General features: G+C 73.7%; 49 protein-coding genes and 4 pseudogenes. 29 read left to right on the top strand and 24 right to left on the bottom strand.

Translation table 11 applies throughout. The features are described 5' to 3' along the window. Positions 1-160 precede the first annotated feature (160 nt). From ACWEO5_RS06450 to ACWEO5_RS06425, 6 genes and pseudogenes are all read right to left on the bottom strand, one after another. Positions 161-439 (bottom strand): annotated as a pseudogene (locus tag ACWEO5_RS06450) (transposase); the annotation flags it as partial. After that, a pseudogene (locus tag ACWEO5_RS06445) lies at positions 436-1,185 on the bottom strand (transposase family protein). The pseudogenes ACWEO5_RS06450 and ACWEO5_RS06445, both read right to left, overlap by 4 nt. Positions 1,186-1,318: 133 nt before the next feature. Beyond that, positions 1,319-1,800 (bottom strand): annotated as a pseudogene (locus ACWEO5_RS06440) (IS5 family transposase); the annotation flags it as partial. 587 nt (positions 1,801-2,387) lie between these two features. After that, positions 2,388-4,085: a phospho-sugar mutase gene (locus tag ACWEO5_RS06435; RefSeq protein ID WP_452160692.1), complete on the bottom strand. Its 1,698-nt coding sequence runs from the start codon at positions 4,083-4,085 to the stop codon at positions 2,388-2,390. A 568-nt stretch (positions 4,086-4,653) separates the two neighbouring features. Beyond that, the gene (locus tag ACWEO5_RS06430; protein ID WP_344553155.1) at positions 4,654-5,481 is read right to left on the bottom strand and encodes a purine-nucleoside phosphorylase; all 828 of its coding nucleotides are present in this window, start codon (positions 5,479-5,481) and stop codon (positions 4,654-4,656) included. Between the two features lie 231 nt (positions 5,482-5,712). Further along, the gene (locus ACWEO5_RS06425; RefSeq protein WP_344553156.1) at positions 5,713-6,150 is read right to left on the bottom strand and encodes a gamma-glutamylcyclotransferase; all 438 of its coding nucleotides are present in this window, start codon (positions 6,148-6,150) and stop codon (positions 5,713-5,715) included. A 134-nt stretch (positions 6,151-6,284) separates the two neighbouring features. Here ACWEO5_RS06425 and ACWEO5_RS06420 point away from each other — a divergent pair, with 134 nt between their 5' ends. The 4 genes from ACWEO5_RS06420 to ACWEO5_RS06405 all read left to right on the top strand — a co-directional run bounded on the left by ACWEO5_RS06420 (position 6,285) and on the right by ACWEO5_RS06405 (position 10,902). After that, complete coding sequence (locus ACWEO5_RS06420) at positions 6,285-6,845, top strand: hypothetical protein (protein ID WP_452160690.1); 561 nt, start codon at positions 6,285-6,287, stop codon at positions 6,843-6,845. 55 nt (positions 6,846-6,900) lie between these two features. Beyond that, positions 6,901-8,355: an NAD(P)H-quinone dehydrogenase gene (locus tag ACWEO5_RS06415; RefSeq protein ID WP_452160688.1), complete on the top strand. Its 1,455-nt coding sequence runs from the start codon at positions 6,901-6,903 to the stop codon at positions 8,353-8,355. Positions 8,356-8,552: 197 nt separating this feature from the next. Beyond that, on the top strand, positions 8,553-9,455 hold the full coding sequence (locus ACWEO5_RS06410; protein ID WP_452160737.1) for a DeoR/GlpR family DNA-binding transcription regulator: 903 nt from the start codon (positions 8,553-8,555) through the stop codon (positions 9,453-9,455). 94 nt (positions 9,456-9,549) lie between these two features. Then, the gene (locus ACWEO5_RS06405; RefSeq protein WP_452160686.1) at positions 9,550-10,902 is read left to right on the top strand and encodes a condensation domain-containing protein; all 1,353 of its coding nucleotides are present in this window, start codon (positions 9,550-9,552) and stop codon (positions 10,900-10,902) included. Between the two features lie 57 nt (positions 10,903-10,959). Here ACWEO5_RS06405 and ACWEO5_RS06400 read toward each other — a convergent pair whose 3' ends face one another. Both ACWEO5_RS06400 and ACWEO5_RS06395 read right to left on the bottom strand, forming a co-directional pair. Continuing rightward, a complete protein-coding gene (locus ACWEO5_RS06400) occupies positions 10,960-12,735 on the bottom strand; it encodes an acetyl/propionyl/methylcrotonyl-CoA carboxylase subunit alpha (protein WP_452160684.1) in 1,776 nt (591 codons plus the stop codon). Positions 12,736-12,952: 217 nt separating this feature from the next. Next, positions 12,953-13,705 carry a hypothetical protein gene (locus ACWEO5_RS06395; protein ID WP_452160682.1) on the bottom strand — a complete coding sequence of 251 codons (753 nt, stop codon included), beginning with the start codon at positions 13,703-13,705 and terminating at the stop codon, positions 12,953-12,955. A 266-nt stretch (positions 13,706-13,971) separates the two neighbouring features. Here ACWEO5_RS06395 and ACWEO5_RS06390 point away from each other — a divergent pair, with 266 nt between their 5' ends. Next, a complete protein-coding gene (locus tag ACWEO5_RS06390; protein WP_452160680.1) occupies positions 13,972-14,724 on the top strand; it encodes a hypothetical protein in 753 nt (250 codons plus the stop codon). A gap of 7 nt (positions 14,725-14,731) precedes the next feature. On the opposite strand, the gene ACWEO5_RS06385 is transcribed toward ACWEO5_RS06390, so the two are convergent. Beyond that, a complete protein-coding gene (locus ACWEO5_RS06385) occupies positions 14,732-15,343 on the bottom strand; it encodes a Maf family protein (protein ID WP_452160678.1) in 612 nt (203 codons plus the stop codon). An 18-nt stretch (positions 15,344-15,361) separates the two neighbouring features. Continuing rightward, positions 15,362-15,487, bottom strand: a complete 126-nt coding sequence (gene mmpB / locus ACWEO5_RS06380) for a morphogenic membrane protein MmpB (protein WP_344553169.1) — start codon at positions 15,485-15,487, stop codon at positions 15,362-15,364. Between the two features lie 254 nt (positions 15,488-15,741). On the opposite strand from mmpB, the gene ACWEO5_RS06375 reads away from it, so the two are divergent. After that, the gene (locus tag ACWEO5_RS06375) at positions 15,742-16,161 is read left to right on the top strand and encodes a DoxX family protein (protein WP_344553171.1); all 420 of its coding nucleotides are present in this window, start codon (positions 15,742-15,744) and stop codon (positions 16,159-16,161) included. Between the two features lie 281 nt (positions 16,162-16,442). Here the strand turns inward: ACWEO5_RS06375 and ACWEO5_RS06370 are convergent, their stop codons facing one another. Together ACWEO5_RS06370 and ACWEO5_RS06365 are read right to left on the bottom strand one after the other, a co-directional pair. Then, positions 16,443-16,643 carry an acyl-CoA carboxylase subunit epsilon gene (locus ACWEO5_RS06370; protein WP_452160676.1) on the bottom strand — a complete coding sequence of 67 codons (201 nt, stop codon included), beginning with the start codon at positions 16,641-16,643 and terminating at the stop codon, positions 16,443-16,445. 22 nt (positions 16,644-16,665) lie between these two features. After that, complete coding sequence (locus ACWEO5_RS06365) at positions 16,666-18,255, bottom strand: acyl-CoA carboxylase subunit beta (RefSeq protein WP_452160674.1); 1,590 nt, start codon at positions 18,253-18,255, stop codon at positions 16,666-16,668. A 201-nt stretch (positions 18,256-18,456) separates the two neighbouring features. On the opposite strand from ACWEO5_RS06365, the gene ACWEO5_RS06360 reads away from it, so the two are divergent. The 5 genes and pseudogenes from ACWEO5_RS06360 to ACWEO5_RS06340 all read left to right on the top strand — a co-directional run. Then, entirely contained in the window at positions 18,457-19,353 is an 897-nt protein-coding gene (locus ACWEO5_RS06360; RefSeq protein WP_452160672.1) for a biotin--[acetyl-CoA-carboxylase] ligase, read from the top strand. Between the two features lie 202 nt (positions 19,354-19,555). Further along, on the top strand, positions 19,556-20,629 hold the full coding sequence (locus ACWEO5_RS06355) for an adenylate/guanylate cyclase domain-containing protein (RefSeq protein ID WP_452160670.1): 1,074 nt from the start codon (positions 19,556-19,558) through the stop codon (positions 20,627-20,629). A 90-nt stretch (positions 20,630-20,719) separates the two neighbouring features. Continuing rightward, positions 20,720-21,292, top strand: coding sequence for an endonuclease/exonuclease/phosphatase family protein (locus ACWEO5_RS06350; protein ID WP_452160668.1), 573 nt, complete (start codon positions 20,720-20,722; stop codon positions 21,290-21,292). Between the two features lie 31 nt (positions 21,293-21,323). Beyond that, a complete protein-coding gene (locus tag ACWEO5_RS06345; protein WP_452160666.1) occupies positions 21,324-22,028 on the top strand; it encodes a hypothetical protein in 705 nt (234 codons plus the stop codon). A gap of 181 nt (positions 22,029-22,209) precedes the next feature. After that, positions 22,210-23,349: pseudogene (locus ACWEO5_RS06340) on the top strand (diguanylate cyclase domain-containing protein); the annotation flags it as partial. A gap of 591 nt (positions 23,350-23,940) precedes the next feature. Here ACWEO5_RS06340 and ACWEO5_RS06335 read toward each other — a convergent pair. From ACWEO5_RS06335 to ACWEO5_RS06315, 5 genes are all read right to left on the bottom strand, one after another. Continuing rightward, the gene (locus ACWEO5_RS06335) at positions 23,941-24,489 is read right to left on the bottom strand and encodes a hypothetical protein (RefSeq protein ID WP_452160664.1); all 549 of its coding nucleotides are present in this window, start codon (positions 24,487-24,489) and stop codon (positions 23,941-23,943) included. A 122-nt stretch (positions 24,490-24,611) separates the two neighbouring features. Further along, positions 24,612-24,803, bottom strand: coding sequence for a hypothetical protein (locus tag ACWEO5_RS06330; protein ID WP_452160662.1), 192 nt, complete (start codon positions 24,801-24,803; stop codon positions 24,612-24,614). A gap of 342 nt (positions 24,804-25,145) precedes the next feature. Further along, positions 25,146-25,931: a Crp/Fnr family transcriptional regulator gene (locus ACWEO5_RS06325; RefSeq protein WP_452160658.1), complete on the bottom strand. Its 786-nt coding sequence runs from the start codon at positions 25,929-25,931 to the stop codon at positions 25,146-25,148. Positions 25,932-26,018: 87 nt separating this feature from the next. After that, positions 26,019-26,834: a formate dehydrogenase accessory sulfurtransferase FdhD gene (fdhD, locus tag ACWEO5_RS06320; protein ID WP_452160656.1), complete on the bottom strand. Its 816-nt coding sequence runs from the start codon at positions 26,832-26,834 to the stop codon at positions 26,019-26,021. 35 nt (positions 26,835-26,869) lie between these two features. Then, a complete protein-coding gene (locus ACWEO5_RS06315; protein ID WP_452160654.1) occupies positions 26,870-27,265 on the bottom strand; it encodes a hypothetical protein in 396 nt (131 codons plus the stop codon). 100 nt (positions 27,266-27,365) lie between these two features. Between ACWEO5_RS06315 and hutH the strand changes: the two genes are divergently transcribed. The 9 genes from hutH (at position 27,366) to ACWEO5_RS06270 (ending at position 38,269) form a co-directional block, all read left to right on the top strand. Beyond that, positions 27,366-28,928 carry a histidine ammonia-lyase gene (gene hutH, locus ACWEO5_RS06310; protein ID WP_452160735.1) on the top strand — a complete coding sequence of 521 codons (1,563 nt, stop codon included), beginning with the start codon at positions 27,366-27,368 and terminating at the stop codon, positions 28,926-28,928. A 159-nt stretch (positions 28,929-29,087) separates the two neighbouring features. Further along, complete coding sequence (locus tag ACWEO5_RS06305; protein ID WP_452160652.1) at positions 29,088-29,960, top strand: MurR/RpiR family transcriptional regulator; 873 nt, start codon at positions 29,088-29,090, stop codon at positions 29,958-29,960. Between the two features lie 104 nt (positions 29,961-30,064). Then, a complete protein-coding gene (locus ACWEO5_RS06300; RefSeq protein WP_452160650.1) occupies positions 30,065-30,415 on the top strand; it encodes a hypothetical protein in 351 nt (116 codons plus the stop codon). A 159-nt stretch (positions 30,416-30,574) separates the two neighbouring features. Continuing rightward, complete coding sequence (gene hutU / locus ACWEO5_RS06295; protein WP_452160648.1) at positions 30,575-32,278, top strand: urocanate hydratase; 1,704 nt, start codon at positions 30,575-30,577, stop codon at positions 32,276-32,278. A gap of 11 nt (positions 32,279-32,289) precedes the next feature. Continuing rightward, positions 32,290-33,477 (top strand): allantoate amidohydrolase, encoded by a 1,188-nt coding sequence (locus ACWEO5_RS06290; protein ID WP_452160733.1) that lies wholly within the window; start codon positions 32,290-32,292, stop codon positions 33,475-33,477. Further along, positions 33,462-34,814, top strand: coding sequence for a formimidoylglutamate deiminase (locus ACWEO5_RS06285; RefSeq protein ID WP_452160646.1), 1,353 nt, complete (start codon positions 33,462-33,464; stop codon positions 34,812-34,814). The genes ACWEO5_RS06290 and ACWEO5_RS06285 overlap by 16 nt, the downstream gene beginning before the upstream one ends. Positions 34,815-34,901: 87 nt before the next feature. Further along, on the top strand, positions 34,902-36,068 hold the full coding sequence (gene hutI / locus ACWEO5_RS06280) for an imidazolonepropionase (RefSeq protein WP_452160644.1): 1,167 nt from the start codon (positions 34,902-34,904) through the stop codon (positions 36,066-36,068). 231 nt (positions 36,069-36,299) lie between these two features. Continuing rightward, entirely contained in the window at positions 36,300-36,974 is a 675-nt protein-coding gene (locus ACWEO5_RS06275) for a response regulator transcription factor (RefSeq protein ID WP_285740005.1), read from the top strand. A gap of 53 nt (positions 36,975-37,027) precedes the next feature. After that, positions 37,028-38,269 (top strand): ATP-binding protein, encoded by a 1,242-nt coding sequence (locus ACWEO5_RS06270; protein ID WP_452160642.1) that lies wholly within the window; start codon positions 37,028-37,030, stop codon positions 38,267-38,269. Between the two features lie 28 nt (positions 38,270-38,297). Here the strand turns inward: ACWEO5_RS06270 and ACWEO5_RS06265 are convergent, their stop codons facing one another. Further along, a complete protein-coding gene (locus ACWEO5_RS06265) occupies positions 38,298-38,819 on the bottom strand; it encodes a GtrA family protein (protein WP_452160640.1) in 522 nt (173 codons plus the stop codon). 171 nt (positions 38,820-38,990) lie between these two features. Here ACWEO5_RS06265 and ACWEO5_RS06260 point away from each other — a divergent pair, with 171 nt between their 5' ends. Genes ACWEO5_RS06260 through ACWEO5_RS06245 form a run of 4 tightly spaced genes read left to right on the top strand, consistent with a single transcriptional unit; the run spans position 38,991 to position 42,750 of the window. Beyond that, positions 38,991-40,148: a 5-(carboxyamino)imidazole ribonucleotide synthase gene (locus tag ACWEO5_RS06260; protein ID WP_452160638.1), complete on the top strand. Its 1,158-nt coding sequence runs from the start codon at positions 38,991-38,993 to the stop codon at positions 40,146-40,148. Beyond that, entirely contained in the window at positions 40,145-40,669 is a 525-nt protein-coding gene (purE, locus tag ACWEO5_RS06255) for a 5-(carboxyamino)imidazole ribonucleotide mutase (protein WP_344553193.1), read from the top strand. The genes ACWEO5_RS06260 and purE overlap by 4 nt, the downstream gene beginning before the upstream one ends. A gap of 12 nt (positions 40,670-40,681) precedes the next feature. Next, complete coding sequence (locus ACWEO5_RS06250) at positions 40,682-41,875, top strand: dipeptidase (RefSeq protein ID WP_452160636.1); 1,194 nt, start codon at positions 40,682-40,684, stop codon at positions 41,873-41,875. Next, positions 41,872-42,750: a MerR family transcriptional regulator gene (locus tag ACWEO5_RS06245; protein WP_452160634.1), complete on the top strand. Its 879-nt coding sequence runs from the start codon at positions 41,872-41,874 to the stop codon at positions 42,748-42,750. The genes ACWEO5_RS06250 and ACWEO5_RS06245 overlap by 4 nt, the downstream gene beginning before the upstream one ends. Before the next feature lie 7 nt (positions 42,751-42,757). Here the strand turns inward: ACWEO5_RS06245 and ACWEO5_RS06240 are convergent, their stop codons facing one another. Both ACWEO5_RS06240 and ACWEO5_RS06235 read right to left on the bottom strand, forming a co-directional pair. Next, positions 42,758-43,165, bottom strand: a complete 408-nt coding sequence (locus tag ACWEO5_RS06240) for a CoA-binding protein (RefSeq protein WP_344553197.1) — start codon at positions 43,163-43,165, stop codon at positions 42,758-42,760. A gap of 51 nt (positions 43,166-43,216) precedes the next feature. Beyond that, a complete protein-coding gene (locus ACWEO5_RS06235; protein ID WP_452160631.1) occupies positions 43,217-44,560 on the bottom strand; it encodes a UDP-glucose dehydrogenase family protein in 1,344 nt (447 codons plus the stop codon). Positions 44,561-44,697: 137 nt separating this feature from the next. Between ACWEO5_RS06235 and ACWEO5_RS06230 the strand changes: the two genes are divergently transcribed. Further along, the gene (locus ACWEO5_RS06230; RefSeq protein WP_452160629.1) at positions 44,698-45,864 is read left to right on the top strand and encodes an LCP family protein; all 1,167 of its coding nucleotides are present in this window, start codon (positions 44,698-44,700) and stop codon (positions 45,862-45,864) included. Between the two features lie 21 nt (positions 45,865-45,885). On the opposite strand, the gene ACWEO5_RS06225 is transcribed toward ACWEO5_RS06230, so the two are convergent. Together ACWEO5_RS06225 and ACWEO5_RS06220 are read right to left on the bottom strand one after the other, a co-directional pair. After that, complete coding sequence (locus ACWEO5_RS06225; RefSeq protein ID WP_344553201.1) at positions 45,886-46,356, bottom strand: serine O-acetyltransferase; 471 nt, start codon at positions 46,354-46,356, stop codon at positions 45,886-45,888. A gap of 109 nt (positions 46,357-46,465) precedes the next feature. Further along, entirely contained in the window at positions 46,466-47,779 is a 1,314-nt protein-coding gene (locus ACWEO5_RS06220) for an LCP family protein (protein WP_452160627.1), read from the bottom strand. A 343-nt stretch (positions 47,780-48,122) separates the two neighbouring features. Here ACWEO5_RS06220 and ssuE point away from each other — a divergent pair, with 343 nt between their 5' ends. The 3 genes from ssuE to ACWEO5_RS06205 all read left to right on the top strand — a co-directional run bounded on the left by ssuE (position 48,123) and on the right by ACWEO5_RS06205 (position 52,328). Further along, positions 48,123-48,677 carry an NADPH-dependent FMN reductase gene (gene ssuE / locus ACWEO5_RS06215; RefSeq protein ID WP_452160625.1) on the top strand — a complete coding sequence of 185 codons (555 nt, stop codon included), beginning with the start codon at positions 48,123-48,125 and terminating at the stop codon, positions 48,675-48,677. Positions 48,678-48,966: 289 nt separating this feature from the next. After that, positions 48,967-49,752, top strand: coding sequence for an ABC transporter ATP-binding protein (locus ACWEO5_RS06210; RefSeq protein ID WP_452160623.1), 786 nt, complete (start codon positions 48,967-48,969; stop codon positions 49,750-49,752). A gap of 17 nt (positions 49,753-49,769) precedes the next feature. Continuing rightward, entirely contained in the window at positions 49,770-52,328 is a 2,559-nt protein-coding gene (locus ACWEO5_RS06205; RefSeq protein ID WP_452160621.1) for an ABC transporter permease, read from the top strand. Between the two features lie 196 nt (positions 52,329-52,524). Here the strand turns inward: ACWEO5_RS06205 and ACWEO5_RS06200 are convergent, their stop codons facing one another. Further along, positions 52,525-54,072 carry an LCP family protein gene (locus tag ACWEO5_RS06200; RefSeq protein WP_452160619.1) on the bottom strand — a complete coding sequence of 516 codons (1,548 nt, stop codon included), beginning with the start codon at positions 54,070-54,072 and terminating at the stop codon, positions 52,525-52,527. A 138-nt stretch (positions 54,073-54,210) separates the two neighbouring features. On the opposite strand from ACWEO5_RS06200, the gene ACWEO5_RS06195 reads away from it, so the two are divergent. Continuing rightward, positions 54,211-54,816, top strand: coding sequence for an acyltransferase (locus ACWEO5_RS06195; protein ID WP_452160617.1), 606 nt, complete (start codon positions 54,211-54,213; stop codon positions 54,814-54,816). A 223-nt stretch (positions 54,817-55,039) separates the two neighbouring features. Here the strand turns inward: ACWEO5_RS06195 and ACWEO5_RS06190 are convergent. Further along, positions 55,040-56,557 (bottom strand): LCP family protein (locus ACWEO5_RS06190; RefSeq protein ID WP_452160615.1); only part of this gene is annotated, 1,518 nt, incomplete at its 5' end.

Here is a 56,557-nt window from a genome sequence, read left to right as displayed (position 1 = left end):
GCCCACCGATGTCAGGCAAACGGCTCCGACATCACCCAATCAAGTTCAGTAGGAGTCGTCTTCAAAGGTCAGATCCAGAGCAGGATTGAGGCGATGGCGGCGGTGGCTTGGTAGGACTGGCGGGTCTTGTCGTAGCGGGTGGCCAGGCCGTGCCACTGCTTTCGACGATGTTGCGCAGGCGGTAGATTGCCCGGTCGAACACGGGCGGGCGTCCGCCGCGCCGGCCCCGGTTCAACCGGCCCAGGACCTGGTCAGCGCGTTCGGGGATGGTGTGGCGGATGCCGCGTCTGCGCAGGTAAGCGCGGATCTTGCAGGAACTGTAGCCCTTGTCGGCGATCACGTGGTCGGGCCGGGTACGTGGACGCCCGGGCCCGATTCGCGGGACGCGGATCGACTCCAGGACCTGTTCGAAGCAGGTGCAGTCACTGAGCCTCTTCAGCGGTGAAACTCAAGGGTGAGGACTGCCTTGGCTGCTGACGTCAGCCAGTTTGGGCTGCAGCGGGCATGTCGGGAGATCCGCCAGCGCTTGACGGTGGCGACGCCGCGTTCGACGGGGCGACGCAGCCGGGCGTGGGCCCGGTTCAGCGACCGCTGTCCGATGGTCAACTCCTTGTGGGCAGGGCGTCTGGTCAGCACGGCGAAGGTGCCGCCCGCGCCGGTGTAGGCCATGTCGGCCAGGGCCGGGATGCGTAGCCGAATACAGGTCTTGACGATTCGGTGGGTGCGGGCGGCGGTCACGTCGTGGGCGCGGCCCGGCAGGGCGCGGGAGATTCACACGGGCTTGCCTGTCGGACCGGTGATGACCTGGTGGTTGACGCCGTGGCGGCGGTGCTTGCCCGAGTAGTCGGCGCGGCCGTCGCCGACGCGGTCGCGCTCGGCGTGGGTTCCGTCGATCAGGACGTATTCCGCATCGGCGTCGCGCAGGGCCCGGGTCAGGCCGGGTGCCTTGCGGGCGAGTAGGGCGGTGACCTGGTGGACGTAGGCGTGGGCGGTGCCGACGCTGATCTGGAAGCCGGCGGCGATCTGGGCGGGGGTATCGTGCTTGCGCGGGTACACCAGCGCGACCAGCGCTCGCTGGGACGGCCGGAGCTTGCACCCTCGGTCACCCTCGCGGGTGACGATGAGCATGGTGACCCACTCGACGAGCGCGTGTGGCAGGTCCAGTGCGGCAGGATAGGTGACCAACGAGGCTTTCTGGCTGGTTGTTTGAGACGTGAGACATCTCGCTCAACCGCCCGGGAGCCTCGTTCGTTCTGCTCTCATCCCGAGCATCCGGCCGTCACCCGATCGGTGGCCGCCTTGAAAAGGCTCACTGCTTACCTCTGGTCAGCACGAATCCCAGCGGGCGGCCCCGTCCGTCGCAGGCCAGATGGATCCTGGTGCTCAGTCCTCCGCGGGATCGGCCGAGGGCGTGATCCGCAGTTTCGTCCCCGCCCCGGTCCCCCTTTTTCCGCCGCCAGCGGCGTGCTGGTGAGCCCGGACGATCGTGGAGTCGACCGACACCGGCCAATCGATCTCCCCGGCCGCATCCTTCTCCGCCTGGACCTGCCGAAGCATGCAGGTGAACGTCCCATCCAAGGCCCACCTGCGGAAACGGGTGTACAGGGTTTGCCAGGAACCGTAGCGCTCGGGCACGTCACGCCAGGCCGAGCCGGTCCGCAGCTTCCACGCGATCCCGTTCAGCACCACTCGGTCGTCACTGCGCGGTCGACCTGCGGTCCCCGAACTCGGCAGGAACCGTGAGAGCACAGTCCATTCCGCATCGGACAACTCATGATGACGTATCACACCCGAGATGATCTGATCACTTGATCACCTTTGAAGACGAATCCTAGTGCTGCAACGGCCCTTGCCGACCCGTCCGGACGGACGCCCTCGTATGGCAGGCTCATTCTTACGGCCTTCGGTCTGGCCTTGATTTTTCCTTGGTCGGAGCACAGGGTCAGGTGGAGGTTGATTTTCTGTACGGCGGTTATCAATGCGGGCAAAAGGGCTCAGCGGCCAGTTCGAGCCTGCTGCTCAGGGATCAAGTTGGTGCAGTCCGGAGTGATTGAGATTTCGAGTCTACCGGGAAGGTCTCGCCAGCAGTATCCCGTCATTTCTATTGCGGCGATAAAGGAGATCCTAGTGATTGCTAGCGAAATATCGATCCCATGCTCGGCTGGGTAAAAAATGTTCATTACCCTCAAGGTTTGGGGTGGCCTTGATCTAGCGGGTTTTCGGATGCCCGGTTCAACTCCAATTGGAATTTTTGCGGAGTAGCTTCCTTGGCTTTCGGTGGGCATCGGGGTCATTTTGAAACGCCATTTTTAAGGTTTCGCTTTTCTGGTCGATATATCTGACCGGATGTCTCGGGTGATTTTTCTGGAAATATTTTGCGGTGAAATTCAGGGAAGCTCCGCGGCCGCCGCGAAGTCCTGCTTGAGGGCGTCCAGCAGGGCCTGGGCGCGGAGGCGGGCGGCCGGGAGGTCGGCGGGGGTGGGGACCGGGAGGACGGCTTCCAGGTAGCACTTGAGCTTGGGCTCGGTGCCGGAGGGGCGGACGACGACCCGGGCGGAGGTGACGGACGGGCCGGTGAGGAGGTAGCGCAGGCCGTCGGTCGGGGGGAGGTCGGGGGTGCCGGTGGTGAGGTCGTCGGCGCGGGTGACGTTGAGGCCGGCCAGTTCGACCGGGGGCTTGTCGCGGAGGGTGGCCATCGCGTCCGAGATGACGGAGAGGTCGTCGACCCGGACGGAGAGCTGGTCGGTGGCGTGCAGGCCGTGCGCGAGGGCGAGTTCGTCGAGGAGGTCGGTGAGGGTGCGGCTGTCGCGCTTCAGCCCGGCGGCGAGTTCGGCGATCTGGAGGGCGGCGGTGATGCCGTCCTTGTCGCGCACGCCGTCGGGGTCGACGCAGTAGCCGAGCGCCTCCTCGTAGCCGTAGCGGATGCCCTCGGCGCGGGCGATCCACTTGAAGCCGGTGAGGGTCTCGGTGTAGCCGAGCCCGGCGGCGGCAGCGATCTTGCCGAGCAGGGTGGAGGAGACGATGGTGGTGGCGAACGTGCCGGTGGCGCCCTTGGCGGCGACGGCCGCGCCGAGCAGCGCGCCGACCTCGTCGCCGCGCAGCATCCGCCAGTCGCCGTCCGGGGTGGGAACGGCGACGGCGCAGCGGTCGGCGTCCGGGTCGTTGGCGATCACCAGGTCGGGGCGGGCCGCGCGGGCGGTGGCGAAGGCGAGGTCCATCGCGCCGGGTTCCTCCGGGTTGGGGAACGCGACGGTGGGGAAGTCAGGGTCCGGCTCGGCCTGTTCGGCGACCACGGTGGGCGCGGGGAACCCGGCGGCGGCGAACGCGGCCAGCAGCACGTCGCGGCCCACGCCGTGCAACGGGGTGTAGACGGTGGTGAGTTCGCGCGGGCCGGTGGGGTCGAGGACGGAGGCGGCGCGGGCGAGGTAGGCGTCGAGCACGTCCTCGCCGAGCACCTCCCAGCCGCCCTCCGCGCGCGGGACGTCGGCGAGCGCGCCCAGCGCGTCGATCTCGGCGGCGATGTCCGCGTCCGCGGGCGGGACGATCTGCGAACCGTCGCCCAGGTACACCTTGTAGCCGTTGTCCTGCGGCGGGTTGTGGCTGGCGGTGACCACCACGCCGGCCGCCGCGCCCAGGTGCCGGATCGCGAACGCCAGGACGGGCGTCGGCAGCGCGCGGGGCAGCAGCGCGGCGCGCAGCCCGGCGCCCACCACCACGGCGGCGGTGTCCAGCGCGAAGTCGTACGACTTGTGGCGGGCGTCGTAGCCGATCACCACCAGGTCGCCCAGCTCGGGGTGCTTGCGGACGTACCCGGCCAGGCCGGCGGCTGCCCGGATCACCACGGCCCGGTTCATCCGCATCGGCCCGGCGCCCAGCTCGCCGCGCAGCCCGGCGGTGCCGAACTGCAGCCGCCCGGCGAAGCGTTCGGCCAGCCGGGACCAGGCGATCCGCTCCTCGGCCTCGGCCTCCGGCCCCTCGGCGGCGGCCAGCAGCGCGGTCAGCTCGGCGCGGGTCTCCGGGTCGGGGTCCTCGGCCAGCCAGGCGCGGGCCCGGTCGAGGAGGTCGTTGGTGGGTGCCTGCGACATGTGGCCCGCTCCCTGGGGTGTGAGGACGAGGGGTGAGAGAGGTGTGAGGACGAGACGTGCGGGGTGCGGCCGGGCGGTGCGGGCCGGGTGGCGGACCCGGAGCGGACGGGCGGCGGGAGCCGGACGGAACCCGGGGCGGACCGGGGCCGCGAGCGGGGGCGCGGAACCGCCCACCTGCAGCTCCCGGCGGACGGCCCGGACACCGTCCGGTGGGCCCGGTCTCCCGAGCCCGCGCCCGGTGGCCCCGCGCCCCGTGGCTCCGCTCGCCGGACTCCCGGTCCGGGCCCGCGGCGCCGCCCCCGGCGGACGCCGCGCACCCGCTCGGCACTCCGGCCCCGGAGCGACCCGGCGGTCCCGGCGGCCCGGTGGCCCGGTGGCCCGGTCCCGCCGGTCCGGCCCTGGCCTTGTCCGGCCCTGGCCTTGTCCGGCCCTGGCCCTGGCCCGTCCTGCCCGTCCGGCTGGCCCTGGCCCGTCCGGCTCCCGGCCGCTCCGCGCTCGTCCTCGTCACGGCTCCCGATTCTCCGTCAGCCGGGCGCCGGGGCGGGGGAGTCCGGCCCCCGCCGGGGTGTCAGATCCGCTCCAGGACCTTCGCCAGCAGGGCGCCCATCCGCTCGGCGGACGCCTTGCCGGCCTCCAGCACCTCGGCGTGGTTGAGCGGTTCGCCGGTGATGCCCGCGGCCAGGTTGGTGACCAGCGAGATGCCGAGCACCTCGGCGCCGGCCTCGCGGGCGGCGATGGCCTCCAGCGTGGTGGACATGCCGACCAGCTCGCCGCCGATCACCCGGGCCATGTTGACCTCGGCCGGGGTCTCGTAGTGCGGGCCGCGGAACTGCACGTACACGGCCTCGTCGAGGGACGGGTCGATCTCGCGGCACAGGGCGCGCAGGCGCTTGGAGTACAGGTCGGTGAGGTCGACGAAGTTGGCGCCGACGATCGGGGAGTCCGCGGTCAGGTTGATGTGGTCGCTGATCAGCACCGGCTGCCCGGGGACCCAGCCGTCGCGCAGGCCGCCGCAGCCGTTGGTGAGCACGACCGTGCGGCAGCCGGCCGCGGCGGCGGTGCGCACGCCGTGCACCACGGTGGCCACGCCGTGGCCCTCGTAGTAGTGGTTGCGGCCGAGGAAGACCAGGGCCCGGCGCTCGCCGCCGGGGATCCGCACCGAGCGGATGGTGCCGGCGTGGCCGGCCACCGAGGGGGCGGGGAACCCGGGCAGGGCGGTGACCGGGAACTCCGCGAGTGTCTCGCCCAGGGCGTCGGCGGCCGGCACCCAGCCGGAGCCCATCACCAGGGCGACGTCGTGGCGCTCGGCGCCGGTGAGTTCGCGCAGCCGGTCGGCGGCGGCCCGGGCAGCGGCGTAGGGGTCGGCGGGGGCGACCGTCTGAGGAGATGCGTTCACACGGTCGAGGATAGGTCAAATCTGCCTACGCGCGTAGACATCATGGCCGGGCCATGCCGGATCGTTACCCGGATTGCGTGGAAGAACGGCATTCGTCCCCGCGGGGGCAAGGGTTCCCGGCGGAACCCACCACCGCTCCCGGCGGGAGCCGCGGGCCGTCGGCGAGGGGCGGCGAGCGACGGCGAGGGGCGGCGGGGTTCCCAGGGGGCGGGGGCGGGACCGCCCCGGCGGTCAGCAGGGCCGGCGGCGTAGGTCCAGCACGTAGTCGTCGGGGGCGCCGGCGCTCTCCGCCGCGTCCGCGATCAGGCCCAGGTAGCGGGCCGCGGGCAGCCCGCCCTCGTAGTCGTTCAGCACGTACGTCCAGACCGCGACCTCGCCGTCCAGGGTCTGCGCGCGCAGCTTCACCTTGCGGTAGATGCCGAGCTGCACGCCCTCCCAGCGGTCGAGGCCCTCCTCGTCCATCGGGGCCACGTCGTACAGCGAGACGAAGACCTCCTCCTTCTCGTCCTCCACCACGGTGGCCAGCGAGCCCTCCCAGCCGAGCTGCTCACCGCCGAAGGTCAGCCGCCAGCCGGGCAGCCAGCCGGTGCCGCGCAGCGGGGAGTGCGGGGCGCGCCGGGACATCTGCCGGGCGTCGAGGTTGGTGGCGTAGGCGGCGTAGAGCGACATGGCGCCAGCCTACGGGAGCGGAACGGTCCACCGGGCTGCGCGTCCGGGGCGGGCCTACCGTGGAGAGAGGTCTCACCCCGCGGGCGGACCCGCCCGGGCCGGGGGCGGGGTGCGCGCCGGACGGGAGCGTCCTGATGCGACAACTACCGGTGGTGGCGGGAGCCTCGGCGGTGGCGGCGGTGCTGCTGGCGACCGCGGTCGGCTGCGGTTCGGGCGGCGGCGGCCAGGCGGGGGCCAGCCCGCCGGGCGCGGTGACCGTCACCGCGACGCCCACCCCGACGCCGACCGTCACCGTCACGCCGACGCCGACCCCGACGGTCACCGTCACCCCGCAGACCGTCACCGCCACGCCGAACCCGACCGTCACGGTCACCACCGCGAAGGGCGGCAACCCGACGCTCACCAACGCCACCGCCGTGGTCACCCAGTACTACGAGGACATCACCAACCACGACTACGCGGCGGCCTGGGCGCTGGGCGGAAAGAACATCGGCGGCAGCGACTACGACGGCTGGGTGAAGGGCTACGCCACCACGGCGAAGATCTACCTGGGCACCAGCAGCGAGTTCGGCTCCGGCCAGGTCCGCGCGGTGATCTACGCGGTGCAGACCGACGGCAGCACGAAGACCTACGAGGGCACCTACACGGTGTCCGGCGGGTTGCTGGTGAGCGCCTCGATCCGGCAGACCGGGTAGCGGGGAGGGGAACAACAACGGCCCCGGCGTGGAATCGGTTCCGGCATGCGGGACAATGGGGCACGTGACTCGGATCGTGATCATCGGTGGCGGACCAGGCGGATACGAGGCGGCCCTCGTGGCCGCCCAGCTCGGCGCGGAGGTGACCGTCGTCGACCGCGACGGTCTGGGCGGATCGGCGGTGCTGACGGACTGCGTGCCGTCCAAGACGCTGATCGCCACCGCCGAGGTGATGACCAGCTTCGACAGCTCCTACGAGGAACTCGGCATCCTGGTCGCGGACGGCACGCCGGACGCGGCCGACCCGGCCCGGGTGGTCGGCGTCGACCTCGGCAAGGTCAACCGGCGCGTGAAGCGGCTGGCGATCGCCCAGTCGCACGACATCACCCAGGCCGTCACCCGCGCCGGGGTGACCGTGCTGCGCGGCCGCGGCCGGCTCGGCACCGGCGGCCAGGCGATCGACGGCTCCCGCGAGGTGCTGGTCGAACTCGCCGACGGCGCCGTCGAGTCGGTGCGCGCCGACGCGGTGCTGATCGCCACCGGCGTCCGCCCGCGCGAGCTGCCCGACGCCCAGCCGGACGGCGAGCGGATCCTCGCCTGGACGCAGGTGTACGACCTGGAGGAGCTGCCGCGCGAGCTGATCGTGGTCGGCTCCGGCGTCACCGGCGCCGAGTTCGCCGGCGCCTACCAGGCGCTCGGCTCTAACGTCACGCTGGTCTCCTCGCGCGACCGGGTGCTCCCCGGCGAGGACCCGGACGCCGCCGAGGTGCTGGAGGACGTGTTCCGCCGCCGCGGCATGAACGTGATGAGCCGCTCCCGGGCCGAGAGCGCCAAGCGCGTCGGCGACCGGGTCGAGGTGGCCCTGGCCGACGGCAAGGTGATCACCGGCACGCACTGCCTGATGGCGGTCGGCTCCATCCCCAACACCGCGGACCTGGGCCTGGAGGAGGCCGGGGTCGCGGTCAACGACTGGGGCCAGATCAAGGTCGACCGGGTCTCCCGCACCTCCGCCCCCGGCGTGTACGCGGCCGGCGACTGCACCGGCGTCTTCATGCTGGCCTCGGTGGCCGCCATGCAGGGCCGGATCGCGATGTACCACGCGCTCGGCGACGCGGTGCAGCCGCTGAACCTGAAGACCGTGGCGTCCAACGTGTTCACCGACCCGGAGATCGCCACCGTCGGCTACACCCACGCCGACGTCTCCTGCGGGAAGATGGACGCCGTCGAGGTCAAGCTCCCGCTGCGCGGCAACCCGCGGGCCAAGATGCAGGGCATCCGGGACGGCTTCGTGAAGCTGTTCGCCCGCCCCGGCACCGGCATCGTGGTCGGCGGCGTGGTGGTCGCCCCGCGCGCCTCCGAACTGATCCACTCCATCTCGCTGGCGGTGGACAACAACCTGACGGTGGAGCAGGTCGCGAGCGCCTTCACGGTCTACCCCTCGCTGTCCGGCTCGACCGCCGAGGCGGCCCGCCAGCTGCACATCCGCAAGCGCGAGGGCGCGGGCTCCTAGGGGAGCGCGGGAGCACGGGAACGAGCCGGGCGCGCGCCGCCCGGCTCACCCGGGCGGCGGAGCGCGCATTGTACGGTCGTGCGCCGTCCCGAGGTGAGCAAATCCCGTTACCAGGTGCAAACGCCTGAAAGCAGACGGTCACTCGGGTTACCGTCGGTCCTGTGTTTGCAGCAGAACGTCGCCAGTTGATCCTTGAGATGGTGCGCGCCAACGGAGCCGTGTCGCTCCGTGAGCTGGCCCGCGTCGTCCAGACCTCCGAAGTCACCGTCCGCCGGGACGTCCGGGCGCTGGAGTCCGAAGGGCTGCTCGACCGCCGCCACGGCGGCGCGGTGCTGCCCGGCGGGTTCAGCCGTGACCCCGGCTATCCGCAGAAGACCCACCTCGCCACCGCCGAGAAGAGCGCCATCGCCGACCTCGCCGCGGACATGGTCGAGGAGGGCGACGCCATCGTGGTCGGCGCCGGCACCACCACCCAGGAGTTGGCCCGCCGGCTCGCCCGGGTGCCGGGGCTGACGGTGGTCACCAACTCGCTGCTGGTCGCCCAGGCGCTGGCGCACGCCAACCGGGTGGAGGTGGTGATGACCGGCGGCACCCTGCGCGGCTCCAACTACGCCCTGGTGGGCAGCGGCGCCGAGCAGTCGCTGGCCGGGCTGCGGGTCACCAAGGCGTTCATCTCCGGCAGCGGCCTGACCGCCGACCGCGGCCTGTCCACCGCCAACATGCTCTCCGCCTCGGTCGACCGGGCGCTGGTGCAGGCCGCCAACGAGGTGATCGTGCTGGCCGACCACACCAAGCTCGGCACCGACAGCATGTTCCAGACCGTCGCCACCGAGGCGATCACCCGGCTGGTCACCGACGAGCGCACCCTGCTGGACGACCTCACCTCCCGCGAGCAGCACGCGCTCGCCGACTGCGGGGTGCAGGTCTCGGTGGCCTCGCTCGGCCTGGCCACCGAGTCCGGGGCGCACCAGCAGGCCGCCCGGCGGGCCGCCGGGCCGTCCGGTCCGGCCCCGGGCAGCCCGCTGCCCGGCCAGCGCCGTCCGGCCGCCCCGCACGGGGTGCTGCCGCCCGCCGCCCGGCTGGCCGAGCGGATCCGCTGACGGGGCGCCCCCGGGGCGCCCCGCTGACCGGTTCCGGCCCGCCCGCCGCCGACCCCTGGCCGCCCCGGCCGGGCCGCTTGTAGCGTCTGCGCCCATGGACGCAGCGAGCGAATCACTCGACCGCACGACAGAACTGACGGTCCGTCGGGCCCGTGGCGGCCGCGGCCCCGCGACCTGGGGGCAGCGCGCCATCCACTCCGCCCTGGTCCGGCTCGGCGCCGACGCGCCCCGCTACAACCTGCGGCTGGCCGCCCCCGTCGACCCCGGCATGGCGCCGGACGCGGTGCTCCGCGCCTACGCCGAACTGTTCGACCTGCACGACGCGTTGCGCACCCGGCTGGTCGAGGAGGACGGCGACCTGGTCCAGGTGGTGGACGCCGACGGCACCCTCCCGGTGGCGCTGCTGCACCGGGAGACGGCCGGGGAAGCCGCCGGGGCGGCCGCCGAACTGCTCGACGAGTACGCCCGGCGGCCCTTCGCCCCGGCCCGCGAGTGGCCGGTGCGGCTCGGCCTGGTGCTGGTCGACGGCCTGGTCCGGCAGGCCGTCGTGGTGCTCTCGCACACCGCCGCGGACGGCTGGGGGATGCGCCGGATGGTCCGCGACCTGATGCTGCTGGCCGCCGGGCGCACCGCCCACGGGCTGCGCGCCGAACGGGAGTTCGCCCAGCCGCTGGAGGAGGCCGCCGAGCAGCGCTCGCCGCGCGGCCGCCGCCGGGACGCCGCCGCCCGCCGGCACTGGCGGGAGAAGCTGGCGGCCGGACCGCGGACCCTGCTGCCCCGCCCGGACGGCGAACCGGACCCGGGCCGGACCTTCCCGTACGCGGTGCTGCGCTCCCCGGCGCTGGCCGCCGCCCTCCCGGTGGCCGCGGCCCGGCTGCGCACCGGTGACGCCACGGTGCTGCTGGCCGCCGCCGCCACCGAACTGGCCCGGCTGGGCGGGCAGCGCGCCTTCCTGTGCCAGGTGGTGGTCGGCAACCGGTTCACCGAGCAGGCCGCCGACGCCGTCACCACGCTCGCCCAGGAGGGCCTGTTCCACCTCCCGGAGCTGGCCGACGACTTCGCCGGGACGGTCCGCCGCGCGCACGGCCCGGCGCTCACCGCGTACCGGCACTCCGGCTACGACAAGCCGAAGCTGGACGCCGAGCTGGACGAACTGCGGGCCGCCGGCGTCGAGTTGGCCGACCACTCGGTGTTCTGGAACGACACCCGGGACCCGCTGGCCGCGCTGATGGCCGACGCGCCCGCCCAGGGGGCCGCCGGGGAGCGGGAGTTGAGCTTCCCGGGCGAGTTCCCGGCCCGTCCCGGGGTGTCCGTCGCGGTGGACGTGGTGGTGGTGCCGGGCGCGGTCGAGCTGCGGATGGTGGTGGACGGCGCGCTGCTCGACCGCGAACGGATGGCGCAGTTCCTGTGCGGGGTCGAGGCGTTGGTGCTCGGCGCGGCCGCATAGCCGGAAGGGCGGCGGGAGTCCGTGGACTCCCGCCGCCCTTCACGGGGTCGACGGCGCTCAGACGTCCTTGATCTCGCAGAGCGCGGCGCCGCTGGAGACGGAGGCACCGATCTCGGCGGTCAGGCCGACGATGGTGCCGGCCTTGTGGGCGTTGAGCGGCTGCTCCATCTTCATCGCCTCCAGGACCACGATCAGCTCGCCCTCGGCGACGACCTGGCCCTCCTCGACGGCGACCTTGACGATGGTGCCCTGCATCGGCGAGGCGAGGGTGTCGCCGGAGACCGCGGAGGCGGCCTTCTTGCCGCCGGCCCGGCGCTTGGCCTTCGCGGCGGGCCCACCGGCGGCGGGGGCGGCGGAGACGCCGAGCGAGGAGGGCAGCGAGACCTCGATCCGCTTGCCGCCGACCTCGACCACCACGGTCTCCCGGCCCTCGGGCTCCTCGCCGTCGGCGCCGGCGCCCGCGAACGGCGGGATGGTGTTGTCGAACTCGGTCTCGATCCACCGGGTGAAGACGGTGAACGGGTCGGCGGAGCCGGTGAGTTCGGGGGCGAAGGCCGGGTCGGTGACGACCGCCTGGTGGAACGGGATGGCGGTGGCCATGCCCTCGACCTTGAACTCCTCCAGGGCGCGCTTGGCCCGCTGCAGGGCCTGCTTGCGGTCGGCGCCGGAGACGATCAGCTTGGCCAGCAGGGAGTCCCAGGCCGGGCCGATCACCGAGCCGGACTCGACGCCCGCGTCCAGCCGGACGCCCGGGCCGGACGGCGGGGCGAACAGCGTGACGGTGCCGGGCGCGGGCAGGAAGCCGCGGCCCGGGTCCTCGCCGTTGATCCGGAACTCGAAGGAGTGGCCGCGGACCTCCGGGTCGTCGTAGCCCAGCTCCTCGCCGTCGGCGATCCGGAACATCTCGCGGACCAGGTCGAGGCCGGTGACCTCCTCGGAGACCGGGTGCTCGACCTGCAGGCGGGTGTTGACCTCCAGGAAGGAGATCAGACCGTCCTGGGAGACCAGGAACTCGCAGGTGCCGGCGCCGACGTAGCCCGCCTCGCGCAGGATCGCCTTGGACGCCCGGTACAGCTCGGCGTTCTGCTCGGCGGTGAGGAACGGCGCGGGCGCCTCCTCGACCAGCTTCTGGTGCCGGCGCTGCAGCGAGCAGTCGCGGGTGGAGACGACCACCACGTTGCCGTGCTGGTCGGCCAGGCACTGGGTCTCGACGTGCCGGGGCTTGTCGAGGTACTGCTCGACGAAGCACTCGCCGCGGCCGAACGCGGCGACCGCCTCGCGGACCGCCGACTCGTACAGCTCGGGGATCTCCTCCAGCGTGCGGGCGACCTTCAGGCCGCGGCCGCCGCCGCCGAACGCCGCCTTGATGGCGACCGGCAGGCCGTGCTCGGCGGCGAAGGCCACCACCTCGTCGGCACCGGACACCGGCTCGGCGGTGCCGGCCACCAGCGGGGCGCCGGCGCGCTGGGCGACGTGCCGGGCGGTGACCTTGTCGCCGAGGTCGCGGATGGCCTGCGGCGGCGGGCCGATCCAGGTCAGGTCCGCGTCGATGACGGCCTGGGCGAAGTCGGCGTTCTCGGAGAGGAAGCCGTAACCGGGGTGGACGGCGTCCGCGCCGGAGTCGGCGGCCGCCTTGAGGACCTTGGCGATGTCCAGGTAGCTGGTCGCGGGGGTGTCGCCGCCCAGCGCGTACGCCTCGTCGGCCGCCCGCACGTGCAGCGCGTCCCGGTCAGGCTCCGCGTACACGGCGACGCTGGCGATTCCCGCATCCCGGCAGGCCCGGGCGACGCGGACGGCGATTTCTCCGCGATTGGCGATGAGCACCTTGCGCACTGTGGCTCCCTTCTCGAACCTCGTCGAGTCTATGGATTGGAGGGCGCTACCGGCGAGTAGTCCCTGGTGGTGAGCGTGCTCACACGCTCGGTTGCCGGACTCCCGTACGAGCGGCGGCCGTTGGCCGCACCCCGGGTGACGGGCGGCGGGAGCGGGCGCGGCGGGTGGCCGGGGCGTCCGCGGGGGAGGAGGGTGGCCTTCGCCACACCGGGTCGGATCAGGCCGCCGCCGGCTGGGGACGGGTGGTCGCCGCGGCCGTCACGTCGGCCTCGAACTCGACCACGTCCGGCCCGTAGGCCCGGGCGTTCACCACCCGCAGCACCACCGCGAACGCGCCGTCCCGGCCGTGCGCGCGGGCCAGCGCCCGGTGGTGGGCGGCCAGGTAGCGGGCCCCCGCGTGGTTGGACACCGCGGTCTGCCCGGCTATCACGAACACCGGCCGGCCGCCCTCGCGCAGGTGCACCCGGGCCAGCAGCACGTGCGCCCGCTGGCCGGGCTCCTCCCGGGAGGTCAGGAACCGGAACTCGCGCGGGCCGACCACCAGGGTGTGCACCGGGTGCCCGGCCTCGGCGGGCGGGCTGACGAACGCCACCCCGGGCAGCCAGGACTCCAGGTGGGCCGCCGTCCGCTTGTTGCCGACCGGGCCGCCCACGCAGAACTCCGTCTTGTCGCCCAGCCCCTGCCGGACCTCGTCGTGCCCGGTCAGCGTCGCCCGCGCGCCGCACTCGCGCACCAGCGCGGCCAGCTCCATCAACGCGTACACGTCGTCGCGGGCCACGCTCTTCACGTCCGGCGCGGACGGCTGGCGGTTGACCACCAGCAGGGCCTCGCCCGCCGCGGGCAGGCCGAAGAAGGCCCGCTCCCGCCCCAGCCGGCGCCGGCGGCGCACGGTCTGGGCCAGCCAGCCCAGCCCGGCGCTGATCGCCGAAGCGACCAGTCCCAGAACGACGTTGAGCACTCCATCGGTCATCTTCCGCTCCTCGTCGCTCCTCTCCGTTCCGGCTGCGTCAGCCTAACGGCGGCCAGGTCCGGGGGGAGTGGAACTCTGCAACAGATGTGCGGGCCGGGTTCTGTCCGATTCCGCACCCGGAAAAGGGAGTCGTCCGTTCCGTTTTCGCCGCGCGGACCCCCGGCGGCCACCGCGGTAACGGAACGGTCCAGACCATTGACCCGGCTCGGGCCGCTCCCTAGCGTCACAGCCACCACCGCACCATTCGTACGATTCACGGGGGAAACGTGAAACGTTCCACGCTGCCCGTCGCGCTGGCCGCGACCGCGCTGCTGCTCACCGCCTGCTCCGGCGGCTCCGGATCCGGGGCCGGGAAGGCCGCGCCGAGTCCGAGCGCCGACACCTACGGCTGCGTCACCGCGGAGCAGGCCGCCAAGGGCTCCTTCAGCCTCGACGGCGGCACCGCCGCCGGGAACTACCTGGACGCCTTCTACCGGGACTCCGACGCCGGGCACGCCAAGGTCGGGGTGGTGTTCTCGCACCAGGCCGACGGCTCGCTGTGCGAATGGGCGCCCGTCTTCGACGCGTTCACCGGGGCCGGCTACGCGGTGCTCGCCTTCACCTGTTCGGGCGACGTCACCGAGGGCATCGAGGCCGCCGAACGCTACTACCAGGGCAAGGGCGTCGGCGCGGTCGCGCTGGTCGGCGCCTCCAAGGGCGCGGCCGCCTCGCTGGTCGCCGCCAAGCTCGACAACCCGCTGCCGGTCAAGGCCGTGGTCTCGCTCAGCTCGCCCAGCTCGTACCCGCTGTTCAATGCCGCGCTGGCGGTCACCACGGTGCGGACGCCCACGTACTTCGCCGCCGAGCAGACCGACAGCCCGTTCAACGACAACGCCAAGGCCCTCTACGACGCCTCGGTCGCCGAGGACAAGCAGCTCAAGATCTACCCCGGCGGCAACCACGGCGCTCCGCTGCTCCAGGACGGCGCGCTGCCCGACGTGCTCGGCTACCTGGCGAAGCACGCCCCCGCGACGGGCTGAGCGGGGATCAGGCCCACAGGTCGGTGATGCGCACGTCCAGCTCGGCGAGCAGGCGGCGCAGCAGCGGCAGCGACAGGCCGATCACGTTGCCGGGGTCGCCGTCGATCCCCTCCACGAACGGTGCCGAACGGCCGTCCAGGGTGAACGCCCCGGCCACGTGCAGCGGTTCGCCGGAGGCGACGTACGCGGCGACCTCGGCGTCGTCCGGGGTGCCGAACCGGACGGTGGTCGAGGCGGTCGCGGCCGCCCGCCGCCCGGTCGCGGTGTCGATCACGCAGTGGCCGGTGCGCAGCACGCCCTCGCGGCCGCGCATCGAGCGCCAGCGCTCCAGCGCCTCCGCCGGGTCGGCCGGCTTGCCCAGCGCGACGCCGTCCAGCTCCAGCACCGAGTCGCAGCCGACCACCAGCGGCGGCTCGCCCGGCTCGCCGGCCAGGTCGCCCGCGACCTTCTCGGCCTTCGCCACCGCCAGCACCAGCGCCAGCTCGCCCGGCGTCGCGGCGCTCAGCGCGTCCTCGTCCACCCCGCTCACCCGCACCAGCGGATCCAGGCCCGCCTGCTTCAGCAGGCCCAGCCGGGCGGGGGAGGCGGACGCGAGAACCAGCGGGCGGCGAGCGGTCATGCGGGAAAGCCTAGCGGCCTACACGAGCACCAGGGCCGCCCCCAGCAGCGCCAGCAGTGCGATCAGCACCCCCGTCCGGCGCAGCCTGCGCTGCACCTCACGGGCCTCTTGCGACGGTTCGTCGCGGGGGTCTGACCAGAGCACCGCACCAGCCTGCAACGGGACGGGCCGGGCGCGCCTGAGTATCCGTACTCAGTCCGGCGCACCGGAACGGTTCGGGTGCCCCTTGACGCGGGGGCCCGCGTTCCCTGCAATAGAGCAATTGGATTGTCGGGTCCATGATCGGCGGCGTGCGGCCGCCGACCTGCTCCCGTGCCCGACGCCATGTCACCCCACATGGTCAGGGCACGAGCACAGCTCCAGAACCACCCCACTGGTTTCGGCTGAGGAGACAAACCATGTCCCAGTTCATCACCACGGCGAGAACCACCACTGCCGCGGTCCGCCCCCACCTCGTCGCGCTGCACCGCGTCGTGGTCGGCCTGCTCTTCGCCTGCCACGGCGCCGCCTCGCTGTTCGGCGTCCTCGGCGGCGCGTACGGCGGCGGCAGCATCAAGGCGGGCACCTGGCCCGGCTGGTACGCCGCGGTCATCCAGCTGGTCTGCGGCTCCCTGGTCGTGCTCGGACTCGGCACCCGGATCGCCGCGTTCATCGCCTCCGGCTCGATGGCCTACGCCTACTTCACCGTCCACCAGGAGAACGCGCTCTTCCCCATCCAGAACGGCGGCGAGTCCTCGGTGCTCTTCTGCTGGGCCTTCCTGCTGATCGTCGTCCTCGGCCCGGGCAGCTTCGCGCTCACCGGCGCCGAGAAGTCCTAGGCGGACAGCCCCCGCCGGGCGGCTCGGGCAAGAACGGCGGAACGCGCATTCAGGGCTCGGGGAACTGTCGGCAGACGGGCCTGCACCACCAGGGGCCCGGGGAACGGCGGGTCGATGCTGCTGACGGCCGGAGCCCATCGGAGGTCCGTGCTGCTGCGTGCAGTAACCGAACCGGAAGCCGATGCGCGCAACGGCAGTGAACCTCTCGCAGCCACGGCCTCGCCGTTCCCCGAGCCCCTGGCGGGGCTCTCGCCGTTCCCCGAGCCCCTGGTGGCGCTCTCTCACCTGGGCCAGAGGCTGGTGCGCCAGGCGTGCGGGCCCGGGGCGGGGAGGGGGCGCGGGGTGCGGGCGGTCCAGGCGGAGGCCGGGCCGCGGGCGGGGCCGGTGGCGGCCCGGCCCGCGGCCCGGGACTGGACCACCGCCAGGACGGTGGCCAGCTCCTCGGGGGTCGGCTGCCCGTGCAGCACCTGAATGGGGGTCATGGCGCAGGGGTCCCTTCGGGAATCAGAGCGGAATGTTGCCGTGCTTCTTGGGCGGCAGCGCCTCCCGCTTGCCGCGCAGCGCCCGCAGCCCGCGGACGATGTGCCGCCGGGTCTCGCTGGGCGCGATGACCGCGTCGACGTAGCCGCGCTCGGCGGCCAGGTACGGGTTGAGCAGGGTGTCCTCGTACGAGGCGAGCAGTTCGGCGCGGCGCTCCTCGCCCAGGCCCTCCGCCTCGGCGGCGGCGATCTCCCGGCGGTGCAGGATGTTGACCGCGCCCTGGGCGCCCATCACGGCGATCTGGGCGGTCGGCCAGGCCAGGTTGAGGTCGGCGCCGAGGTGCTTGGAGCCCATCACGTCGTACGCGCCGCCGAACGCCTTGCGGGTGATGACGGTGATCAGCGGCACGGTGGCCTCCGCGTAGGCGAAGATCAGCTTGGCGCCGCGCCGGATGATGCCGTCCCACTCCTGGCCGGTGCCGGGCAGGAAGCCGGGCACGTCGACGAAGGTCAGCACCGGGATGTTGAAGGCGTCGCAGGTGCGCACGAAGCGGGCGGCCTTCTCGCTGGCGGCGATGTCCAGGCAGCCGGCCAGGTCCATCGGCTGGTTGCCGACCACGCCGACCGGGTGGCCCTCGACCCGGCCGAAGCCGATCACGATGTTGCCCGCGTACAGCGGCTGGACCTCCAGGAAGTCGCCCTCGTCCAGGACGCGTTCGATCACCCGGCGGATGTCGTACGGCTGGTTCGCCGAGTCCGGGACGATGGTGTCGAGTTCGAGGTCCTCGGCGGTGACGGTGAGGTCGGCCTCCTCGGGGTAGGCCGGCGGGTCGCTGAGGTTGTTGGAGGGCAGGTACGAGAGCAGCGCCTTGACGTACTCGACGGCCTCCTTCTCGTCGGCGGCCAGGTAGTGCGCGTTGCCGGACTTGGTGTTGTGGGTGCGGGCGCCGCCGAGTTCCTCCATGTCCACGGTCTCGCCGGTGACGGTCTTGATCACGTCCGGCCCGGTGATGAACATGTGCGAGGTCTTGTCGGCCATCACCACGAAGTCGGTCACGGCGGGGGAGTAGACCGCGCCGCCCGCGCACGGGCCCATGATCAGCGAGATCTGCGGGATCACGCCGGAGGCGTGCACGTTGCGCCGGAAGATCTCGCCGTACAGGCCGAGCGAGACCACGCCCTCCTGGATCCGGGCGCCGCCGGAGTCGTTGATGCCGATCATCGGGCAGCCGGTCTTCAGCGCGAAGTCCATCACCTTGACGATCTTCTCGCCGAACACCTCGCCGAGCGAGCCGCCGAACACCGTGAAGTCCTGGGCGAACACCGCGACCTGGCGGCCGTCCACGGTGCCGTAGCCGGTCACCACGCCGTCGCCGTACGGGCGGTTCTTCTCCTGGCCGAAGTTGGTGGAGCGGTGCCGGGCGAACTCGTCGAACTCCACGAAGGAGCCCTCGTCGAGCAGTTCCGCGATCCGCTCCCGGGCGGTCAGCTTGCCCTTGGCGTGCTGCTTCTCGACCGCCGCGGCCGAGCCGGAGTGCACCGCCTCGTCGATCCGCCGGCGCAGGTCGGCGAGCTTCCCGGCGGTGGTGTGCGGGTCCTGCGGTGCCTGGGTCATTCGGGGGGCTCTCCCTGCGTCCTCGGCCGCCGGCCCGGGCGCGCGAGGGGTGCGGGCAGGGCGGCGCTGCGGTCTACCGTTGAGTAGCGTAACCAGCGCGGCGGCACGCGTGGTTATGGCCATCGCCACATCGTCCCACCGCGCGTTCTGCGGGACGATGAAGCGGCGTGCGGCGTCCGTGCGGCGGCCTAGGCTGGTCCGGTGACCACTCCCGACAGCCCCCGTCCCCGCCGCTCCGGCCTGCGCGGCTTCGGCCACGGCGGCCCCTCCCCGTGGACCGACCTGGAGCGCCCGCCGCTGGACGAACGGGCCCTGCGGCTCGACCTGCTGCGCCCCGGGGCGCTGTGGACCTCACTCGATGTGGTGAGCGAGACCGGCTCCACCAACGCCGACCTCGCCGCCCGCGCCGAGGACGGCGCGCCCGAGGGCACCGTGCTGGTCGCCGAGTCGCAGCACGCCGGACGCGGCCGCCTCGACCGCCGCTGGAACGCGCCGCCGCGCTCCGGGCTGTTCCTGTCGGTGCTGCTGCGCCCGCAGGGCGTGCCGATGGAGCGCTACGGCTGGCTGCCGATCCTGGTCGGCACCGCCGTCTCCGCCACCCTCGACCGGATCGCCGGGGTGCGCACCGGCCTGAAGTGGCCCAACGACCTGCAGGCCGTCGTCGACGGGCAGGAGCGCAAGCTCGGCGGCATCCTCACCGAACTGTCCGGCGGCGCCGTGGTGGCCGGCCTCGGCCTGAACGTCTCGCTGCGCGCCGACGAACTGCCCGTCCCCACCGCGACCTCGCTCGCGCTGGCCGGCGCCGAGACCACCGACCGGCCCACCCTGCTGCGCGCGGTGCTGCGCGAGTTCGCCGAACTGTACGGCGAGTGGACCGCCGCCGCGGGCGACCCGCACGCCAGCGGCCTGCTGCCCGCGTACACCGCCCGCTGCACCACGCTGAACCGGCAGGTGCGGGTCCAACTGCCCGGGGAGCGCGAACTGCTCGGCGAGGCCGTCGCGGTGGACGGCGACGGCCGCCTGGTGGTGCGCACCCCCGACGGCGCCCGGCACCCCGTCGCCGCCGGGGACGTGGTGCACGTGCGCCCGCAGGACTGAGACCGGCCGCCCGGGACGCGTCGGTCTCACCCTGCGGGACCGACCGACCGGCTGCCGGGCGGATGCCCCGGATTACGCGATTCCGTGCGAACATTCCACCTGGCAGCGGTGTGAGGCTCGCCACTACCCCCGCGGTGGTCGCGTGCCCGCACCTCCAGGACGGCAAGACACAAGTGCGGCCCGGCCGCACGGGGACGGACCGGTGACAGACAACGGCGGCGCCACGACGGGCTCCGGCAGCGGCGCGACGGGGGACGAGACCACCGTCGCCACCGACCTGGAGCGGCTGATCCTCGACGCGCCGCGCAAGTACACCCCGTACCAGGCCGCGCGCGCCGCCGAGGTCCCGATGGACCTCGCCACCCGGTTCTGGCGCGCCATGGGCTTCCCCGACATCGGCCAGTCCCGCGCCCTCACCGACAACGACGTGATCGCGCTGCGCCGGCTGGCCGGCCTGATCGAGTCCGGGCTGCTCAGCGAACCGATGGCGATCCAGGTCGCCCGCTCCACCGGCCAGACCACCGCCCGGCTGGCCGGCTGGCAGATGGACACCTTCCTCGACAACCTCACCCAGCCCGTCGAACCCGGCATGAGCCGCTCCGACGTCGCCTACCCGCTGGTCGAACTGCTGCTGCCCGAACTGGAGCAGTTCCTGGTCTACGTCTGGCGCCGCCAGCTCGCCGCCGTCACCGGCCGGGTCGTCCAGGCCGCCGAGGACCACGAGGTCACCTCCGGCCGGCTCGCCGTCGCCTTCGCCGACCTGGTCGGCTTCACCCGGCTCTCCCGCCGGCTGGAGGAGGAGGAGCTCGGCGAACTCGTCGAGGGCTTCGAGAACACCTGCTCCGACCTGATCGCCGGCCAGGGCGGCCGCGTCGTCAAGACGCTCGGCGACGAGATCCTGTTCGTCTCCGAGGACCCGGCCACCGTCGCCGAGATCGCCCTCTCCCTGGTCGAGACCCTCGCCAAGGAGGACAACATGCCCGCCCTGCGGGTCGGCATGGCCTTCGGCACCGTCACCTCCCGGATGGGCGACGTCTTCGGCACCACCGTCAACCTCGCCTCCCGGCTCACCTCGATCGCCCCCAAGGACGCCGTCCTGGTCGACGGCGAACTCGCCGCCGCGCTCGACCAGCACGGCACCGCCAGCCTCCCGGAGAGCGAACCCGCCCCCGGCCACCGCTTCAACCTCCAGCCGATGTGGCGCCGCCCCGTTCGCGGCCTCGGCCTGGTCGAACCCTGGCTGCTCACCCGCGTCCCGCCCGGCAGCCCCGAATGAGTCGCGCGCCCCGATGACGCACGGCCGCCCGGTCCCCTAGCCTTGATTCACCCCACCGCCTCGGGCCGGTGGCGGCCGAAGGGGGGGTACATGGGCGACGGTCCCGGACCGCGGGAGTTCCCGCTGTCCTTGGGCACCTGGAACATCGGCGGCGGCATCCTCGGCGCCTCGCACCGGAAGGGCGCACCCGCCCGGCTCGACCACCACATCCACCACCTGCGGCGGGCGCGGCCCGACGTGCTCTGCCTCCAGGAGGCCCACGCCTACCACGACGGCCGGCCGGGCCAGGCGGAGCTGATCGCCCGGGCGCTGGGCGCGCAGTGGCGGGTGGTGCGCGCCCGGGTCGCCCGGCACGCCCACCGGGTGCTCGACCTCTGGGCGCCGCTCACCTGCTGGAGCATGCTCGCCCGGGGCGACATCGACGGACTGGTCGGCTACGGGATCGGCGAGATCGACCTGTACGCCGGTGCGCTGATCGCCGCCGAGACCGGGCTGACGCTCCGCGAGTTCTCCGGGCGGCCCTTCCACGGGCGGCTGGGGGCGGACGGGACGCGCCACTGGCTGCTGGCCGGGAGACCGGACGCGGTCGACGGGCTGGAGGAGTTGCTGTCCGGGGCCGACCGGACGGCGGGAGCCGACCGGCCGGAGCCGGCCGACGGCTGACGGAGCTGACGGAGGGGCAGGAGGGGGAGCGGTGATCGTCGAGGTGGAAGGTGAACTCGCCGCCCGGGCAAGGGAGTACGCGGCCGGACGGCGGGAGGCGCTGGCCGAGGCGCTCGGCGGAGTGACCCGGCCGGTGGTGCTGCGGGAGCTGCTGGGAGCGCTGGCGCGCGACGAGGGGCGGTTCGCCCAGGTGCGGGCGCGGTCGGTGCGGCACCCCAACGGGTTCGACAAAATCGTGCTGCTGGTCGGGGCGGAGTTCCGCCTGCGACTGCACGTGTGGGACGCGGACGCCGCACCGGACGCGCCCCAGGAGAACGTCCACAACCACCGGTGGGACTTCGCCGCGGAGATCCTCACCGGGGGCTACCGGCACCAGGAGTACCGCCCGGCGGCCGACGGCGCCGAGTTCCTCGGGTACCGGTACCGGCGGGCCGCCGACGGGGCCTCGTACCGGATGACCCCGCTCGGCGTCCGCACCCTGGAGCGGGTGTTCGAGGCGGACCTCACCCGGGGCAGCCGGTACCTGATGTCGCACACCCTCCACCACCGGGTGCTGCCGCTGCCCGGCCGGCCCACCGTCAGCATGGTCCTGGAGGGGCCGCACCTGCCGACGCCGGTCGAGGTGTTCACCGAGCCGGGAACGCTGCTGCCCCGGCGCTCCCCGCTGCCCGCCCTCCCGGCGGACCGGCTGGTGGACCGGCTGGGAGCCGTGGCCGGGCTGGACCCCGCCCGCTGAGCGGAGCGCCCGGACGCCCCGCCTCGGCCGAAAACCGGACGGACCGGCCTAGTCTGGACGAAAGGCCACGCGGGCAGGAGGACGGCTAACGGTGAGTGAGGCGACCATGGACGAGCGGGCCTCGTTCGAGGCGGCGGCACCCGACCTGCGGTTGCAGGCCGTGGTGGAACTCGCCCAGGACATGGCGGGCGCGCTGACCCCGCTGGAGGCCGTCCGGGCCGCCGCCGTCCGCGCCGTCTCCGCGCTCGGCGCCACCATGGCCGCCGTCTCGGTCTGGGACCGCGAGTCCGGACGGCTGCGGGTGCTGGTCAACCACGGCGAACTCGCGCCCGGCGAGGAGGAACTGCCCGAGGACGAGTCCTACCCCGTCGCCGACTTCCCCGAGATCGTCACCTACCTCGAAGAGCACTGGACCACCGGCCGGCTGCCCCGCGCCTGGACCCAGACCGCCGAGGACGTCGGCCCGTACACCGGCCGGCAGGACCACGGCTCCGGCGCCTTCTGCCGCCAGCGCGCCGCCGGACTGCGCCGCCGCGGCCGCGGCTGCTGCCTGGTCGCCCCGATCGTCCTGCACGGCCAGGCCTGGGGCGAGCTCTACCTCGCCCGCGGCACCGGCATGCCCGTCTTCACCGGCGCCGACGCCGAGTACGCCACCCTGCTCGCCGCCCAGGTCTCGGCCGGCCTCGCCCAGACCGAACGCGTCGCCGACCTGCGCCGCCTCGCCTTCACCGACGCCCTCACCGGCCTCGCCAACCGCCGCGCCGTCGACGCCCGGCTCGACGCCGCGCTCAAGGCCCACAACCGGGACGGCGCGGTGGTCTCCCTGGTGGTCTGCGACGTCAACGGCCTCAAGCGGGTCAACGACCAGCTCGGCCACGAGATGGGCGACCGCCTCCTCGAACGCTTCGCCCACCAGCTGTCGCTGTCCGCCGCCAAGCTCCCCGGCAGCCTGGCCGCCCGGCTCGGCGGCGACGAGTTCTGCCTGCTCGCGGAGGGCCAGTCGGCCGACGAGGTGGTCGCCGTCGCCGAGGAACTCTGCGCCCGCGCCCTGGAGTTGACCGACGGCGAGGGCGTCGCCTGCGGCATCGCCTCCACCGGCGACTCGATCGGCCCGGTCACCACCCCCGACCGCCTGTTCCGGCTCGCTGACGCCGCCCAGTACCGGGCCAAGGCCGGCCGCGCCGCCCACCCCGTCGTCGCCGGACGCAGCCACGGCCCCGCGTACGCCCCCGACCCGACCGTGCAGCTCGTCGACGCCGCCGACCCCCGGCGCAAGGCCCCCGGCGGGCGGCCGAACGGCGACCGCCGCCGCTTCCGCGGCGCCGCGCACAGCGCCGACCCCGGCCAGCTCCTCACCGCCGTCCTCGGCGCCCTCGACCAGGGCGGCGGCACCCACCCCGCCGACACCCTCGGCCGGCTCACCCTGGTCGCCGAGACCGCCGCCCGGCTGCTCAACGCCGTCGGCTGGTGGATCTCCTACGTGCCGCCCGGCTCCCCGCTGATGCGCACCGCCCGGCACGCCGTCTACCGGATGACCGGCGGCCCCGCCAGCTCCCGCGCCCAGACCCAGCGCGCCCAGATCGAGGCCCCCGACGCCGTCTTCGACCTCCGCCACTACCCCCTCACCTCCCGCACCGTCACCGGCGGCTCCTTCACCCTCCGGGCCGGCGCCCCCGGCAACGACGCCGCCGAGGAAGCCGTCATGGTCGTCTCCGGCTACCGCGCGATGGTCGCCGCCGGCGGCTCCAACCCGGCCGGCGGCTGGCTCCTCGAACTCTTCGCCGACGAATCCACCCTCCCCCTCACCCAGACCGCCCCCGCCCTGCGCGCCCTGGTCGCCGTCGCCCTCACCGGCCCCAGCTCACCGCCCCCGGCGTAGCGGGAGCACCACCGGGGCGCGGGACCGGGGAGGTCACGGCGTTCGACGCCGGTCACCCACGGGGGCGCGGCCGCTGCGAAGATCGGCCCGCTTGGAGCCGCGGGCCTTGCAGCCGGCGGGGTCGGCGGCCGGCAGCGCGCCGCGGCCGACTCCGCCCTGGTGCCTGGGCGGCCTGTTCCGCTCCACCCACTCGGCCGCCCGCCGGAGGTCCAGCCGGTCCTTCGGCCGGTCGAGCCGTCGCTTCCACGCGAGCGTGTCGGCGAGGGTGAGGAACCGGAGGCCACCGACCCGCTCCGCCCGGTCGAACAGTTCTCCCACCGGGCCGAACATGCCGGCGAACCAGCTGTCGGTGATCTCCAGGCGTCCGCCCATCAGCCGGACGGAGACGGCGCTGTCGAACGGGGCCCGTTCGGGTTCGCCGAGCAGGAGCACCCGGCGGAGGGCCTCGCCCCTCGCCACCACGTCGAGATCGCCGATCCGGTCCCGCAGCCCCCGGACGTACAGCGGGGCACTGCCGGCGATCAGCAGGTCCTCGACCGGGAGGTCCAACTCCCGCAGCAGGCGGAACGGTTCGGTGTGCAACCGCCCCGGGGTCAGGGGCACCGCCGCCGCGGTGCGGTCGGCATCGCGGGGGAGCGGCGACTGCCTGAGGCGCTCCCCCGCGCTGCCGCCCCCGGGCGGCGAGTGCCCTTGACCGGCCACCGCTAGGCCATGAAGGAGGTGAAGGCCGAGATGAGCGGCGGGAGCGCGGCGACGAAGCCGGTCAGGGCGGTGATCACGACCGCCACCTTGAGCGGTGCGCTCCCGCTCACCCTGGCGACGGCGAAGGCCGCCAGGCCGAGCGCGGTCAGCGCGACCACCGCGGCGATCGCCGCGGTCCACACGTGGGTGTTCAAACTGCCTCCCGGAGGGTTGCTTGCCGAGCCCTGCGCCGACGGACCCCGGGCGCCTTGGTAGGAGGCGCCACCTCTCGGGGACGACCGGCAAGGAGAACGCTACGAGCCGGGAGCGGCGGGCTCCAGGGCTTCCGGCAGATCGGGACGGACCGCAGAAAGGCCGTCAAACCCTCTACTTTGAGCAGGTCTTGCCCCGGCACCCGCATCTACCCTGATCAGGCTGTCGCCGGGTCCTCTTGCCGAGCCCTCCGCAGCGAGGACGTAGGTGGAGCCGCGGGGGTGGTAGCCCGCGGCTCCACCTACGCGCGTCTACGGGGCCGTCGTCAATTCCGCGTAGCGCGGCTAGGCCGTGGCCGGAGACCCGGTGGATCCGTCCCGGGCCGGGTGGGGCAGGACCGCCAGATCGCTGAGCGCGTCCAGGTCGAGCACGGTCAGCCGCCGGTAGCTGGTGTCGATCAGGCCGTTCTTCCTGAACTGCTGCAGCGACCGCGTCACCCCGGCCATGGACGAGGAGATGAGCGCGGCCAGGTCCTCCTGGCTCAGCGGGACCGTGATGGCGACCCCGTTCTCGGTCGGCTCCCCGTACGTCTCGGCGAGTTCCACGAGCGCCCGCGCCAGACGGACCTGGAGCGGGTAGCCGCCGGTGTCCACCCGCGCCCGGGTGGCCGCCCGCAACTTGCCGGCCACGGCCGCCACCAGGGCGAGGGCGATCTGCGGCTCCTGGCGGAAGAGGCGGACGAACTCGCTGTGCTGGATGGCGCGTGCCCGCACCGTTCCGACGGCGGTCACCGTCGCGGAGCGGGGCGCGCCGTCGACCGCGGCGAGTTCCCCGACCACGTCGCCCGCGGCCCGGATCGCGAGCAGGCTGACGTGCCCCTCCTCCGTCGTCGACGTCACTTTGACCAGCCCCTCCTCGATCAGGAAGAGGTGGGAGGCGCGTTCCCCCTCCCGCAGGAGGACCTCGCCGGCGGAGTGGACCGCCACCCTTCCGGCCAGCATCAGGGCCTGGTGGGAGGAGGCGGACAGCAGCCCCAGGTACGAGCCGGCCGGCCAGCGGGAGGCCGGCTTCCGGGCCCCGGGGCCGGGAGGCGGTGCGGCGTCACCGGTGGGCGGTGAATCGGTACCCATGCACACCTCCGCGCTCTGGCCCTGGATCCCCATGCTCCCAAAGGGGTGAGCCCGCTGTGAACAAGCCGGCCGGGGCCGCCGGTGCGCTCAGGAGATCCGGTCGGCGCGGGTGTAGACGTTCGCGGCGCGGTCGCGCAGGAAGCCGACCAGGGTGAGGCCGAGCTCCTCGGCCAGGTCGACGGCCAGCGAGGAGGGGGCGGAGACGGCGGCGAGCAGGGGGAGGCCGGCCAGGGCGGCCTTCTGGGTGAGTTCGAAGGAGGCGCGGCCGGAGACCATCAGCAGGTGGCCGGTCAGCGGGAGGCAGCCCTCGCGCAGGGCCCAGCCGACCACCTTGTCGACGGCGTTGTGGCGGCCGACGTCCTCGCGGGCGCACAGCAGCGTCCCGTCCGCGGCGAAGAGCCCGGCGGCGTGCAGGCCGCCGGTGGTGTCGAAGGCGCGCTGGGCGGCGCGCAGCCGGGCCGGGAGGTCGTAGAGGACGGCGGCGGGCACGGTGAGCGGGTCGGGGGCGACGTCCCAGCGGGAGCGGGTGCGGACGGCGTCGACGGTGTCGCGGCCGCACAGGCCGCACGCGCTGGTGGTGAGCAGGTTGCGGTGGGCGGAGAGCGCGGGGCGGGCGCCGCGGACGGTGGCGTCGACGACGTTGTACGTGTTGGCGCCGTCCTCGTCCGTCCCGGCGCAGTAGCGCAGCGCGGCGAGCTCCTCGATGGCGCCGACCAGGCCCTCGCCGACCAGGAACCCGGCGACCAGGTCGAAGTCGTGGCCGGGGGTGCGCATGGTGACGGTCAGCGCCTCGCCGCCGATCCGGATCTCCAGCGGCTCCTCGGCCGCGAGGCTGTCGGGCCGCACGGAGCGCCCGTCCCCGTCCAGCCGCACCACTCGTCGTCGTTCCGTCGCCCGCGCCATGCGTCTCGCACCTCCGCGGGCCAGTCAACCACCCGTCAGGCTTCGGCGACGCGGAGCCTCACCCCGGTGCCGGGCAGGAGGGTGGCGAGGGGCAGCGGGAGCCACGCGAGCAGCGACCAGGGCGAACCGTCGAACCCGAGGCGGCCCACGAGCAACAGGACCGCCGCTCCCGCCAGCAGGACGGCCGGCCCGAACCAGGTGCCGCGGACCTCCGCCTGCACCGTTCCGGCGGCAGGGACGTCCACGGTCACGGTGTTGGAGCGGTCGAGCCCCCGTCGGACCTGGACGCGGTGGATGCCGGGAGGCAGCACGAACGGGGTGTTGCCGCCGGGCCTGGCCCAGTCGAGGACGGTGCGGCCGGTGTAGACCCGGTACTTCCCGCGGCCCTGCTTCGGCACCTTGACCATCAGTCTGCCGTTGTCGGTGTCCATCGCCGCCTCCCCGTTCGCCAGCGTGCGCGAAGGATAGCGGGACGGTCCGCCACCCTGCTTGTCACATTGCCATTCACCTGATGAGATTGTGCATATGGATATGCACAGTGTCGTCGTCCGGGTCGGCAAGGCCGACGTCAGCGCCGAGGACGTCCTCGCCGTCGCCCGCGGCGGGGCCCGGGTGGAGATCGGGCCGGACGCGCTCGCCGAGATGGCCGCGGCCCGGGCCCGGATCGACGCGCTGGCGGCCGAACCGCGCCCGGTGTACGGGGTCTCGACCGGATTCGGCGCGCTGGCCGTGCGGCACATCAGTCCGGAGCTGCGGGCGCAGCTGCAGCGCTCGCTGGTGCGCTCGCACGCGGCGGGCATGGGGCCGGTGGTGGAGACCGAGGTGGTCCGGGCCCTGGTGTTCCTGCGGATGAAGACGCTCGCCTCCGGCCGCACCGGCGTGCGCCCGCTGGTCGCCGGGACGATGGCCGCGCTGCTGAACGCCGGAATCACCCCGGCGGTGCGGGAGTTCGGCTCGCTGGGCTGCTCCGGCGACCTCGCGCCGCTCTCGCACTGCGCGCTGGCCCTGATGGGCGAGGGCACCGCGTTCGGCCCGGACGGGGCGGAGCGGCCGGCCGGCGAACTCCTCGCCGAGGCCGGGATCGCCCCCGTCGAACTGCTGGAGAAAGAGGGCCTGGCCCTCATCAACGGCACCGACGGCATGCTCGGCATGCTGCTGATGGCGCTGGCCGACCTGCGCCGCCTCTACACCACCGCCGACGTCACCGCCGCGATGAGCCTGGAGGCGCTGCTGGGCACCGACAAGGTGCTCGCCCCCGAACTGCACGCCCCGATCCGCCCGCACCCCGGGCAGGCCGCCGCCGCGGCCAACATGCTGGCGGTGCTGCGGGGTTCGGGCCTGACCGGCCACCACCAGGACGACGCGCCGCGGGTCCAGGACGCGTACTCGATCCGCTGCGCCCCGCAGGTCGCGGGCGCCGGACGGGACACCCTGGCGCACGCCGCGCTGGTCGCCGAACGGGAGCTGGCCGCCTCGGTGGACAACCCGGTGGTGCTCCCCGACGGCCGGGTCGAGTCGAACGGCAACTTCCACGGCGCGCCCGTCGGCTACGTGCTGGACTTCCTGGCGATCGCCGCCGCCGACCTGGCCTCGATCGCCGAGCGGCGCACCGACCGGCTGCTCGACCGGGCCCGCTCGCACGGCCTGCCCGCCTTCCTGGCCGACGACCCGGGCGTCGACTCCGGCCTGATGATCGCCCAGTACACCCAGGCCGCGCTGGTCAGCGAGAACAAGCGGCTGGCGGTGCCCGCCTCGGTGGACTCCATCCCGTCCTCGGCGATGCAGGAGGACCACGTCTCGATGGGCTGGTCCGCGGCCCGCAAGCTGCGCCGCGCGGTGGACAACCTCGGCCGCGTCCTCGCGGTGGAACTCGTGGCCGCCGCGCGGGCGTTGGAGATCCGGGAGCAGGCCGCCGAGCAGCCGGGCGTGCTCGCCCCGGCGACCGCCGCCGCCGTCGCCGCCGCCCGCGCGGCCGGGGTCGGCGGCCCGGGCCGCGACCGCTTCCTCGCCCCGGACCTGGAGGCCGCGGCCGCCCTGGTCGCCTCCGGCGCCCTGCTGGAGGCGGTGCAGGAGGTCACCGGACCACTCGCCTGACTCCCCGGCCGGGACGGGCGGGCGCACCCGCCGGAGCACGCTCCGGACCCGCCCGTCCCGCCAGTCGATACGCGATTGCCCACCTGCCGGGACTGCGCCACAGTCGTCCCACCGTCGAAGCCACCGGCGACCGCCCAACCGAGCGTGGAGGTACCGCACATGACCGCCCTGGACGAGACCGGCACCACCGCCGGGCCCTCCGCCCGGCTGCTCCAGCTCTTCGAGGGCCACCGGCTGACCCCCACCCAGCGGCGGATCGCCCACTCGCTGGTCCGGCACGCCACCGAGGCGCCGTTCCTGTCCAGCGTCGAGGTCGCCGAACTCGCCGGGGTCAGCCAGCCCTCGGTGACCAGGTTCGCCGTCGCCCTCGGCTACGACGGCTACCCGGCGCTGCGCAAGCAGCTGCGCGAACTCGGCGTCGGCGACTCCGGCACGCCCGAGAGCCACCACGAGGTGGTGCGCAACGAGCACCAGCAGGCCGTCCTCGCCGAGATCGAGCACCTGCGGCACCTCGCCGAACTGCTCGCCGACCCGGCCCCGATCGTCCGCGCCGCCCGGATCCTGGCCGCCTCCCGCCCGCTGCCCGTGCTCGGCCTGCGGGCCGCCTCCGCGCAGGCCCACGGCTTCGCGTACTTCGCGAGCAAGGTCCACCCCGACGTCCGGCTGCTCGACGAGGGCGGCTCGATGCTCGCCGACCGGCTGGAGCAGGCCGCCGACGCCGGGGCCAGCGCGCTGCTCTGCTTCGCCCTGCCGCGCTACCCGCGCGAGCTGATGGACGCCCTCGCGGTGGCCCGGGAGTGCGGCCTGACCGTGCTCACCGTCGCCGACTCGGCGTTCGCCCCCGTCGCCAAGCTCTCCGACGTGCTGCTGCCCGCCGCCGTCGGCACCGGCCTGGTCTTCGACACCGCGTGCGCGCCGATGATGCTCGGCCGCGTCCTGCTGCAGACCATGTGCGACGAGCTGCCGGGCGCCGAAGCCCGGCTGGAATCCATCGAGCAGTCCGCGACGTCCCGTCAACTCTTCCTGGACTGACACCTGTTGTTTGCCGAATGACACCTTTTCGTCGGGTTGACGACGGGTACTGAGCGGGCATCCCTCTGGGTAGGGAGAACGACAGCTCGGACGGGGGAAGTCCCATGCCACCGCCGATCCACCAGATGAGACTCACCGGACGGCTCGGTTCCGGGGCCGACGAATGGTCCTGCCCACTCTGCGGCCGCCGCATCGCGCTGCGCCGCCCGCCCAACCCGGAACTGGTCGTCCTCGACCCCGGCGACGAGGAGGCCGTGCACATCGGTGTCCTGGAACCCGGCAGCGACGCCGCCGACGCCGCCGACCAGGCCGCCGCCCGCTACGGCGTCGGCCCGGTCCAGCACATCCCGCGCCCCCCGGCCCGCCCCGGCCAGCCGACCCCCGAGCCCGACGCGGCGGACCGCCGCTGGCTGGCCGAGATCGGCATCGACTGGGACGGCGACGAGGCGGCCTGACGCCCGCTCAGGGGATCGCCGAGAGCGGGCCCCTGAACGCGCGCACTCGTGAGCCCCTGAACGCGCGCTCCCGCGCGGGCTCTGGTCGCCGTGGTTCTGTTTGGATATATTCAGTCTCGTTGATCGTGAATGAATGGCATCCGGCAGGGAGGCTGGCCCATGGCAGAGCAGACGAGCGGCCCGCGCGAGGTCCGCGCGGCGCGGGGGAGCGGGCTCAGTGCGCAGGGGTGGCAGCAGGAGGCGGCCCTGCGGATGCTGATGAACAACCTGGACCCGGAGGTGGCCGAGCACCCGTCCAAGCTGGTGGTCTACGGCGGCACCGGGAAGGCGGCCCGGGACTGGCGCTCCTTCGACGCGATGGTGCGCACCCTGCGGGGGCTGAAGCAGGACGAGACCATGCTGGTGCAGTCCGGCCGGCCGGTCGGCGTGATGCAGACCCACGAGTGGGCGCCGCGGGTGCTGATCGCCAACTCCAACCTGGTCGGCGACTGGGCGAACTGGGAGGAGTTCCGCCGGCTGGAGTCGCTCGGGCTCACCATGTACGGGCAGATGACCGCCGGGTCCTGGATCTACATCGGCACGCAGGGCATCCTGCAGGGCACCTACGAGACCTTCGCGGCGGTCGCGGACAAGAAGTTCGGCGGCACCCTGGAGGGCACCGTCACCCTGACCGCCGGCCTCGGCGGCATGGGCGGCGCCCAGCCGCTGGCCGTCACGATGAACGGCGGCGTGGCGATCTGCATCGACTGCGACCCGTCCCGGATCGCCCGCCGGATCGAGCACCGCTACCTCGACGTCGAGGCGAGGGGCCTGGAGCACGCGCTGCAGCTCGCCGTCGAGGCCCGGGACCAGCGGCGGCCGCTCTCGATCGGCCTGCTCGGCAACGCCGCCGACCTGCTGCCGCAGCTGCTCGCGATGGACGCCCCGATCGACGTCGTCACCGACCAGACCAGCGCCCACGACCCGCTCGCCTACCTGCCCACCGGCGTCGCCTTCGAGGACATGGCCTCCTACGCGGCCGAGAAGCCCGCCGAGTTCACCACCCGGGCCCGCGAGTCGATGGCCCGGCACGTCGAGGCGATGGTCGGCTTCCAGGACCGCGGCGCGGAGGTCTTCGACTACGGCAACTCGATCCGCGGTGAGGCGCAACTCGCCGGGTATGAGCGGGCGTTCGCCTTCCCCGGGTTCGTCCCGGCGTACATCAGGCCGCTGTTCTGCGAGGGGAAGGGCCCGTTCCGCTGGGCGGCGCTCTCCGGCGACCCGAAGGACATCCACCGGACCGACAAGGCCGTGCTCGACCTGTTCCCGGAGAACGAGTCGCTGCACCGCTGGATCACCATGGCCCAGGAGAAGGTGCACTTCCAGGGCCTGCCCGCGCGGATCTGCTGGCTCGGCCACGGCGAGCGCGACAAGGCGGGCGAGCGGTTCAACGACATGGTGGCCTCGGGCGAGCTGTCCGCGCCGATCGTGATCGGCCGCGACCACCTGGACTGCGGCTCGGTCGCCTCCCCGTACCGGGAGACCGAGGCGATGCTGGACGGCTCCGACGCGATCGCCGACTGGCCGCTGCTCAACGCCATGGTCAACGTGGCCTCCGGCGCCTCCTGGGTGTCGATCCACCACGGCGGCGGCGTCGGCATCGGCCGCTCGATCCACGCCGGGCAGGTCACCGTCGCCGACGGCACCGCGCTGGCCGGGGAGAAGATCCGCCGGGTCCTCACCAACGACCCCGGCACGGGCGTGATCCGGCACGTCGACGCGGGCTACGACCGGGCCTCCGAGGTCGCGCGGGAGCGCGGGGTGCGCATCCCGATGAACGAGCACGGCCCCGTGGACGAGCACGGCCCCGTGGACGAGCGGTGAGCTTCGACGCGATGTGGGCGGAGCTGCTCCCGGTGGGCCGCTCCGCCGCCACCGGCGGCTACCGGCGGCACGCCTGGAACTCCGCGGACGCCGAGTGCCGGGCCTGGTTCGAGCAGCAGGCCCGGACCCGCGGCCTGGCGTGCCGGACGGACCGCAACGGCAACCAGTGGGCCTGGCACGGCGACCCGGCCGCCGGGAACGCCGTGGTCACCGGCTCGCACCTGGACTCCGTCCCGGACGGCGGCGCCTACGACGGTCCGCTCGGGGTGATCTCCGCCTTCGCCGCGTACGACGAACTCCGTGCGCGCGGAGCCGAGTTCACCCGTCCGCTGGGGATCGTCAACTTCGCGGACGAGGAGGGCGCCCGGTTCGGCGTCGCCTGCGTCGGCTCCCGGCTGGCCACCGGCGCGCTCGACCGGGCGGCCGCGCACGCGCTGCGCGACGCCGACGGGGTGCGGCTGCCCGACGCCATGGAGCGGGCCGGGCACGACCCGGCGCTGATCGGGCCGGATCCCGAACTGCTGGGCCGGATCGGCGCGTTCGTCGAACTCCACGTCGAGCAGGGGCGCTTCCTCGCCGAGCGGCAGCCGGTCGGGGTGGCCAGCGCGATCTGGCCGCACGGCCGGTGGCGGTTCGACTTCCACGGCGAGGCCAACCACGCGGGCACCACCCTGCTGGCCGACCGCCGCGACCCGATGCTGACCTACGCCACCACGGTGCTCGCCGCCCGCAAGAAGGCCCGGCTCGCCGGGGCGCTGGCCACCTTCGGCAAGGTCGCCGTCGAACCCAACGGCACCAACGCCGTCGCCTCGCTGGTCCGCGGCTGGCTGGACTCGCGCGCCCCCGACGAGCACACCCTGGGCCGGCTGGTCGAGGGCATCGGGCAGTCGGCCGTCGAGCGCGGCGAACGCGACGGCGTCCGGGTCGAGCTCACCCGCGAGTCGTACACCCCGGTGGTCGACTTCGACGGCCCGCTGCGCGAGCGCCTCGCCGCCCTGCTGAACGCCCCCGTCCTGCCGACCGGCGCGGGACACGACGCCGGGATCCTGGCATCCGCCGTCCCGACCGCCATGCTGTTCGTGCGCAACCCCACCGGCGTCTCGCACTCCCCGGCCGAGCACGCCGAACGGGCCGACTGCCACACCGGCGTGCGCGCCCTCGCCGACGTCCTGGAGGACCTCGCATGCCGTCCGTCGTGACGTACTGGGTCGAACACGCCTGGCTGCCGCACCCGAACGGCCCGGCCGTCCAGCCCGAGGTGCTGATCACCGCCGGCCCGGACGGCCGGATCACCGGGGTCACCCCCCGCAGCGGGCCCTGCCCCGCCGGGGCGGTCCGGCTGGCCGGGCTCGCCCTGCCCGGCCAGGCCAACGCGCACTCGCACGCCTTCCACCGGGCGCTGCGCTCCACCGCCCAGGTCGGCTCCGGGACGTTCTGGACCTGGCGCGACACCATGTACAAGGTCGCCGCCGCGCTCGACCCCGACCGCTACCTGGCGCTCGCCACCGCCGTGTACGCCGAGATGGCGCTCGCCGGGATCACCGCCGTCGGCGAGTTCCACTACCTGCACCACGGGCCCGGCGGCACCCGGTACGCGAACCCGAACGCGATGGGCGAGGCGCTGATCGAGGCCGCCGCCCGGGCCGGGATCCGGATCACCCTGCTCGACACCTGCTACCTGTCCGCGGGCTTCGGCGCCGAACCGACCGAGCCCCAACTGCGCTTCTCCGACGGCGACGCGGACGCCTGGGCCGACCGCGCCGCCGCCCTGACCGACCGCCCGCACGCCCGGATCGGCGCCGCCGTGCACAGCGTCCGGGCCGTCCCCGCCGGGCAGTTGGGCACCGTCGCGCACTGGGCCGCGACCCGCCGGGCCCCGCTGCACGTCCACCTCTCCGAACAGACCGCCGAGAACGACGCCTGCCTCGCCGCGCACGGCGTCACCCCGACCCGGCTGCTCGCCGACCACGGCGTCCTCGGCCCGCGCACCACCGCCGTGCACGCCACCCACCTCACCGACGAGGACGTCCGGCTGCTCGCCGACTCCTCCACCACCGTCTGCATGTGCCCCACCACCGAACGGGACCTCGCCGACGGCATCGGCCCGGCCCGGCAACTCGCCTCCGCGGGCTGCCCGATCACCCTCGGCTCGGACAGCCACGCCGTCATCGACCCGTTCGAGGAGGCCCGCGCCCTCGAACTCGACGAACGCCTGCGCACCCGCACCCGCGGCCACTGGACCGCGGGCGCCCTGCTCCGCGCCGGCACCTCGGACGGCCACGCCTCGCTCGGCTGGCCCGAGGCCGGCCGCCTGGAGCCGGGCGCGCTCGCCGACTTCTGCGTCCTCGCCCTCGACTCCGTCCGCACCGCCGGGCCGTCGCCGGTGCTCGGCGCCGAGACCGCGGTGTTCGCGGCGTCCGCCGCCGACGTCCGCCACCTGGTGGTCGGCGGGCGGCACGTCGTCCAGGGCGGCGTGCACCGGCTCGTCCCGGAGACCGGCCGCGCGCTCGCGGACGCGGTGGCCGCCCTGCGCTGAGACCCGCCCCGCGCCGGGACCCGCCCCGCGCCGGGACCTGCGCCGGGACCCGCCCGCGCCCGACTCCCCCAGAAGGAACCCGCGTTCATGAGCCTGCTCATCAGCAACATCGGCTCGCTGGTCACCAACGACCCCGCCCACGGCACCGGCCCGCTCGGCCTGCTGGCCGACGCCGCCGTGCTGGTCGACGGCGACACCGTGGCCTGGGTCGGCCCGGCCGCCGCCGCACCCGCCGCCGACGAGCACACCGACGCGGGCGGCCGGGCGCTGCTCCCCGGGTTCGTGGACAGCCACGCGCACCTGGTGTTCGCCGGGGACCGAACCGCCGAGTTCCACGCCCGGATGTCCGGCCGGGCGTACGAGGCGGGCGGCATCCGCACCACCGTCGCGGCGACCCGGGCCGCCTCCGACGCCGAACTCAACGCCAACCTGACCCGCTACCTGGCGGAGATGCTGCGCCAGGGCACCACCACGGTCGAGGTGAAGTCCGGCTACGGCCTGAGCACCGCCGACGAGGCCCGCTCGCTGCGGATCGCCGCCGGGCACACCGCCGAGACCACCTACCTGGGCGCGCACGTGGTGGCTCCCGAGTACGCCGACGACCCGGACGGGTACGTCGACCTGGTGACCGGCGAGATGCTGGCCGCCTGCGCGCCGTACGCCCGCTGGGTGGACGTGTTCTGCGAGCGCGGCGCCTTCGACGGCGACCAGGCCCGGGCCGTGCTCACCGCCGGCGTCGCGGCCGGCCTGCGGCCCCGGGTGCACGCCAACCAGCTCGGCCCCGGCCCCGGCGTCCGGCTCGCGGTCGAACTCGGCGCCGCCTCCGCCGACCACTGCACCCACCTGACCGACGCGGACGTCGCCGCGCTGGCCGGGAGCGACACCGTCGCGACGCTGCTGCCGGGCGCCGAGTTCTCCACCCGCGCGCCCTACCCGGACGCCCGGCGCCTGCTGGACGCGGGCGCCGCCGTCGCGCTCTCCACCGACTGCAACCCCGGCTCCAGCTTCACCAGCTCGATGCCGTTCTGCGTCGCCGTCGCGGTCCGCGAGATGGGCATGACCCCCGACGAGGCGGTGCACGCCGCCACCGCCGGCGGCGCCCTCGCCCTGCGCCGCACCGACGTCGGCCGGATCGCCCCCGGCGCCCGCGCCGACCTGCACCTGCTGGACGCCCCCTCGCACGTCCACCTGGCCTACCGCCCGGGCGTCCCGCTGACCGCCGCGGTCTGGCAGGGCGGGGCCAGGAGGCTCTGACCCCGGCGGGGCGGACCGGCTGCGGAGCAGCAATGGTATGCGGAAGGTAAAGCTACCCGATCGTGCAGCATGTGTTTCATTGGTTCAATTCGAAGATTGCCTTCGAATTGAAGGAGCTGGCGGGTGATGCCCGTGAAAGCGCAACGCCCCCCGGGGGCGGCGCCCCCGAGAGCCCCGCCCGTCCCGCAGGTCCCCTGATCAGCGGCCCCCGCGCGGTCTACCATCGCCACTATGACCTGTGTGCTGCTGGCCGAGGACGACCCGGCAATCTCCGAACCGCTGGCCCGCGCCCTGCGCCGCGAGGGCTACGAGGTACTGGTCCGCGAGGACGGACCGGCCGCCCTGGGCGCCGGCCTCGGCGAGGACGTCGACCTGATCGTGCTCGACCTCGGCCTCCCCGAGATGGACGGCCTGGAGGTCTGCCGGCGGCTGCGCGCCGACGGCAAGAGCTTCCCGGTCCTGGTGCTCACCGCCCGCGCCGACGAGGTGGACACCGTGGTCGGTCTGGACGCCGGCGCCGACGACTACGTCACCAAGCCGTTCCGGCTGGCCGAACTGCTCGCCCGGGTCCGGGCCCTGCTCCGGCGCGGCAACGTCGACCAGCTGACCACCGGCGCGCACGGCGTGAAGATCGACATCGAGTCGCACCGCGCCTGGCTCGGCGAGGAGGAGCTCACCCTCTCCGCCAAGGAGTTCGAGCTGCTGCGGGTCCTGGTGCGGGACGCCGGACGGGTGGTCACCCGCGAGGAGATCATGCGCCAGGTCTGGGACACCACCTGGTGGACCTCCACCAAGACCCTGGACATGCACATCTCCTGGCTGCGCAAGAAGCTCGGCGACGACGCCGCGAACCCGCGCTACATCGCCACCGTGCGCGGCGTGGGCTTCCGCTTCGAGAAGAACTGACCGGCTTCGAGAAGGACTGACCGGCACAACCGCGAACCGAAGGACCGCCCGGCGTGAAGCGCAGGATGATCAACTCGCTGCTGGGCGTCGTCCTGGTGGTGGTCGCGGTGTTCTGCGTGCCGCTGGCCCTGATCGAGAAGCAGACGATCGTCAACGCCGCCAACGACCGGGTGGACGCGGTGGCGCTCCGGGTGCTCGGCCTGGTCGAGAGCCGGCTCGCCGCGGGCGAACCGGTCAGCGGCGAGAAGTTCGCCGCCGTGGTCGCCGGTGACGACTACTACGTCACCGTGGACATCCCCGGGCAGTCGCAGATCGCCCTCGGCCATCCCGTCCACGGCGAGGCGCTGAGCGCCACCGAGACCGGCGCCAGCGGGGAGACCGTCACCGCCGAGCAGTCCCGCACCGCGCTGGACCACGAGATCGGCAACATGCTGCTGCTGCTCGGCGTGGTCGCGCTGCTCGCCGTCCAGGCCGCCGTGGCGCTCGCCGTCTGGCAGGCCAAGCGCCTCGCCCGGCCGCTCACCGACCTCGCCGAGACCGCCGAACGCCTCGGCTCCGGCGACCCCCGGCCCCAGGGCCGCCGCTACGGCGTCCCCGAGCTCGACCGGATCGCCGAGGTGCTGGACACCAGCGCCGAACGGATCGCCCGGATGCTCACCGCCGAACGCCGGCTCGCCGCCGACGCCTCGCACCAGCTGCGCACCCCCCTCACCGCGCTCTCCATGCGGCTGGAGGAGATCACCGCGCTCGCCGAGGACCCCGGCACCGTCCGGGAGGAGGCCGCGATCGGCCTCCAGCAGGTCGAGCGGCTCACCGACGTGGTCCAGCGGCTGCTCACCAACCAGCGCGACCCCAACAGCCCCACCGCGGTGACCTTCGGGCTCGACGAGGTGGTCAAGCAGCAGGTCGAGGAGTGGGGCCCGACCCTGCGCGACAGCGGGCGCCGCCTGGTCATCGAGGGACTGCGCGACGCCCGGGTGATCGGCACCCCCGGCACCGTCTCCCAGGTGCTCGCCACCCTGATCGAGAACTCGCTGATGCACGGCGCCGGCACCATCACGCTGAGGGTGCGCCGCTCCGGCAGCTCGGTGGTCGCCGAGGTCCAGGACGAGGGGCCCGGCGTCCCCCGGGAGCTCGGCAACCGGGTCTTCGAACGGGCGGTCAGCGGCCGCAACTCCACCGGCATCGGGCTGGCCGTCGCCCGGGACATCGCCGAAGCCGACGGCGGCCGCCTCGAACTGCTGTCGCTGCGGCCGCCGGTGTTCGCGCTCTTCCTCGCCCACGGGGGCGACTGAACGCCCCCGCTGAACGCCCCCGCGGTCGTCAGTTCGCCAGCGCGGGGCGCTCCTCGGCGGCCAGCAGCAACTCCGCCTCCTGCACCACCGCGGGGTCCTCCAGCTCCGGCATCGCCTTGAACACCCAGGTGCGGTAGGAGACGAAGCGGAAGACGGTGGCGATCGCCAGGCCGAGGAACTTGCCGCCCAGCCGCTCGAAGGAGGTGTCCAGCCCGAGCACGTACTGGGTGAAGCCCAGGGTGCCGGTCTCGATCAGCATGCCGATGCCGCTGAACAGCAGGAACAGCGTGATCTCCCGCTTGCGCGAGGCGGCGTCGCGGTCCCGGTAGAGCCAGTAGCGGTAGCCGAGGTAGTTGGTGGCGATCGCCACCACGGTGGCCGCGATGTTGGAGCGCAGCGAGGCCAGGCCGACGGCGTTGTTGAGGATCCAGAACAGCCCGAAGTTGACCACGACGCCGGAGGCGCCGATCAGGGCGAACCCCACGGCCTCCGCGGACAGCCCGCGCAGCCGCTGGGCCAGGGAGGGGCGCGTCTCGATGGTGCTCGTCATCCGGGCTGTCTCCGTCTACGTCTACTTCACATGATCGGATAAGTAGGTGTCGTGCGATCCGGCCCACCAGGCTACCCGCACTCCGTGGGTGCTCCCGTCCCGCTCCGGGCGCGCGCGACCCCCGCGCACGCCGGTACGAGGGCCCCCACCGGCCCGGATATCCTGGAGCGCGTGACTGTAGCGGGCAATGCGAACTTTCCAGTGGTCGGAGTCATCGGCGGCGGGCAGCTCGCCCGCATGATGCACCAGGCGGGCATCCCGCTGGGCATCCGCTTCAAACTCCTCGCCGACACCCCCCAGGAGTCGGCCGCGCAGGTGGTCGGCACCACCGTGCTCGGCGACTACCGAGACCTCGACACGCTGCGGGCCTTCGCCGCCGACTGCGACGTGATCACCTTCGACCACGAGCACGTGCCCACCGAGCACCTGCGCACCCTGCAGGCCGAGGGCGTCGCCGTCCGCCCCGGGCCGCACGCGCTGGTCAACGCCCAGGACAAGGGCGTCATGCGGGCGAAGCTCGACTCCATCGGCGTCCCCTGCCCCCGGCACCGGCTGGTCGCCGACCCGGCCGACGTCACCGCCTTCGCGAACGAGGGCGAGGGCTACCCCGTCGTCCTGAAGACCGTCCGCGGCGGCTACGACGGCAAGGGCGTCTGGGTCGTCGAGGACGAGACCGCGGCCGCCGCCCCCTTCCTGGCCGGCGTCCCGGTGCTGGCCGAGGAGAAGGTCGACTTCCTGCGCGAGCTCGCCGCCAACGTGGTCCGCTCGCCCAGCGGCCAGGCCGTCGCCTACCCGGTGGTGGAGTCCGTCCAGGAGAACGGCATCTGCGCCGAGGTCACCGCCCCGGCGCCCGACCTCGACCCCGCCCTCTCCGACGAGGCCCAGCAGCTCGCCCTGCGGATCGCCGGCGAGCTCGACATCACCGGCCACCTCGCCGTCGAGCTCTTCCAGACCCGCGACGGCCGGATCCTGGTCAACGAGCTCGCCATGCGCCCGCACAACTCCGGCCACTGGACCCAGGACGGCGCCGTCACCTCCCAGTTCGAGAACCACCTGCGCGCCGTCCTCGACCTCCCGCTCGGCGACCCCCGCCCGCGCGCCAAGTGGACCGTCATGGTCAACGTCCTCGGCGGCGACTACCCCGACATGTACCGCGCCTTCCTGCACTGCATGGCCCGCGACCCCGGCCTCAAGATCCACATGTACGGAAAGGACGTGAAGCCCGGCCGCAAGGTCGGCCACGTCAACGTCTTCGGGGACGACCTCGAAGACGTCCGCGAGCGCGCCCGCCACGCGGCCGCCTACCTGCGAGGAACGATCACCGAATGACCTCTCCCCTTGTCGGCATCGTGATGGGCTCCGACTCCGACTGGCCCGTGATGGAGGCCGCCGCGCAGGCGCTCGACGAGTTCGAGATCCCGTACGAGGTCGACGTGGTCTCCGCGCACCGGATGCCGCGCGAGATGGTCGCCTACGGCGAGCAGGCGCACGGGCGCGGGCTGAAGGCGATCATCGCCGGGGCCGGCGGGGCCGCGCACCTGCCCGGGATGCTGGCGTCGGTGACGCCGCTGCCGGTGATCGGGGTGCCGGTGCCGCTGCGCTACCTGGACGGGATGGACAGCCTGCTGTCGATCGTCCAGATGCCCGCCGGGGTGCCGGTGGCGACGGTCTCGGTGGCGGGCGCGCGCAACGCCGGGCTGCTCGCGGTCCGAATGCTGGCCGCGTTCGACGCCGAACTCGCCGAGAAGATGGTCGAGTTCCAGGCCGAGCTGAACAACCAGGCCACCGAGAAGGGCCGCAAGCTGCGCGCCAAGGTCGCGGGGAACGACTCCTTCGGCTTCGGCAAGTAGTAGAACGGGGGGATGACCCCCGAACTGCTCGACCGCGCCCGGGCCGTCCTGCGCACCACGCCGGTGGTGGACGGCCACAACGACCTGCCCTGGGCGATGCGCGCCCAGGCCGGGTACGACCTCGACGCCGTCGACCTGACGGCCGACCAGAGCCACCGGCTGCACACCGACCTCGGCCGCCTGCGGGCCGGCGGGGTCGGTGCGCAGTTCTGGTCGGTGTACGTGCCGGCCGAGCTGTCGGGGGACGGCGCGGTCAGCGCGACGCTCGAACAGGTCGACTTCGTCAAGCAGATGACCGCCCGTCACCCCGAGCACCTGCGGCTCGCGCTGACCGCCGACGAGGTGGAGGCCGCCCGCGCCGAGGGCCGGATCGCCTCGCTGATGGGCGCCGAGGGCGGGCACAGCATCAACTCCTCGCTGGCCACCCTGCGGGCGCTGTACGAGCTGGGCGTGCGCTACCTGACGCTCACCCACAACTCCAACGTGCCGTGGGCCGACTCCGCCACCGACGAGCCCGTGCACGGCGGGCTGAGCGCCTTCGGCGAGGAGGTGGTCCGGGAGATGAACCGGCTCGGCATGCTGGTCGACCTCTCGCACGTCTCCGCCGGCACCATGCGCGACGCGCTGCGGGTCTCCGAGGCGCCGGTGCTCTTCTCGCACTCCTCCGCCCGGGCCGTCTGCGACCACCCGCGCAACGTCCCCGACGACGTGCTGGCCCAGCTGCCCGCCAACGGCGGCGTCGCGATGGTCACCTTCGTGCCCAAGTTCGTGCTGCCCGCCGCCATCGAGTGGACGCTCGCCGCCGACGAGAACATGCGCGCCAACGGCCTGCACCCGCTGGAGACCACCCCCGAGGCGATGGCCGTGCAGCGCGCCTACGAGGCCGCCCACCCCCGCCCGGTCGCCACCGCCGAGACCGTCGCCGACCACCTCGACCACCTGCGGGAGGTCGCCGGCGTCGACCACGTCGGCATCGGCGGCGACTACGACGGCACCGCCTTCACCCCGTCCGGCCTGGAGGACGTCTCCGGCTACCCGGCGCTGGTCGCCGAACTGCTGCGCCGCGGCTGGTCCGAGGCCGACCTCGCCAAGCTGACCTGGCACAACGCGCTCCGGGCGCTGCGCGGCGCCGAGACCGTCGCGCGCCGGCTGCGGGCCGAGCGCCGCCCCTCGAACGCCACCCGCGAGCAGCTGGACGGCGCGTGAACCACGGAGGTCTTGACCCCGCCCCTGGGGCAGGGGGCAGCGTTGCCGGTGCGGAGGAGGAACGGCTGCTCACCACCGGTGAGTTCGCCCGCCGCGGCCTGCTGTCACCGAAGGCGCTGCGGCTGTACGACCGGCAGGGCCTGCTGCCGCCGGACCGGATCGACCCGGACAGCGGCTACCGGTACTACCGGCCGCAGCGCCTGGCCACCGCGCGGCTGATCGTCCGGCTGCGCGGCCTGGACATGCCGCTGGCCACCGTCGCCGAGGTGCTCGCCCTGCCGGGCCCCGCGGCGGCGGAGCGGATCGCCGCGTACTGGGCCGCCGTCGAACGGCGGACCGCCTCGCAGCGGACGCTGGCCGAGCACCTCCGCGTCCAACTCAGCGGACTCGAAGGGATCGACGAGATGTACCGGATCGAACAGCGCGAGGTGCCCGAGCAGCTGGTGCTCACCGAGCGGCGCCGCGCCAGGCCGGAGGAGCTGGACCGCTTCATCCCGGAGGCCACCGCCCGGCTGGAGGCCGTCGCGGCGGCCCACGGCGGGGTGGCGGCCGCCCCGTTCGTGGTCTACCACGGGGAGGTCAACGAGGACGCCGACGGCCCGGTGGAGGTCTGCGTCCCGATCGACCCGGCCCGCGCCGCGGGCCTGACCGCCGCGCACCGCGTCGAGCCCGCGCACCGGGAGGCGTACACCACGCTCACCAAGGCGCAGGTGGAGTACCCGCAGATCCTCAGTGCCTACGACGCGGTCTGCGCCTGGACGGAGCGCAACGGCACCCCGCGGGCCGGGGCGAGCCGCGAGGTGTACTTCGCCGACTGGGCCGCCGCCGGGCCGGCCGACCGGGTCTGCGACGTGGCCTTCCCGATCGGCGGCTGAGCGGGCGTCAGAGCTTCGGCAGCTCGATCGCCGGGCAGCGGTCCATCACCATGTCGAGCCCGGCCGCCCGGGTGCGGGCGAAGGCGTCCTCGTCGACCACCCCGAGCTGGAACCAGACGGCCTTGGCGCCCTTCGCCACCGCCTGGTCGGCGACCGGGCCGGCCAGCTCGGAGTTGACGAACACGTCCACCACGTCGACCGGGAAGGGGATCTCGGCGAGCGAGGCGTAGCCCGGCTCGCCGAGCACCGTCTCGGCCTTCGGGTGCACCGGCACGATCCGCTTCCCGGCCCGCTGCAGCACCCGGGCCACGCCGTACGCGGCGCGCGCGGTGTTGTTGGACAGGCCGACCACGGCCCAGGTGTCGCCGGAGTCGGTGAGGACCTTCCGGACGGTGGCGTCGTCTCCGTAGCTCATGCCAGGGGCAACGGCGCCACCGCGCCGCTCATTCCGGGCCGCCCGCGCGGCTCACTCCGCGTAGGGCCGCCCCATCGCCCGGTAGGTCCAGCCCGCGGCCCGCCAGGCCTCGCCGTCCAGCACGTTGCGGCCGTCGACCAGGCGGCGTTCGGCGACCAGCGCGCCGACCTCGGCCGGGTCCAGCTCGCGGAACTCCTGCCACTCGGTGAGGTGCAGCACCACGTGCGCGCCCTCGACGGCCTCCAGCGGGGTGGCGGCGTAGGAGAGGCTGGGGAACATCTTGCGGGCGTTGTCCATCGCCTTCGGGTCGTACACCGTGACCTGGGCGCCCTGCAGCTGGACCTGCCCGGCCACGTTGAGCGCGGGGGAGTCCCGGATGTCGTCCGAGTTCGGCTTGAACGCGGCGCCGAGCACCGCGACCCGGCGGCCCAGGAAGCCGCCGCCGCACTGCTCGCGGGCCAGCTCCACCATCCGGGAGCGGCGCCGCATGTTGATCGAGTCGACCTCGCGCAGGAAGGTCAGCGCCTGGTCCGCGCCCAGCTCCCCGGCCCGGGCCATGAACGCCCGGATGTCCTTGGGCAGGCAGCCGCCGCCGAAGCCGAGGCCGGCGTTCAGGAACTTGCGGCCGATCCGCTCGTCGTAGGAGAGCGCCTTGGACAGCTGCACCACGTCGGCGCCGGCGCTCTCGCAGACCTCGGCCATCGCGTTGATGAAGGAGATCTTGGTGGCCAGGAAGGAGTTCGCGGCGGCCTTCACCAGCTCGGCGGTCGGGAAGTCGGTCACCACGAACGGCACGCCGTCCGCGATCGGGCCCGCGTACACCTCGCGCAGCAGCCGCTCGGCGTTCTCGCTGCGCACGCCGACCACCAGCCGGTCCGGGTGCAGGGTGTCGCCGACCGCGAAGCCCTCGCGCAGGAACTCCGGGTTCCAGGCGAGTTCGGCCCGCTCGCCGACCGGGGCCAGCGCGGCCAGCCGCTCGGCCAGCCGGTTCGCCGAGCCCACCGGCACGGTCGACTTGCCGACCACCAGCACCGGCCGTTCCAGCAGCGGGGCCAGCGAGTCGATCGCGGAGTCGACGTAGCTCATGTCGGCGGCGAACTCGCCCTTGCGCTGCGGGGTGTTCACGCAGACGAAGTGCACGTCGCCGAAGGCCGCGACCTCCTCCCAGGAGTCGGTGAAGCGCAGCCGCCCGGTCGAGCCCTCGTGGCCCGCGACGTGCTTGAGCAGCAGTTCGGACAGCCCCGGTTCGTACATCGGCACCCGCCCGGCGGCCAGTGCCGCCAGCTTGTCCCGGTCGACGTCGAGACCCAGGACCTCGAACCCGAGCTCCGCCATGCAGGCGGCATGCGTCGCGCCCAGGTAGCCGGTGCCGATCACCGTGATGCGGGGAGCCACACGCGTTCCCTTCGGTCCGGGCCGTACCAGGTGCGACGGCCGCAGCCACCGATGGTATCCGCCCCGCCGGGGGCCGCGGATGCGCAGATTTCCCGATTCCGGCTCGAAGGTCTGTGCGGAAGGTTCACAATGCCGCCATGACTTCCAAGGGGCGGGGCGACGAGCCGGAGGAGGACACCGGGCCGCTGAGCATCTTCGACCGCGACGGGGGCGGGGACGAGGACGGGGACGGCCCGGCGGAGGAGGCGGCGCCCGGGGCCGGGGAGGCCCCGCGGCGCCGGCGGCGGCTGCGGCGGCTGCTGGCCTGGACGCTGGCGGTGCTGCTGGTGCTGTTCGGCGGCGCGTTCGGCGCGGTGCTGTGGGCGGCCGACCACTACGCGTCCTCGGTGCGGCGGATCCCGGACGCCTTCCCGACGCTGCCCGCCTCCGAGCAGCCGTCGGCGGTGCCGCACAGCGGGCAGACCTTCCTGCTGGTCGGCCTGGACGCCCGCTCCGACGAACCGACCACCGGCAAGGACGCCGGGGCGCCCGCCTGGCGGGCCGGGGCGCAGCGCAGCGACACCATGATGCTGATGCACATCTCGGCGGACCGGAAGTCGGTCTCGCTGGTGTCCCTCCCGCGCGACACCTGGGTGCCGGTCCCCGGCCACGGCAAGGCGAAGATCAACGCGGCCTACTCCTGGGGCGGCCCGGCGCTGATGATCCAGACCGTCCAGGACCTCACCAAGATCAAGATCGACCACGTCGCGGTGATCGACTGGAACGGCTTCCGCGCGCTCACCGACGCCGTCGGCGGCGTGGACATCACCATCCCGCGCACCATCGAGGCCAAGGGCGACGCCCGGGAGTGGCTGGCCGGCACCCACCACATGGACGGCGCGGAGGCGCTGCTCTACGTCCGCGAGCGGCACGGGCTGCCCAACGGCGACCTCGACCGCACCAAGCGGCAGCAGAACTTCCTGCGCTCCCTGATGATCAAGACCATGAGCTCGGGCACCCTCTCCAGCCCGTCCAAACTCACCGGCCTGCTCGGCACCATCGGCGACGTGGCCAGCGTCGACGACCGGCTCAGCAACGGCGACCTCTACGACCTCGCCTGGAGCCTGCGCGACGTCCGCCCGGACGGCGTCCACTTCATGAACGCCCCCTTCGGCGGCTTCGACACCGTCGACGGCCAGGACGTGGTCCTGCTGGACGACGGCGCCGCGGGCGTGCTCTGGAACGCCGTGCGCACCGACCGGATGGACGCCTACCTGGCCGAGCACCGCACCAGCACCGACACCCTCGGGACGGACGTGGACTGACCGGCGCCGGCCGGACCGGCGTCAGTTGACGGCCGCGGCCCGCCCCTGCTCGTGCACCCGGTTCCGCTCGCCGACCTTCCGGGCCGGGACGCCGGCCCAGATCTCGCCGGGTCCGGTCGAACGGGTCAGCACGGCGTTGGCGCCGACGACGGTGTCGGCACCGACGGTGAGGACCCCGCTCTTGCAGACGATCTTCGCCCCGGCGCAGACCGTCACGCCGTCCTCCAGCACCACCCGCCGCATCGCCGAGGACTCCTGCGGGACCCACGGGTCGGCCCGGCCGATGGTGACGCCGTTGTAGAGGGTGACGTTCGCGCCCAGCGTGGTGTACGGGTGCAGCACGGTGCCGAAGCCGCGGTGGAAGACCACCAGCCCGGGCCCGATCTCGGCGGCGGCCGGGACCTCCATCCCGTACAGGGCCAGGGCCTCCTGGACCAGGCGGCCGAACAGCCGGCTGCGGCGGCGGTAGATGAGGGAGGTCACCAGCGACATGACCGACATTGTCCCGCCGACCGGGCCGGCGCACCGCCGACGACGCGCCCCGCGGCGGCAGTTCGGATTCGCCGTGCGAATTCCGGACGCCGCCGCGGGACGGCGGGGGTCACTTGGCGGCCGGGACGGCGGTGTCGTTGCGCATCGCCTCGAAGACCGCCTTGGACTTGGCGTCGTCCCACTTGACGGCGGACTCGCCGGTGGAGGTGCGGTAGTCCGGGTTGCCGATCGGCACGGTGATGGTCTGGCCGTCGCCGCCGGTGACGCCCTTCATGGCCAGGAACATCGAGCCCAGGTCGGTCAGCCCGGCGTCGTCGTCGACGATCACGGTGTCCAGCCCGGCCGAGACCAGCGGGTAGAAGGTGAACGGGTTGAGCAGCGTCGTCGGGGAGGCGGCCTGCTTGGCCAGCGCGCCGAGGAACTTCTGCTGGTTGCGCATCCGGCCCAGGTCCTGGTCGGCCATCTGGTGCCGCTGCCGGACGAAGGCGAGCGCCTGCTTGCCGTTCAGGGTCTGGGTGCCGGCCTGCAGGTCGAGGCCGGAGTCCTTGTCCTTGACCGGCTGCTCGATGTTCATCTCGACGCCGCCGACCGCGTCCACCAGGCCGACGAAACCGGCGAAGCCGATCTCCGCGTAGTGGTCGATCCGCAGGTTCATGCTGGTCTCGACGGTCTGCACCAGCAGGCGGCCGCCGCCGGCCGCGAACGCCGCGTTGATCTTGCGGGTGGCGGCCGGGACGGTCTTGCCGCTGCCGGAGGTGTCCAGGTGGGCCGGGATCTGCACCCAGGAGTCGCGCGGGATCGACATCAGGGTGTTCCCGTTGTCGCCGATGTGCAGGATCATCATCGAGTCGCTGCGCTTGCCCTCGGCGGAGCCGGTGTGCAGGCTCTGCTCGTCCGCGTCGGTGAGGCCGGCCCGGCTGTCCGAGCCGACGATCAGCCAGTTGGTGCCCTTGCCCGCGGCCGGGCGGCCCGGGTAGTCGGCCAGCACGTTCTCGTGGTGCAGCTTGCCGTCGGCCCAGAAGTAGGTGCCGGTCATGGTCACCAGCAGCGCCAGCACCAGGCCGAGCACCGAGTAGCCGACGATCTTCTTGCGCGAACGGCGCGGCCGCGGCGCGGCCTCCCCGGCCCCCGCCCCCGGCCCGGCCGGGCCCCGCTCGGGCGGCTGCTGCCCGTACGGCTGCCCGCCGCGGTACGGGGGCTGCCCGCCGCCGCTGCCGCCGTTGCCGTTGCCGTACGGGGGCTGCCCGCCGCCGTACGGCGGCCGTTCGCTGTCCTGCCGGGCGGGACGGGAGAGCGGGACGCCCGTGCCGCGCGGGTTCAGCTCCGGCGGCAGCGGCGGCTCGGCCGCTGCTCCGCCCTGGCCCCGCGCCGCGTCGCCCTGCCCGTATGCGCCGCCCCCCGGGCGCTCCTGCCACGTGTTCATGGGGGAAGGATGCCCGAACCGGGGCCCGCGCAGTGATCGCGGGGGCGCCCGGAGCCCCGTTGTGGCCGTTTTGATGCAGGGCGCGGACGGTTCGGGGCACTGTTCACCAGGTGGGCACGGCCTTGACCCGCCGAAACCGGCCGTGTTTGCATGAACGCATGGAGCAGCGTCAGGTCCTCACCCGTCGGCGGCACGTCGACCACGGTCGGGTGTCCTGCTCGCTGTGTCGCGGCTGACGCCCACCGCCGCGCGCACTCACCCCAGGCGACCCGCGCCCTCGCCGATCTCCCTTTTCGCTTCCCGGCCGCGCCATGCCCGCGGCCGTACGCCCCGAGGTGACTCCATGGCCGTGATCCTGTCCGTCTCCGGTTCCCCGTCCGCGACCTCCCGCACCACCCGGCTGCTGCGCCACGTCGACCGCCGGCTCGTCTCGCACGGGCACCAGGTCCGCACGCTGGACGCCCGCTCGCTGCCCGCCGCCGCGCTGCTCGCCGCGGACACCTCGGACCCGGCGATAGCCAGGGCCGTCGAGCTGTTCGAGCAGGCCGACGGCGTGGTGATCGGCACCCCGGTCTACAAGGCCGCCTACTCGGGCCTGCTGAAGGCGCTGCTCGACCTGCTGCCGCAGTACGCGCTGCGCGGCAAGACGGTGCTGCCGCTGGCCACCGGCGGCTCCACCGCGCACGTGCTGGCGGTGGACTACGCGCTGCGGCCGGTGCTCAGCTCGATGGGCGCCGGGCACATCACCCAGGGCTGGTTCGTGCTGGACCGGCACGTCGGCCTGCGCGAGGACGGCGGCACCGAACTGGAGCGCGAGACCGAGGTGCTGCTCACCCCGGTGGTGGACGCGTTCTCCGCCGCGCTCGCCCCCAGGGTGCGACTCGCGGTGGCCGGCTGACCGTTCGTCAGCGAAACGGCCCCGCCCGGGGCCCGGGACCCTCAGACCGCGGCGCGGCAACCCCTAGGGGAGAGGGCCCGGGCCCCGGACGCTTTCCCGGGACGGGGGTCAGTCCGGTGGAGGACGACCCCCGGCCGGGCCCGCTCCTACCGTGGAGCCCTCACCCCAGCCACACCTCCGAAGGTGGGGCCAGCCTCACCCCGAAGACGGTAGCCAGCAGGATTCCGCGACCGGGGGCGCGCCGGGAAGGCTGGGGTGACCACGGCACACCCCACGACAGGAGCACGCAGTGACCACGGCAGCGAGCGCCGCCCACCTCTCATCCCTGCCCGAGCGGGACGCCAGCGCCGCCCGGGCCCGGCAGGTCACCAAGGCGTACGGCGCGGGGGAGACCCGGGTGACGGCGCTGGACGCGGTCGACGTCGACATCGAGCGCGGCCGCTTCACCGCGATCATGGGCCCGTCCGGGTCCGGCAAGTCGACGCTGATGCACTGCCTGGCCGGGCTGGACGCCGTCTCCGAGGGGCGGATCTGGATCGGCGACACCGAGATCACCGGCCTGAAGGACAAGCAGCTCACCAGGCTGCGCCGGGACAAGATCGGCTTCATCTTCCAGGCGTTCAACCTGCTCCCCACCCTGAACGCGGTGGAGAACATCACGCTGCCGATGGACATCGCGGGCCGCAAGCCCGACCAGGCCTGGCTCCAGCAGGTGATCGACACCGTCGGCCTGTCCGGCCGCCTCAAGCACCGCCCCGGCCAGCTCTCCGGCGGCCAGCAGCAGCGCGTCGCGGTGGCCCGCGCGCTGGCGGCCCGGCCCGAGATCATCTTCGGCGACGAGCCCACCGGCAACCTCGACTCCCGCTCCGGCGCCGAGGTGCTCGGCTTCCTGCGCCGCTCGGTCGACGAACTCGGCCAGACCATCGTCATGGTGACGCACGACCCGGTCGCCGCCGGCCACGCGGACCGGGTGCTCTTCCTCGCCGACGGCGCGATCGTCGACGAGATGCACAACCCCACCGCCGACTCCGTCCTGACCCGCATGCGCCGTTTCGACGGCAAGCGCACCAGCTGAGACGGAGCCGGAACCCCATGCTGCTCAAGACCTCGCTGCGGAGCTTCTTCGCCCACAAGTGGCGCCTGCTGCTCTCCCTGCTCGCCGTGGTGCTCTCGGTCGCCTTCGTGGCCGGCACCCTGGTCTTCTACAACACCGCCACCAGCACCTTCGACCGGCTGTTCGCCTCCACCGCCTCCGACCTCTCGGTCTCCAAGGCCAAGGACGAGATCACCGAGAACGGCCCCGGCCCGGTCCCCGGCATCCCGGTCGACACCCAGCGCCGGCTCGCCGCCGAGCCCGGTGTCAAGGCCGCGGTCGGCCAGGTGATGACCGCCACCGCGACGCTGGTCGACCCCGCCACCAACAAGGTGATCGGCCCGACCTCCGGCGCCCCCACCCTCACCGGCAACTGGACCGACACCCCGCGCAACTCCGTCGAGATCACCTCCGGCCACAGCCCGCAGGGCGCCGACCAGCTGGTGCTGGACGCCGACACCGCGAAGAAGGCCCACCTCGACCTCGGCTCCCGGGTCCGGATCATCACCGACGCCGACCACGACTTCACCATCGCGGGCATCGCCACCTTCCGCACCACCAACCCCGGCGCCGCCCTCGCCTTCCTGGACACCCCCACCGCCCAGCGGATCCTGCTCGGCACCGAGGCGTACACCTCCGTCGAGCTGTTCGGCGACGGCAGCCGCACCGACGAGCAGCTGAAGACCGCCGCCCTGGCCGACCTCGGCAGCGGCTTCCAGGCCAAGACCGCCGCCGAGCAGCAGAAGGAGAACTCCTCCGACGTCGGCGGCTTCCTGGACTTCATGAAGTACGCGATGCTCGGCTTCGCCGTCCTCGCGGCCGGCGTCGGCGGCTTCCTGATCGTCAACACCTTCTCCATGCTGGTCACCCAGCGCACCCGGGAGATCGGCCTGCTGCGCGCCATCGGCGGCAGCCGCTCCCAGGTCAACCGCTCGGTGCTGATCGAGGGCCTGATCCTCGGCGTGCTCGGCTCCACCCTGGGCATCGCGGCCGGCCTCGGCCTCGCGCTCGGCATGATCCAGCTGATGCGGGCCGCCGGAATGGGCCTGGACACCTCGCTGGAGATCACCTGGACGGTGCCCGCCGCGTCGTACGCGGTCGGCGTGCTGGTCACCCTGCTCGCCGCCTTCGTCCCGGCTCGCCGCGCCTCCCGGATCACCCCGATGGCCGCGCTGCTCGACCACGCCGCCCCCGTCGAGCCGGGCGCCAACCGGGTGCGCGCCGCGCTCGGCACCGCGGCCGGCGCGATCGGCGCCACCGCCCTGGTGCTGGCCGCCTCCTCCAGCGGTGCCGCCGGCGGGATGCTGATCCTGCTCGGCGTGCTCGCCACCCTGGTCGGCGCCGTGGTGCTCGGCCCGCTGCTGGTCTCCGGCCTGCTCCGGCTGCTCGGCGGCGCGCTGCCCGCCCTGTTCGGCCCGGCCGGCCGGCTCGCCCAGCGCAACGTCATGCGCAACCCGCGCCGCACCGGCTCCACCGCCGCCGCCCTGATGATCGGCCTGGCCGTGGTGATCGGCGCCTCCGTGGTCACCTCCTCGATGGTCTCCTCGATGACCGAGCAGATCGACGGCTCGGTCGGCGCCGACTACGTGGTCGACGGCGGCCGGGGCACGGTCAGCCAGGCCGCGGTCGACGCCGCCCGGAAGAGCCCGGGCCTGGACCACCTCACCGAGGAGAAGCACGTCGGCGCCCGCTTCACCCTCCCCGACGGCACCCAGGTGCTGAACCGGGTCACCGCCGCCGAGCCCGGCTACCTGCGGGACTTCCGGCTCCCGATCGCCTCCGGCAGCGCCGAGGCCGCGTTCGCCGGCGACGGCCTGGCCATCGGCCAGGACTTCGCCGACGCGCACCACCTCAAGGTCGGCGACCCGATCACCGTCACCTACAGCACCGAGACCGGCGCCGGCCAGACCCTGAAGGTCGCCGCCGTCGTCGAGACCGGCAATCAGCTGTTCGACGGCCAGTTCCTCACCTCGATCGACACCGTCGGCAAGGCCGTCGACGTGGCGGCCGTCCAGGACTCCGCGCTGTTCGCCGCCGCCGCGCCCGGCACCGACAAGGCCACCGTCCTCGCCGACCTGCAGAAGTCGCTCGCCGACCACCCGCAGCTGACCGTCCAGGACAAGGCCGGCTACAAGACGATGATCAAGGACCAGGTCAACCAGCTGCTCGCCATGGTCTACGGCCTGCTCGGCCTGACGATCGTGGTCGCCGTCCTCGGCGTGGTCAACACGCTGGCCCTGTCGGTGATCGAGCGCACCCGGGAGATCGGCCTGCTGCGCGCCATCGGCCTCTCCCGCCGCCAGCTGCGCCGGGTGGTCCGGCTCGAATCCGTGGTCATCGCCCTGTTCGGCGCCGTCCTCGGCACCGCGCTCGGCCTCGGCTGGGGCGTCACCGCCCGGTCCGTCCTGGCCGGCAACGGCCTGACCGTCCTCACCGTCCCCACCGGCACCGTGATCACCGTCCTGGCCGGATCCGTGCTCATCGGCCTGGTCGCCGCCCTCGTCCCGGCCTTCCGCGCCGCCCGGATGAACGTGCTGGCCGCCATCGCCTCCGACTGACCCACCGTCACCCCGCGCCCGGCCGTTCCCCGCGCCCCGCCAGGGGCTCGGGGAACTGTCGGCAGACGGGCCTGCACCATCAGGGGCCCGGGGAACGGCGGGTCGATGCTGCTGACGGCCGGAGCCCATCGAAGGTCTGTGCTGCTGCGTGCCTTCCACGGACAGCAGCCCGGCTTCTCCCCGAACCCGGCACTCCTCAGGCCGGACAGCCGATCTCGCTCCCGCTCTCCGCCCCCGCCACCGCCGAAGGCCCGGCCGTCGCGGAAGTCGTCGCGGAAGCCGTCGCGGCGGCCGTCGCCGAAGGCCCCGCCGTCGCCGAGGGCGCCGGGGAGGAGCCGCCGTCCGAGGGCCCGCGGTACTCGCTGCCCGCGACCACCTGGAAGGTCGCCCCCAGGCCCGGGACGGATTCGAGCTCGGCGTCGGGCAGGGCCGCCGCCAGGGTCTTCACCGACTCGTCCCAGCGCGGGTCGTAGCGGATCACCGTCCGGGTCGCGGCCGCCTGCCCGCCGGGCGCGTTGGACGGCATGCCGGTGGTGGCGAACCCGGCCCTGCGCAGTTCCGCGTCGACCCGGAAGCCCAGGCCCTGGACGCCCGCGCCGTTGAGCACCTGCACCCGGACCTCGCCCGGCGGAACCGTTCCGGCAACGGGCGAGGCGCTCGGCGCTGCGGTGGACACCGGCGCCCCGGCCCCGGCCCCGGTGAGCGGGCGCCCGGCCCGGAGGGCCTCGAACAGCGCCGCCGCGCCCTTCTCGTCCCACAGCACGGTGGACCCCCACCCCGCGACCTGGTGGTCCACCTCGGCCAGCGGCACCGTGACGAAGTCCGCGTTCGCCGCCGACAGGTCCTTCAACCGGCCCGCGAACTCCAGCAGTTCGGCGTTGCCCAGCCCCTTGTCGACCTTCACCGAGCGCAGCACGGTGTCCAGCACCCCGGACAGCTTCGCCGGGTCGAGCAGGGTGTCCCCGGCGGACGCCCGGTGCAACAGCTGCGCCAGGAACTTCTGCTGACGGTGCATCCGCCCGAGGTCGGAGGAGCCGTCCACGTGCCGGGCCCGGACGTAGCGCAGCGCCCCGGCGCCGTCCAGCCTGGTGGTGCCGGCCGGCAGGTCCAGGCCCGAGTAGTCGTCCCGCAGCGGCTTGGCGGTGCACACCTCGACGCCGCCCAGGGCGTCCACGGTGGAGACGAAGCCGAGGAAGTTCACCTCGACGTAGTGGTCGATCCGCAGCCCGGTGTTCTGCTCGACGGTGCGCACCGCCAGCGGCGCCCCGCCCATCCCGTACGCCGCGTTGATCTTGCCCTTGCCGGCCTCCACCTGCTCCCCGGTGGCGAGGTCCCGGTGCGCGGGGATGTCCACGTAGGAGTCGCGCGGGACGGACACCACGGTGGCCCGGCCACGGTTCGCGGACAACTGCACGACCATCATCGTGTCGGTGCAGTGGCAGGACTCGCCGCCCGCGTGCAGCACGTCCTTCAGGGTGGAGTTCGGGATGCCCGCGCGCTCGTCGGTGCCCACCACGAGGAAGGTCTCGGCGCCGTCGTCGGCCGGGCGGCCCGGCCCGCCGCCGATCGCGTCCACCCGGTCGAGCGAGGAGCCGATGCCGTTCAGCACCGCCCACCCGCCGCACGAGGTGGCCAGCACCGCGAAGGAGAGGGCGCCCGCCGCCCAGCCGCCCCAGCGGCGGCGGCCCGGCCGCCGCGGCCGAACGGGTGCGGGCTGGCGTTCGGGAGGGCGCTGACGGGACATCTTCCGCATGCTAGGCGGCCCGGTCGCCACCCGTCCGGACGGCGCGCCGGGCGGACGGCGGACCCGGCCCCGACGGCCCGTCGGGGCCGCTCCCCGGAACGCCGGACGGGGGCGGCCCCCGCGCACTAGGCTCGCGCCATGACGAGCAGCGCCCCCAGGATCGAGGCCACCGCCGACGTCGACCCGAGCGCCGAGATCGGCCCCGGCAGCACCGTCTGGCACCTCGCCCAGGTCCGGGAGGACGCCCGGATCGGCGCCGAGTGCATCATCGGCCGCGGCGCGTACGTCGGCCCCGGCGTCCGGATCGGCGACCGGGTCAAGCTCCAGAACCACGCCCTGGTGTACGAGCCCGCGGTCCTGGAGGACGGCGTCTTCGTCGGCCCCGCCGCCGTCCTCACCAACGACCTCTACCCGCGCTCCGTCGACCCCGACGGCAAGCTCAAGCGCGGCGACGACTGGCACGCCCGCGGCGTCACCCTCCGCGAGGGCTGCTCGATCGGCGGCCGCGCCGTCCTGGTCGCCGGCGTCACCGTCGGCCGCTGGGCCCTGGTCGCCGCGGGCGCCGTCGTCCACCGCGACGTCCCCGACCACGCCCTGGTGGCCGGTGTCCCCGCCCGCCGGATCAAGTGGGTCGGCCGGGCCGGCGAACCCCTCACCCCCGACGGCCCGCAGCGCTGGCGCTGCCCCCGCACCGGCGAGACCTACACCGAGAGCGCCTCCGGCACCCTCACCCGCGACGCCTAGCCGCGCCCGCGGATCCAGGGGCTCGGCAGAGCGCGCATTCAGGGGCTCGGGGAACGGCGAGGCCCGGTCTGCGAGCGGTTCACTGCCGGAGCGCGCATCGGCTTCCGGTTCGCTTGAAGACACGTAGCAGCACGGACACTTCGACGGGCTCCGGCCGTCAGCAGCATCGACCCGCCGTTCCCCGGGCCCCTGTTTTCGCGCCTCGCCGAGCCCCGGAACGCGCCTACTTGCCCTTGGCCGCGCAGACGTTGGTGTCGTCCGCCTGTACCCGCTGGATGTCCTTGGGCGCCTCGGACGGGGCCGCCGAGGGCGTGCTGCCCGCGTCGGTGAAGTCCTTGCCGATGACGACCACGAGGCCGTCCTTCGCCGTGAGCTTGCTGCCGGCCTGCACCGCCGTCCCGGGGAGTCCGAGGGCCGCGGCGACCGCCTGCGCCTCGTCCTCGTGCCCGGCGGGGTAGGAGACCGTGCTGGTGGCCGCCGGGTCGGCGTTGTTGCCCGCGACGGCCAGTGCGAAGCCCTTGTCCTGGAGCGCGGTGGCGACCTTCGCGGCCTGCTTGCCGACCCCGCTGCCGTTGCGCACGGTGACCTTCACCCCGGCCGGGTCCACCTGGGGCGCGGCGGGGGCGGAGGAGGACGGCGCGGGCGCCTCGGGGGTCGGGCTCGGCGAGGGGACGTCGGTCAGCGAGCGGTCCGCGACGATCATCGAGAACACCTGCTGGGCGTCGTTCGGCTTGAGCACCAGGTGGTTGTTGTTCGTCGGGTCGTCGAGCACCGGCACCGTGGTGAAGGTGATGTTCTTGGTGTCGACCCGGGAGATGTCGAGCGCCAGGTCCTTGAGCTTGTTGACGCTGCCGATCCCGTCGTCGACGGTGAGCGCCTTGGTGGCGGCGTCCGCCAGGTCCCACAGCTTGGTGGGGCTGGTCAGGGTGTCGCTGCTCTTCATCTTGCGGATCATCGAGGAGATGAACTGCTGCTGCAGCGGGATGCGGGTCAGGTCGCCGCCGAAGCCCACCGCGTGCCGGGTGCGGACGAAGGCCAGCGCCTCCTCGCCCTGCACCACGTGCCGGCCCGCGCTCATCTTCAGGTGCGAGTACGGGTCGTCGATGTCGGTGGCGGCGCACACCTCGACCCCGCCGACCGCGGTCGACAGCGTCTTCACCGCCTCGAAGTTGACCATCATGAAGTGGTTGATCCGGACGCCGGTCAGCTTCTCCACGGTCTTCCAGGTGCAGCCGGGGTCGCGGCCGTCCTGCCCCAGGCTGGTGTTGAACATCGCCCGGGCCTCGCCGGGGATGGTCTTGTCGCCGGTCTTGCAGTCCGGGATCTGCACCATCAGGTCGCGCGGGATGGACAGCACCGTCGCGTTGGAGCGGTCCTTGGAGATGTGGAACAGCAGCGTGGTGTCCGCGTGCCCGGCCGAGCCCTCGTCGCCGTACTCGCGGCCCAGGCCGACCCGGCTGTCGGTGCCGATCACCAGGATGTTCAGCGCGTCGGTCGCCTGCGGGCGCTCGGAGTCGTCGCCGACGTCGACCTTCACCGAGGAGATGTTGCTGTTGAAGTGCTGGTACACGTAGTACGCGCCGCCGCAGCCCGCCACCAGCACCAGGCCGAGCGTGCCCGCGGTCCACTTCAGCACCCGCCGGCCGCGGCTGGAACGGCCCTTGCGGCGGGCGGCCCGGCCGCCCGGCGCCGCGGTCGCGCCCTTCGGGTTCCGGGCGGCGGCCCGGGAGCCCCGGGGGCC

This window comes from Kitasatospora sp. NPDC004272 (assembly GCF_053603035.1).
Note: the sequence above shows the minus strand (reverse complement) of the source record. Positions and strands in the feature narration are given on the sequence as shown.

Excerpts from the sequence above, each read along its gene's own strand:
- ACWEO5_RS06435 (WP_452160692.1), bottom strand. The coding sequence starts at position 4,085 with ATGTCGCAGGCACCCACCAACGACCTCCTCGACCGGGCCCGCGCCTGG.
- ACWEO5_RS06425 (WP_344553156.1), bottom strand. The coding sequence starts at position 6,150 with ATGTCGCTCTACGCCGCCTACGCCACCAACCTCGACGCCCGGCAGATG.
- ACWEO5_RS06420 (WP_452160690.1), top strand. The coding sequence starts at position 6,285 with ATGCGACAACTACCGGTGGTGGCGGGAGCCTCGGCGGTGGCGGCGGTG.
- ACWEO5_RS06415 (WP_452160688.1), top strand. The coding sequence starts at position 6,901 with ATGGGGCACGTGACTCGGATCGTGATCATCGGTGGCGGACCAGGCGGA.
- ACWEO5_RS06410 (WP_452160737.1), top strand. The coding sequence starts at position 8,553 with ATGGTGCGCGCCAACGGAGCCGTGTCGCTCCGTGAGCTGGCCCGCGTC.
- ACWEO5_RS06405 (WP_452160686.1), top strand. The coding sequence starts at position 9,550 with ATGGACGCAGCGAGCGAATCACTCGACCGCACGACAGAACTGACGGTC.
- ACWEO5_RS06395 (WP_452160682.1), bottom strand. The coding sequence starts at position 13,705 with ATGACCGATGGAGTGCTCAACGTCGTTCTGGGACTGGTCGCTTCGGCG.
- ACWEO5_RS06385 (WP_452160678.1), bottom strand. The coding sequence starts at position 15,343 with ATGACCGCTCGCCGCCCGCTGGTTCTCGCGTCCGCCTCCCCCGCCCGG.
- ACWEO5_RS06375 (WP_344553171.1), top strand. The coding sequence starts at position 15,742 with ATGTCCCAGTTCATCACCACGGCGAGAACCACCACTGCCGCGGTCCGC.
- ACWEO5_RS06370 (WP_452160676.1), bottom strand. The coding sequence starts at position 16,643 with ATGACCCCCATTCAGGTGCTGCACGGGCAGCCGACCCCCGAGGAGCTG.
- ACWEO5_RS06365 (WP_452160674.1), bottom strand. The coding sequence starts at position 18,255 with ATGACCCAGGCACCGCAGGACCCGCACACCACCGCCGGGAAGCTCGCC.
- ACWEO5_RS06350 (WP_452160668.1), top strand. The coding sequence starts at position 20,720 with ATGGGCGACGGTCCCGGACCGCGGGAGTTCCCGCTGTCCTTGGGCACC.
- ACWEO5_RS06325 (WP_452160658.1), bottom strand. The coding sequence starts at position 25,931 with ATGGGTACCGATTCACCGCCCACCGGTGACGCCGCACCGCCTCCCGGC.
- fdhD (WP_452160656.1), bottom strand. The coding sequence starts at position 26,834 with ATGGCGCGGGCGACGGAACGACGACGAGTGGTGCGGCTGGACGGGGAC.
- ACWEO5_RS06315 (WP_452160654.1), bottom strand. The coding sequence starts at position 27,265 with ATGGACACCGACAACGGCAGACTGATGGTCAAGGTGCCGAAGCAGGGC.
- hutH (WP_452160735.1), top strand. The coding sequence starts at position 27,366 with ATGCACAGTGTCGTCGTCCGGGTCGGCAAGGCCGACGTCAGCGCCGAG.
- ACWEO5_RS06305 (WP_452160652.1), top strand. The coding sequence starts at position 29,088 with ATGACCGCCCTGGACGAGACCGGCACCACCGCCGGGCCCTCCGCCCGG.
- ACWEO5_RS06300 (WP_452160650.1), top strand. The coding sequence starts at position 30,065 with ATGCCACCGCCGATCCACCAGATGAGACTCACCGGACGGCTCGGTTCC.
- hutU (WP_452160648.1), top strand. The coding sequence starts at position 30,575 with ATGGCAGAGCAGACGAGCGGCCCGCGCGAGGTCCGCGCGGCGCGGGGG.
- ACWEO5_RS06290 (WP_452160733.1), top strand. The coding sequence starts at position 32,290 with ATGTGGGCGGAGCTGCTCCCGGTGGGCCGCTCCGCCGCCACCGGCGGC.
- ACWEO5_RS06285 (WP_452160646.1), top strand. The coding sequence starts at position 33,462 with ATGCCGTCCGTCGTGACGTACTGGGTCGAACACGCCTGGCTGCCGCAC.
- hutI (WP_452160644.1), top strand. The coding sequence starts at position 34,902 with ATGAGCCTGCTCATCAGCAACATCGGCTCGCTGGTCACCAACGACCCC.
- ACWEO5_RS06275 (WP_285740005.1), top strand. The coding sequence starts at position 36,300 with ATGACCTGTGTGCTGCTGGCCGAGGACGACCCGGCAATCTCCGAACCG.
- ACWEO5_RS06265 (WP_452160640.1), bottom strand. The coding sequence starts at position 38,819 with ATGACGAGCACCATCGAGACGCGCCCCTCCCTGGCCCAGCGGCTGCGC.
- purE (WP_344553193.1), top strand. The coding sequence starts at position 40,145 with ATGACCTCTCCCCTTGTCGGCATCGTGATGGGCTCCGACTCCGACTGG.
- ACWEO5_RS06250 (WP_452160636.1), top strand. The coding sequence starts at position 40,682 with ATGACCCCCGAACTGCTCGACCGCGCCCGGGCCGTCCTGCGCACCACG.
- ACWEO5_RS06240 (WP_344553197.1), bottom strand. The coding sequence starts at position 43,165 with ATGAGCTACGGAGACGACGCCACCGTCCGGAAGGTCCTCACCGACTCC.
- ACWEO5_RS06230 (WP_452160629.1), top strand. The coding sequence starts at position 44,698 with ATGACTTCCAAGGGGCGGGGCGACGAGCCGGAGGAGGACACCGGGCCG.
- ACWEO5_RS06225 (WP_344553201.1), bottom strand. The coding sequence starts at position 46,356 with ATGTCGCTGGTGACCTCCCTCATCTACCGCCGCCGCAGCCGGCTGTTC.
- ACWEO5_RS06220 (WP_452160627.1), bottom strand. The coding sequence starts at position 47,779 with ATGAACACGTGGCAGGAGCGCCCGGGGGGCGGCGCATACGGGCAGGGC.
- ssuE (WP_452160625.1), top strand. The coding sequence starts at position 48,123 with ATGGCCGTGATCCTGTCCGTCTCCGGTTCCCCGTCCGCGACCTCCCGC.
- ACWEO5_RS06205 (WP_452160621.1), top strand. The coding sequence starts at position 49,770 with ATGCTGCTCAAGACCTCGCTGCGGAGCTTCTTCGCCCACAAGTGGCGC.
- ACWEO5_RS06200 (WP_452160619.1), bottom strand. The coding sequence starts at position 54,072 with ATGTCCCGTCAGCGCCCTCCCGAACGCCAGCCCGCACCCGTTCGGCCG.
- ACWEO5_RS06195 (WP_452160617.1), top strand. The coding sequence starts at position 54,211 with ATGACGAGCAGCGCCCCCAGGATCGAGGCCACCGCCGACGTCGACCCG.